This window comes from Streptomyces sp. NBC_00285 (assembly GCF_036174265.1).
Lineage (GTDB): Bacteria > Actinomycetota > Actinomycetes > Streptomycetales > Streptomycetaceae > Streptomyces.
In genome coordinates this window covers 5140759-5198429 of record NZ_CP108055.1, presented here as the reverse complement: position 1 = coordinate 5198429, position 57671 = coordinate 5140759, and the positions used below count along the sequence as shown (strand labels likewise).

40 protein-coding genes, 1 tRNA gene, 3 rRNA genes, 1 pseudogene and 1 riboswitch (1 of these 46 running past the window's edge) are annotated in these 57671 nt (G+C 69.9%); of the genes and pseudogenes, 22 read left to right on the top strand and 23 right to left on the bottom strand.

From position 1 onward, the window contains the following. Positions 1-438 precede the first annotated feature (438 nt). From OHT57_RS23880 to OHT57_RS23870, 3 genes are all read right to left on the bottom strand, one after another. Positions 439-837, bottom strand: coding sequence for a DUF5994 family protein (locus tag OHT57_RS23880; RefSeq protein ID WP_328748534.1), 399 nt, complete (start codon positions 835-837; stop codon positions 439-441). 42 nt (positions 838-879) lie between these two features. After that, complete coding sequence (locus OHT57_RS23875; protein ID WP_328748533.1) at positions 880-1371, bottom strand: hypothetical protein; 492 nt, start codon at positions 1369-1371, stop codon at positions 880-882. 393 nt (positions 1372-1764) lie between these two features. Further along, positions 1765-2904, bottom strand: a complete 1140-nt coding sequence (locus OHT57_RS23870; RefSeq protein WP_328748532.1) for a dihydrofolate reductase family protein — start codon at positions 2902-2904, stop codon at positions 1765-1767. Positions 2905-2973: 69 nt separating this feature from the next. Between OHT57_RS23870 and OHT57_RS23865 the strand changes: the two genes are divergently transcribed. The 4 genes from OHT57_RS23865 (at position 2974) to OHT57_RS23850 (ending at position 7566) form a co-directional block, all read left to right on the top strand. Then, positions 2974-3483 carry a MarR family winged helix-turn-helix transcriptional regulator gene (locus OHT57_RS23865; protein ID WP_328748531.1) on the top strand — a complete coding sequence of 170 codons (510 nt, stop codon included), beginning with the start codon at positions 2974-2976 and terminating at the stop codon, positions 3481-3483. A 116-nt stretch (positions 3484-3599) separates the two neighbouring features. Then, complete coding sequence (locus OHT57_RS23860) at positions 3600-4235, top strand: GTP cyclohydrolase II (protein ID WP_328748530.1); 636 nt, start codon at positions 3600-3602, stop codon at positions 4233-4235. A 116-nt stretch (positions 4236-4351) separates the two neighbouring features. Continuing rightward, entirely contained in the window at positions 4352-6568 is a 2217-nt protein-coding gene (locus OHT57_RS23855) for an MMPL family transporter (RefSeq protein ID WP_328748528.1), read from the top strand. 83 nt (positions 6569-6651) lie between these two features. After that, positions 6652-7566 carry an SGNH/GDSL hydrolase family protein gene (locus tag OHT57_RS23850; protein ID WP_328748527.1) on the top strand — a complete coding sequence of 305 codons (915 nt, stop codon included), beginning with the start codon at positions 6652-6654 and terminating at the stop codon, positions 7564-7566. A gap of 10 nt (positions 7567-7576) precedes the next feature. Here OHT57_RS23850 and OHT57_RS23845 read toward each other — a convergent pair whose 3' ends face one another. Both OHT57_RS23845 and OHT57_RS23840 read right to left on the bottom strand, forming a co-directional pair. Next, positions 7577-8227 carry a response regulator transcription factor gene (locus OHT57_RS23845; RefSeq protein WP_328748526.1) on the bottom strand — a complete coding sequence of 217 codons (651 nt, stop codon included), beginning with the start codon at positions 8225-8227 and terminating at the stop codon, positions 7577-7579. Further along, entirely contained in the window at positions 8215-9366 is a 1152-nt protein-coding gene (locus OHT57_RS23840) for a sensor histidine kinase (RefSeq protein ID WP_328748525.1), read from the bottom strand. Before OHT57_RS23840 ends, OHT57_RS23845 begins: the two co-directional genes overlap by 13 nt. A gap of 230 nt (positions 9367-9596) precedes the next feature. Between OHT57_RS23840 and OHT57_RS23835 the strand changes: the two genes are divergently transcribed. The 4 genes from OHT57_RS23835 (at position 9597) to OHT57_RS23820 (ending at position 13485) form a co-directional block, all read left to right on the top strand. Further along, the gene (locus tag OHT57_RS23835; RefSeq protein WP_328748524.1) at positions 9597-10820 is read left to right on the top strand and encodes an alginate lyase family protein; all 1224 of its coding nucleotides are present in this window, start codon (positions 9597-9599) and stop codon (positions 10818-10820) included. 54 nt (positions 10821-10874) lie between these two features. Continuing rightward, positions 10875-10948 (top strand) — tRNA-Met (locus tag OHT57_RS23830). A gap of 312 nt (positions 10949-11260) precedes the next feature. Beyond that, positions 11261-11418, top strand: a riboswitch (cyclic di-AMP (ydaO/yuaA leader). Positions 11419-11429: 11 nt separating this feature from the next. Beyond that, positions 11430-12473, top strand: a complete 1044-nt coding sequence (locus OHT57_RS23825) for a M23 family metallopeptidase (protein WP_328748523.1) — start codon at positions 11430-11432, stop codon at positions 12471-12473. A gap of 64 nt (positions 12474-12537) precedes the next feature. Next, the gene (locus OHT57_RS23820; protein ID WP_328748522.1) at positions 12538-13485 is read left to right on the top strand and encodes an aldo/keto reductase; all 948 of its coding nucleotides are present in this window, start codon (positions 12538-12540) and stop codon (positions 13483-13485) included. Between the two features lie 36 nt (positions 13486-13521). Here the strand turns inward: OHT57_RS23820 and OHT57_RS23815 are convergent, their stop codons facing one another. From OHT57_RS23815 to OHT57_RS23800, 4 genes are all read right to left on the bottom strand, one after another. Beyond that, positions 13522-14877, bottom strand: a complete 1356-nt coding sequence (locus OHT57_RS23815) for a PrsW family intramembrane metalloprotease (protein WP_328748521.1) — start codon at positions 14875-14877, stop codon at positions 13522-13524. 51 nt (positions 14878-14928) lie between these two features. Further along, positions 14929-15783, bottom strand: coding sequence for a tRNA (guanosine(46)-N7)-methyltransferase TrmB (trmB, locus tag OHT57_RS23810; RefSeq protein ID WP_328748520.1), 855 nt, complete (start codon positions 15781-15783; stop codon positions 14929-14931). A gap of 165 nt (positions 15784-15948) precedes the next feature. After that, a complete protein-coding gene (gene lhgO, locus OHT57_RS23805; protein WP_328748519.1) occupies positions 15949-17169 on the bottom strand; it encodes an L-2-hydroxyglutarate oxidase in 1221 nt (406 codons plus the stop codon). Between the two features lie 73 nt (positions 17170-17242). Continuing rightward, the gene (locus OHT57_RS23800) at positions 17243-18667 is read right to left on the bottom strand and encodes an MFS transporter (protein ID WP_328748518.1); all 1425 of its coding nucleotides are present in this window, start codon (positions 18665-18667) and stop codon (positions 17243-17245) included. A 683-nt stretch (positions 18668-19350) separates the two neighbouring features. Between OHT57_RS23800 and OHT57_RS23795 the strand changes: the two genes are divergently transcribed. Beyond that, positions 19351-21453, top strand: a complete 2103-nt coding sequence (locus tag OHT57_RS23795; protein ID WP_328748517.1) for an asparagine synthase-related protein — start codon at positions 19351-19353, stop codon at positions 21451-21453. Between the two features lie 68 nt (positions 21454-21521). Further along, positions 21522-24833, top strand: coding sequence for a BTAD domain-containing putative transcriptional regulator (locus OHT57_RS23790; RefSeq protein ID WP_328748516.1), 3312 nt, complete (start codon positions 21522-21524; stop codon positions 24831-24833). On the opposite strand, the gene OHT57_RS23785 is transcribed toward OHT57_RS23790, so the two are convergent. Together OHT57_RS23785 and OHT57_RS23780 are read right to left on the bottom strand one after the other, a co-directional pair. After that, positions 24820-26796: a sigma-70 family RNA polymerase sigma factor gene (locus tag OHT57_RS23785; RefSeq protein ID WP_328748515.1), complete on the bottom strand. Its 1977-nt coding sequence runs from the start codon at positions 26794-26796 to the stop codon at positions 24820-24822. The two genes, OHT57_RS23790 and OHT57_RS23785, sit on opposite strands and share 14 nt — an antisense overlap. Positions 26797-27067: 271 nt before the next feature. Then, the gene (locus OHT57_RS23780; RefSeq protein WP_328748514.1) at positions 27068-27850 is read right to left on the bottom strand and encodes a TetR/AcrR family transcriptional regulator; all 783 of its coding nucleotides are present in this window, start codon (positions 27848-27850) and stop codon (positions 27068-27070) included. Positions 27851-28224: 374 nt separating this feature from the next. Here OHT57_RS23780 and OHT57_RS23775 point away from each other — a divergent pair, with 374 nt between their 5' ends. Both OHT57_RS23775 and OHT57_RS23770 read left to right on the top strand, forming a co-directional pair. Then, complete coding sequence (locus OHT57_RS23775) at positions 28225-29604, top strand: NAD(P)/FAD-dependent oxidoreductase (protein ID WP_328748513.1); 1380 nt, start codon at positions 28225-28227, stop codon at positions 29602-29604. Between the two features lie 219 nt (positions 29605-29823). Beyond that, entirely contained in the window at positions 29824-31452 is a 1629-nt protein-coding gene (locus tag OHT57_RS23770; RefSeq protein ID WP_328748512.1) for a SpoIIE family protein phosphatase, read from the top strand. A 23-nt stretch (positions 31453-31475) separates the two neighbouring features. Here the strand turns inward: OHT57_RS23770 and OHT57_RS23765 are convergent, their stop codons facing one another. Further along, positions 31476-32744, bottom strand: a complete 1269-nt coding sequence (locus OHT57_RS23765; RefSeq protein ID WP_328753306.1) for an MFS transporter — start codon at positions 32742-32744, stop codon at positions 31476-31478. 122 nt (positions 32745-32866) lie between these two features. Here OHT57_RS23765 and OHT57_RS23760 point away from each other — a divergent pair, with 122 nt between their 5' ends. The 5 genes from OHT57_RS23760 (at position 32867) to OHT57_RS23740 (ending at position 39874) form a co-directional block, all read left to right on the top strand. After that, on the top strand, positions 32867-33415 hold the full coding sequence (locus OHT57_RS23760) for a MarR family winged helix-turn-helix transcriptional regulator (protein WP_328748511.1): 549 nt from the start codon (positions 32867-32869) through the stop codon (positions 33413-33415). A gap of 634 nt (positions 33416-34049) precedes the next feature. Continuing rightward, positions 34050-35577 (top strand): 16S ribosomal RNA (locus OHT57_RS23755). Between the two features lie 316 nt (positions 35578-35893). Beyond that, positions 35894-39018 (top strand): 23S ribosomal RNA (locus OHT57_RS23750). Between the two features lie 103 nt (positions 39019-39121). Further along, positions 39122-39238 (top strand): 5S ribosomal RNA (rrf, locus tag OHT57_RS23745). The 16S, 23S and 5S rRNA genes sit together here, the layout of an rRNA operon. A gap of 90 nt (positions 39239-39328) precedes the next feature. Continuing rightward, the gene (locus OHT57_RS23740) at positions 39329-39874 is read left to right on the top strand and encodes a GNAT family N-acetyltransferase (RefSeq protein WP_328748510.1); all 546 of its coding nucleotides are present in this window, start codon (positions 39329-39331) and stop codon (positions 39872-39874) included. A gap of 24 nt (positions 39875-39898) precedes the next feature. Here the strand turns inward: OHT57_RS23740 and OHT57_RS23735 are convergent, their stop codons facing one another. From OHT57_RS23735 to OHT57_RS23695, 9 genes are all read right to left on the bottom strand, one after another. Then, positions 39899-41425, bottom strand: a complete 1527-nt coding sequence (locus OHT57_RS23735) for a type IV secretory system conjugative DNA transfer family protein (protein WP_443053477.1) — start codon at positions 41423-41425, stop codon at positions 39899-39901. A gap of 13 nt (positions 41426-41438) precedes the next feature. Then, on the bottom strand, positions 41439-42854 hold the full coding sequence (locus tag OHT57_RS23730; RefSeq protein WP_328748509.1) for an ATP-binding protein: 1416 nt from the start codon (positions 42852-42854) through the stop codon (positions 41439-41441). Between the two features lie 10 nt (positions 42855-42864). Further along, on the bottom strand, positions 42865-44424 hold the full coding sequence (locus tag OHT57_RS23725; protein ID WP_328748508.1) for an SCO6880 family protein: 1560 nt from the start codon (positions 44422-44424) through the stop codon (positions 42865-42867). After that, on the bottom strand, positions 44421-45734 hold the full coding sequence (locus OHT57_RS23720) for a hypothetical protein (RefSeq protein WP_328748506.1): 1314 nt from the start codon (positions 45732-45734) through the stop codon (positions 44421-44423). The genes OHT57_RS23725 and OHT57_RS23720 overlap by 4 nt, the downstream gene beginning before the upstream one ends. Further along, positions 45724-46566 carry a hypothetical protein gene (locus tag OHT57_RS23715; RefSeq protein WP_328748505.1) on the bottom strand — a complete coding sequence of 281 codons (843 nt, stop codon included), beginning with the start codon at positions 46564-46566 and terminating at the stop codon, positions 45724-45726. The genes OHT57_RS23720 and OHT57_RS23715 overlap by 11 nt, the downstream gene beginning before the upstream one ends. A gap of 238 nt (positions 46567-46804) precedes the next feature. After that, positions 46805-47113 carry a hypothetical protein gene (locus tag OHT57_RS23710; RefSeq protein ID WP_328748504.1) on the bottom strand — a complete coding sequence of 103 codons (309 nt, stop codon included), beginning with the start codon at positions 47111-47113 and terminating at the stop codon, positions 46805-46807. Between the two features lie 336 nt (positions 47114-47449). Then, positions 47450-48730, bottom strand: a complete 1281-nt coding sequence (locus OHT57_RS23705; protein ID WP_328748503.1) for a S53 family peptidase — start codon at positions 48728-48730, stop codon at positions 47450-47452. Positions 48731-49080: 350 nt separating this feature from the next. Further along, positions 49081-50430: a S53 family peptidase gene (locus OHT57_RS23700; protein WP_328748502.1), complete on the bottom strand. Its 1350-nt coding sequence runs from the start codon at positions 50428-50430 to the stop codon at positions 49081-49083. 284 nt (positions 50431-50714) lie between these two features. Then, positions 50715-51359: a TetR/AcrR family transcriptional regulator gene (locus OHT57_RS23695; protein WP_328748501.1), complete on the bottom strand. Its 645-nt coding sequence runs from the start codon at positions 51357-51359 to the stop codon at positions 50715-50717. Between the two features lie 79 nt (positions 51360-51438). Here OHT57_RS23695 and OHT57_RS23690 point away from each other — a divergent pair, with 79 nt between their 5' ends. Continuing rightward, a complete protein-coding gene (locus tag OHT57_RS23690) occupies positions 51439-52353 on the top strand; it encodes an oxidoreductase (RefSeq protein ID WP_328748500.1) in 915 nt (304 codons plus the stop codon). Positions 52354-52414: 61 nt separating this feature from the next. Here the strand turns inward: OHT57_RS23690 and OHT57_RS23685 are convergent. After that, a pseudogene (locus OHT57_RS23685) lies at positions 52415-52738 on the bottom strand (alpha/beta fold hydrolase); the annotation flags it as partial. 144 nt (positions 52739-52882) lie between these two features. Between OHT57_RS23685 and OHT57_RS23680 the strand changes: the two are divergent. The 3 genes from OHT57_RS23680 to OHT57_RS23670 all read left to right on the top strand — a co-directional run bounded on the left by OHT57_RS23680 (position 52883) and on the right by OHT57_RS23670 (position 55664). Further along, a complete protein-coding gene (locus OHT57_RS23680) occupies positions 52883-53608 on the top strand; it encodes a trypsin-like serine peptidase (protein ID WP_328748499.1) in 726 nt (241 codons plus the stop codon). Between the two features lie 180 nt (positions 53609-53788). After that, on the top strand, positions 53789-54796 hold the full coding sequence (locus tag OHT57_RS23675; RefSeq protein ID WP_328748498.1) for a C40 family peptidase: 1008 nt from the start codon (positions 53789-53791) through the stop codon (positions 54794-54796). A gap of 169 nt (positions 54797-54965) precedes the next feature. Next, positions 54966-55664, top strand: a complete 699-nt coding sequence (locus tag OHT57_RS23670) for a phosphatase PAP2 family protein (protein ID WP_328748497.1) — start codon at positions 54966-54968, stop codon at positions 55662-55664. Positions 55665-55708: 44 nt separating this feature from the next. On the opposite strand, the gene OHT57_RS23665 is transcribed toward OHT57_RS23670, so the two are convergent. Then, complete coding sequence (locus tag OHT57_RS23665; protein WP_328748496.1) at positions 55709-57253, bottom strand: FAD-binding oxidoreductase; 1545 nt, start codon at positions 57251-57253, stop codon at positions 55709-55711. 297 nt (positions 57254-57550) lie between these two features. On the opposite strand from OHT57_RS23665, the gene pstS reads away from it, so the two are divergent. Next, positions 57551-57671 carry the start of a phosphate ABC transporter substrate-binding protein PstS gene (gene pstS, locus OHT57_RS23660; protein WP_328748495.1) on the top strand. The gene runs 1004 nt beyond the window's last position, so 121 of the gene's 1125 nt are visible here — the first part of the coding sequence; it begins with the start codon at positions 57551-57553; the stop codon falls past the right edge of the window.

The window sequence follows — 57671 nt, the reverse complement described above, 5'->3', positions numbered from 1 at the left end:
TCCGGCGGCCGGGACGCGCGCGCCGGTCACTCGTGGGCTCCTGCGAGTTGGAGGTCGAGGAACGGTCCGTACGGCCCTTTCGGGGAGTAGCGTCGAGTCATCGGGAGTACTCCGTGTACCGGCCCCGGCGCCGGTGTCGTTCCCGGTGAGTGACGACACCGGGCGGCTGTGTTCGCGCAGGGGTCCGGGGACGGGTTTGCGTGATGTCCGCGACCTCCTTCCGACGGGCCCACCGCGCTGGACGCCGCGCCCGGTGGCCTCGTTCCCGGGACCTGTCGAGCGAACTCCCCGGGAGCGGTGTTCCCCACATGCCGAACCCGGCTCACCGGACCGCAGTGGGGATGTGACCGCCGTGGCCACCGCTCTGGCCGTGAGTGCCCTGCTGATCCTGGTCGTCGCCGCGACCCGGCTGATCGGCCGGCCGAGGCGCGGCAGCCGTCACGACTGATCCTCCGTCGCGGCCGCCATGAGCGGTTCCGCGGCCCGCTCGGTCGTGTCGGGCGGCACGACCAGCAGGTCCCAGCGCCCCTGGCCGGGGGCGAGCAGGACGATGGTGTCCGCGGCGGATGCCGTGAGAGTCCGGTGCAGTCGTACGACCTGGTTGGAGACGAGCATCCGGCCGGGCCCCGCGGTCCAGGTCGCCCCGTTGACCGTGACGCTGGTGATGTGGCCCCACGCGCGGGGCAATCCGGCGAGCAGCCGGGGGAGTTCGGCGAGCAGGTCGTAGGAACGGGGCCACCACGCTCCGTCGATGGGGCGGGGCATACCGCTGCGAGGTGCCAGGCGCAGGCGCAACAGCGGATGAGGGGGAAGCGGGGGCTGCAGTGCGGTCGTCATGAGGGCTCCTGCCAACTGCGGTGCGCGGATGGGTGGTCGGTGTCAGGCGCGCCGGGCCGCGAACCGGTCCCGCGTCGGCGGGCGCACCTCGTGCGCTCGGCCGAGGTGTTCGCACAGACCGATGACGGCGGCCGAGGGGTCGGGCCGGCCGACGCCGTGCCGGGCGCTGGTGGGGTGGGAGTGGTGGAGGCTGCGCCCGCTCTCGCCGAACGAGAGCAGGGCCGGTCGCCACGGGCTGGTGGCCCGGCTGTGGCCCCGGGTGCGGAACGGGCGGTCACCGATCAGGGGGCAGAGCCGGCGCATGCTCCAGGCGACATGGCGGAGCGGGGCGACGCGGACACGTCCCGCCCGCAGCAGGCTGCCGACGAGCCCGACCGCCGCGGACGGCAGGACGAAGATCACCGGCGCCACCGTGAGGTACGGGCGTTCACCACCGTCGGGCGCGGGGACCGGGCCGTCCGGCGGGAAGGGGGACGTCCCGTCGTGGGCCCGGGAGGGTGCGACCGGCGTGGAGGGGACCGGACTGGGCGGCATTGTCGCTCCTCGGCCATGCATGAGGATGGCGCGGCCGGGGTCACGGGCTGCCCCTGGGGACGGGTGGCGTGCTGCGGAAGGAACATCGTCCAACGGGCCCGAACACGAGGCGATGGTCCGGAACCTGTCCGATTTCCGCTATACGGAAAGTCCTCGTCATCCCCACCGTACTCCCGCCGGTGTGCCGACCGCGCCCGTTCGGCACACCGGCATCGCATCGACCCGGGCCGACGCCGCTCCCGGAGGCTCTCGCCGAACAGCGGCATCTCCTGTGCGAGGGCCGGCAGCGGCAGGACCCGAGGCGCGGTCCGTCGGGCTCGGTCGCGCGCTGCGGCAGTACCGGGCGATCACCCGACGACTGCTCCGCCTTCGAGCGGTGGCGGGGCGTTCGGGTCAGGAAGCGTCGCGGAGCAGATGACGGTTCGGGGACTTCGCGCGTTCCCCGTACTCGCCCAGGACGACGACGTCCACGCCTTCCGTGGTGAGGAGACCCGCCCCGTCCGCCGCCTCGACGAACGTGTCCGGCTCCCGCCAGGCCGTCACCACCCGGCGTACCCCCGCGTCCAGGATCAGGCGGGCGCAGGGGGCGGGGCGGGAGGCGCGGTGGGTGCAGGGTTCCAGGCTCGTGTACACCGTGGCCGTGGCGAGGCGGGGGTCGGCCGGGGCGATCTTCGCCAGGGCCGCCTCCTCTGCGTGCACGACCGGGTCGCCGCCCTCCCTGGAGTGGCCGCGCGCCAGTTCCGCGCCGTCGGCGCCCACCACGACCGCGCCCACGCTGAACGCCGTCTGCGAAGGCGGGCACTGGGCCGCCAGGTCGCAGGCCAGGGAGAGCCAGTGGTGGTCCGCGGCGGACGACCACAGGCCCGTGCCGGGGGCCGTGGGCTCGTAGCGCATCAGCACCACGTCCTCGATCCGACGGGTCTCCACCAGGCGCAGCCGGCCGGACTGGTAGTCGCCCGGGCCGAAGAGACGGGGGGCGTGCGGATCGCCGACGAACAAGGGGGCCAGTACCAGCTGCACCTCGTCGGCCAGGCCCTGCTGGAGCAGCTGGGTGTGGATGCGGCCGCCGCCCTCGACCATCAGGCGGTCCACTCCGCGCACCTCGTGCAGATGGGTCAGCAGGCGGCGCCAGTCCAGCGCGGGGCCCAGCGCGACCACGTCGGCCGCCAGGCCCGCCGCACGGGCCCGCTCCGCGCCCTTGTCCGTCGTGTAGACCAGCTTCTCGCCGCCCGTGTGCCAGAAGTTCGCGCCGGGGTCGAGGTCGCCCGAGCCGCTGACCGTGACCTTCAGGGGGTACGGCGGTTTCCCGGCCGCCACCCGGGCCGCCCGGCGTTCCTCGGAGTTCACCAGCAGGCGGGGGTTGTCGGCGCGGATCGTGCCCGCGCCGATCAGGATCGCGTCCACGGAGGCGCGGACCTCGTCGACGCGGTCGAAGTCGGCGGGGCTGGAGAGGAGGAGGCGGTCGGGGCCGGTGTCGTCGAGGTAGCCGTCGAGGGAGACGGCGGCGGAGAGGAGGACGTACGGGTGGGGCATCGGTGCGGTCCCTCTCACTTCACGAACGGCGGGCTTGGTTCAAGTTTGAAACAAACCTACACTGGAGGCATGACGACCCGCTGGCTCACCCCTGACGAGCAGCGCGCCTGGCGCGCGTACATCGCCGGCTCGCTCCTCCTGGAGGACACCATCGACCGGCAGCTCCAGCAGGAGGCCGGCATGCCCCACCTGTACTACTCCATCCTGGCCAACCTCTCCGAGACGCCGGAGCGGCGGCTGCGGATGACCGAGCTCGCCGAGGGGCTGAAGATCACCCGGCCTCGGCTGACCTATGCCGTCGCCCGGCTGGAGAAGGACGGGCTGGTGCGGCGCGAGAGCTGCCAGTGGGACAAGCGCGGCAGCGTCGCGGTCCTGACGGACGAGGGCATGGCGGTGCTGGAGCGGGCGGCGCCCGGGCATGTGGAGGCGGTCCGCACCTCGCTCTTCGACCGGCTCACCCCGGAGCAGGTGGGGCAGCTGGAGGACATCTTCACCAGTGTCACCGAGGGGCTGCAGGGGGACGAAGGCGCCTCCGAGGAGGTCCCGTGGCGCCGGCGGTCGTCCCCGTCCTGTTCGTGACGGGCACCACAACTCTGTTGCTTCAAATTTAAAGCATGGGGTAGGGTCTCGACTTGTAGAGCTGCTTCAAATCTGAAGCAGGTGTCTCTACGGAGCCTATGGACCGGAGTATCCGCATGACCGAGACCCCTGCCGCCACCCAGCGCTCCCGCGTCCGCGTCCCGCTCCGCTTCGGGGACGGCTACCACGTCGACGCCGAGCTGGTCACCTTCCACGGCCTGGCCGACGGGCAGGAACACCTCGCCGTCGTCCTCGGCGACCCGGGGCCCACGCCCCTGGTGCGCCTGCACTCCGAGTGCCTCACCGGCGACGTCTTCGGCTCGGCCCGCTGCGACTGCGGACCCCAGCTGCGCGAGGCGGTCGAGCGCATAGCCGAGCGCGGCGGCGTCCTGCTCTACCTCCGCCAGGAGGGGCGCGGCATCGGCCTCTACAACAAGCTCGACGCGTACGCCCTCCAGGACCAGGGCCTCGACACCTACGCCGCGAACACCGCGCTCGGCCTGCCCGAGGACGCCCGGGACTACACGGCGGCCGCCCAGATGCTCCAGGCCCTCGGGATCGACGAACTCGACCTGCTCTCCAACAACCCCGACAAGGCGGCCCAGCTGCGCGACCTCGGCATCGGCGTCCGCGACCGGGTGCCCACCGGGGTCTTCACCACCGCCCACAACGTGCGGTACCTGCGCGCGAAGGTCCTGCAGACCCACCACACGCTGCCGCTGGGCGAGTTGAGCGAGCTCAGCGTCGGATGAGGGGGGTGTAGCCCGCTACACCCCGGTTCGGGAGGGTGCTCCCTCGTGGGGGCGGTCGGCCGGCGGAATCGTGGATCACGTCGATTCCGACCGCTGATCTGGAGGCCTCCCCCGCCATGGCAACTGTCCTTTACCACCTGGGCCGTGTGTCCTTCCGTTGGCGATGGTTCGTCGCCGTGCTGTGGATCGGGGTCCTGGGAGCCGTCGGCTTCGCCTCGTCCAAGGCGTCCACCCCCGCCGACGAGGGCTTCACGATGCCCGGCATCGAGTCCCAGAAGGCGTTCGACCTGCTGGAGCAGCGCTTCCCGGGCGCGGCGGCCGACGGGGCGAGCGCACGGATCGTGTTCATCGCTCCGAACGGCGAGAAGGTCACCGCCGCCGGGAACAGGAAGGCGATCGAGACACTCGTCGAGTCCGCGGCCGACGGTTCGCAGGTCTCCTCCGCCGTCGACCCGTTCCGGGCCGGTGCCGTCAGCAAGGACGGCACGACGGCCTACGCGACCGTCTCCTTCGAGGCCAGGGCCGACGGCCTCACCGACGCGAGCAAGAAGCACCTGGAGTCGGCGATCGACGTGGCCCGGGACGCGGGCCTGCGCGTCGAGGTCGGCGGGGACGCCCTCGCCACCCAGCCCTCCGCGGGCGGCCCCGCCGAGGTGATCGGCATCGCGATCGCCGCCGTCGTCCTGCTCATCACCTTCGGCTCGATGGCCGCCGCCGGGCTGCCGCTGCTCACCGCGGTCATCGGCGTCGGCATCAGCATGACCGGCATCCTCGCGCTGTCGAAGGCCTTCAGCCTCTCCGAGAACACCGGCACCCTGGCCACCATGCTCGGCCTGGCCTGCGGCATCGACTACGCCCTGTTCGTCGTCTCCCGCTACCGCGAGGAGCGCGCCAAGGGGCACGAACCGCGAGAGGCCGCCGGTCTCGCCGTGGGGACCGCCGGGTCCGCGGTCGTCTTCGCCGGGCTCACCGTCGTCATCGCGCTCGCCGGACTGTGGGTGGTCGGCATCCCGATGCTCACCAAGATGGGCCTGGCCGCGGCCGGAGCGGTGGCCGTCTCCGTCCTGATCTGCCTGACCCTGGTCCCGGCGCTCCTCGGCTTCTGGCCGAACGCAGTCCTCTCCCGGGGCGCCCGCCGCGACTCCGAACGCCACCGCAGGAAGCAGCTCAGGACGGAGAACGGCGGCTCCCGCTGGGCGCGGATCGTCGTACGGCATCCCCTGCCCGTCCTCCTGCTCGGCGTGGTCGGCCTCGGAGCCATGGCCACCCCGGTCCTCGACCTCCAGCTCGGGATGCCGGGCGACGAGGCGAAGGCGACGTCCACGACGGAACGGCGGGCGTACGACGCCCTCGCCGCGGGGTTCGGGCCCGGTTTCAACGGGCCGCTGACCGTGGTCGTGGACGCGAAGGGGGCCCCGGACGCGAAGACCGCCGTGGCGACGGTCGCCGAGGACATCGCCGCGACCCCGGGTGTGGTCGCCGTCTCGCCCGCCCGGTTCAACCGGGCCGGCGACACCGCGGTGCTCACCGTGACGCCGTCCACCGCGCCCACCGACGAGAGGACCAAGGACCTCGTCCAGACCATCCGTGACGAACGCGCCGGTATCGAGGCCACAGCGGACGCGAGCTTCGAGGTGACCGGCAAGACCGCGCTGGACATCGACGTGGCGCAGAAGGTGCAGGACTCGCTGATCCCGTATCTCGCGGTGGTCGTCGGTCTCGCGATCGTGCTTCTGCTGCTGGTGTTCCGCTCCCTGCTGGTGCCCGTGAAGGCGGCCTTCGGCTTCCTGCTCTCGGTGCTGGCCGCGCTCGGTGCGGTGGTCGCGGTGTTCCAACAGGGCCATGGCGCCGGGCTGTTGGGGGTGGAGACCACCGGGCCGATCATGAGCATGATGCCGATCTTCCTGGTGGGCATCGTCTTCGGCCTCGCCATGGACTACGAGGTGTTCCTGGTCTCGCGGATGCGGGAGGCGTACGTCCACGGGGACGAGCCGAAGCAGGCGATCGTCTCCGGGTTCCGGCACAGCGCGCGGGTGGTGGTGGCCGCCGCGCTGATCATGATGGCGGTGTTCTCCGGGTTCATCGGCGCCGGCGAGTCGATGATCAAGATGATCGGCTTCGGGCTCGCGGTCGCGGTGCTGTTCGACGCGTTCGTGGTGCGGATGGCGATCGTGCCGGCGGTTCTCGCCCTGCTCGGCCACAGGGCCTGGGCCCTGCCCAGATGGCTCGACCGGCTGCTGCCGGACATCGACGTCGAGGGCGAGAAGCTCACCGGGCGCCACACCGCCGCGGTCCCGGCCGCCGTGCCCGAAGAGCCCGCGCTCAGCCGCTGACCCCCTGAACCGGTGGCCGCCTCACCCCCCCCCGGAGGCGGCCACCTCTCGTTTCCCTCACGTACGGCAGACAGGACACCCTCATGCCCTCCCACGCCCGCCTCCTGGTCACCGGCCTCCTCGTCGCCTGCGGCACCCTGGCCGTCACCGTCGGCGTCACCCACTTCGACGGCGACTCCCCGGCACCCCCGGGAAAGGGCCCGTACGTCGCCCTCGGGGACTCCTACACCGCCGGGCCGAAGATCCCGGACCAGAACGGCGACCCGGCCGGCTGCGACCGGTCCGACCGCAACTACCCCTCCCTCGTCGCCGTCGGCCTCGGCCTCAAGGGCGCCGACTTCAAGGACGTCAGCTGCAGCGGGGCCACCATCGCCGACCTGGCCGGGAAACAGTCCACCGAGGACGGCACCAACCCCGCCCAGCTGAAGGCCCTCTCGCACGGCACCCGCCTGGTCACCCTCGGGATCGGCGGCAACGACATCGGGTTCGCCCGGACGATCGAACGGTGCGTGGGCATGGGGGCGCTGTACGCGCTCACGAGCGGTTTCGCGCCCGAGGACGCACCCTGCGCCCGCAGGTACGGCGACGGCGTACAGGACAGGACCGAGGCCGCCGGCGCCAAGCTCGCCGGGGCGCTCGGCGAGATCCGGCGGCGCGCCCCCGAGGCACGGGTCTACGTCGTCGGCTACCCGGCGATCCTGCCGTCGGACGCCGACCGGTGCGGCCGCGAGATGTCCCTCGCACCCGGTGACGTGACCTTCCTGCGGGAACAGGAACAGCGGCTCAACGCGGAGCTGCGCAAGCGTGCAGAGGCCGCCGGAGCGGCGTACGTCGACACGTACACGCCCTCCGAGGGCCGCGACGCCTGCTCGGCGCAGGGCACGCGGTGGATAGAGCCGCTGGTCCCGAAGAGCCCCGCGGCCGCCGTGCACCCCAACGCGCGCGGTGAGCGGGGGATGGCCGAGGCGGTACTGCGTAGGACGCGGTCGGCGCTGTGAGCGCCGGACCTCATCGGGGCGTGTGCGCCAGATACGTCAGGACCGCCAGCACCCGGCGGTGGCCGCTGTCGCTCGGCGGCAGGTCCAGCTTGAGGAGGACGTTGCCGATGTGCTTGCTGACCGCGCGCTCGGTGACGACGAGGGTCGAGGCGATGGTCGTGTTGTCGTGGCCCTCGGCCATCAGCTTCAGCACCTCGCGCTCGCGCGGGGTCAAGGAGTCGAGGGGGGTGTCGCGGCGCCGGGTGAGGAGCTCGGTGACGACCTCCGGGTCCAGGGCGGTACCGCCGGCCGCGATCCGCTCCAGCGCGTCGAGGAACTCGTCGACCCGGCCGACCCGGTCCTTGAGCAGGTAGCCGATCCCGCTGGTGCCACCGCCGAGCAGCTCGGCGGCGTACGACTCCTCGACGTACTGCGAGAGGACCAGGACCGGCAGCCCGGGGATCTTCTCGCGTGCTTCCAGCGCCGCCCGCAGTCCCTCGTCGCGGAATCCGGGAGGCATCCGCACGTCCAGCACGGCCACGTCGGGCCGGTGCTCCAGCAGGGCGGGCATGATCTCGGGGCCGGTGCCCACGACGGCCACGACCTCGTGTCCGGAGGACGACAGCAACAGGACGAGGCCCTCTCGCAGAAGGGCGTTGTCCTCGGCGATCACCACACGCACGGCAGCTCCACATCGATCACAGTCGGACCTCCGACCGGGCTGTTCACTTCCAGTGTCCCGTCGAGGGCGGCGACCCTGCGCCGCATCCCCAGCAGTCCCGATCCCTGCGACTCGTCGGCACCGCCCCGGCCCTCGTCCCGGACCCGCACGGTCAGGCCGCGCCGCGTCCGCGTGAGGTGCACCTCGGCCCGGTTCGCCCCGCTGTACTTGGCGACGTTGGTCAGCGACTCGGCCACCACGAAGTACGCCGCCGCCTCCACCGCCGCGGGCGCCCGGGTGCCGTCGGCCAGGCCGCCGTCCTCCACGCGCACCGCGAGCCCGCTGCTCGACGCCAGGGCCCGCACCGCGCCGACGAGACCTCGGTCGGTGAGGATCGGCGGATGGATGCCGCGCACAACCTGCCGCAGCTCCGTCAGCGCCTGCTCGGCCTGGTCCTGGGCGTCGTCCAGCAGTGTGCGGGCGGCGTCGGGGTCACGGTCGTAGGCCCGCTTGGCGAGCCCGATCCGCATCGACAGCGCCACCAGGTTGGCCTGGGCGCCGTCGTGCAGATCCCGCTCGATACGGCGCAGTTCGGCCTCGTGGGCGGCGATGGCGTCGGCCCGGGTCTCCTTCAGCTCCTCGACCCGCCGGGCCAGCCTGGCCTTCGGGGAGGGCATGAGCAGCAGGGCCGACCAGCGCGCCTCGGTGTCCGCGAGCCTCACGATCAGCGGCAGGACGACCGGGCTGCGGCGCAGCGCCCCGGCCCACACGCCGTCGACCACCAGGCCGACGGGCCACAGGGGGAGGGCGAGGGCGAGGAGGGCGCCGTAGAGGTAGTAGCAGACCATCCAGCGGACGTCGGTGAGCGTGCTGGGGTCCTTCACGGAGATCCGCAGCCGCTCGCGCAGGGTGCCGGTGATCGGCGTGTACGCCTCGGGGATGTCCTTGCCCGTCCACAGGGCGGTCAGGCTGCGCTTGGCTCCGGCGATCCGCCGGATCAGCAGCACCGCCTCGGGCAGCAGCCAGCAGCCGACGACCGCGACCGTGCCGATGCCGGCGATCAGCAGCACGGTGATGAAGATGTAGATGCCGAAGCACATCGCCGCGGCGACGATGAGATGCACGGTCGCCATCCCCGACCGCTGCACTGTCTTCCACATGCGGCTCACGCTAGATGATCCGCCCCGGTCGCACGGTGTAGCCCGCTACACCATCTGCCCGTCACGGGACCACGGACTCCCAGGTCGCCACACCGCACCTGGACCCCCCGCCAATACGGCAGCACCCGCCACGCCCCGCCCACACGCCCGCCTGGGCGGACGCCCGGTCCACCCGGCCAATCGGCCCAATCGGACCTGCGTCGCGTCCCCCGCCGTCCGAACCTGGCCCCATGGCCCCACGACGCGCCCCCGCCCTGCTGCTCGCGCCCCTGCTCGCCGTCCTGCTCGCCTCCTGCGGCACCGCCGACACCGGTACCCGCACGATGGCCCGCGCCCTGCCCCCGGACGCGGGCTTCACCCACCCCGGCGTGCTCGTCAGCGAGGCGCAGCTGGACACCGTGCGGGAGAGGGTCACGGCGGGGAAGCAGCCGTGGCTGTCGGCGTATCTGGCCATGCGGGACAGCAAGTTCGGGTCGTACCGGTACCGGCCCGAGCCGTACGCGAGTGTGGACTGCCCCGGCGGTGACCACGCCGACCGGCCCGCGCACGGGTGTGTGGAGGAGCGCGAGGACGCCGTCGCCGCCTACACGCAGGCCCTGCTGTTCAGCATCACCGGCAAGCGGCAGCACGCCGTGAAGGCCAGGGAGATCATGGACGCCTGGTCGGCGAGGATGCGGCGGCACACGGAGGAGGACTCCGGGCTGCAGACCGGCTGGGCCGGGTCCACCTGGGCCCGGGCCGCCGAGATCATCCGGTACGCCGACGGGGCGGGGTGGCCCGCCGACCGCGTCCGGCGGTTCGAGCACATGCTGCGGACCGCCTATCTGCCGACCGTCACCCAGAAGGTCCCCGACTACAACGGCAACTGGGACCTGGTGATGACCGACGCCGCCATCGGCATGGCCGTCTTCCTCAACGACCACAAGGCCTTCGACCACGCCCTGGAGCGGTTCCGCGAGCGCGTGCCGGCGTACTTCTATCTGGAGAAGGACGGCAAGGTCCCGCTCACCCCGCCCGGCTCCACCGTCAACACCCCGCAGAAGCTGACCACTTACTGGTTCAAGCAGACGACCTTCAAGGACGGCCTCTCCCAGGAGACCTGCCGCAACTTCAAGCACGTCGGGTACTCCCTCGCCGCCACCGCGCACATCGCCGAGACCGCCTGGCACCAGGGCGTCGACCTGTACGGCGAGGTCAAGGACCGGCTCAGCGCCGCGCTCGCCCTCCACGCCCGCTACCAGTCCGGCGAGAGGGCGCCCGCCTGGCTGTGCGGCGGGAAGGTGGACCGGAACATGGGCCCGGACCTGGAGGTCGCCCTCAACCACCTGGAGAACCGGCTCGGCGTCTCCGTCCCGGCCGCGCACAAGCTCGCCGTGAAGACCCGGCCCGCCGGGACCGACGCGCTCTTCGTCTCCTGGGAGACCCTCACCCACGCCGGGAACCCCGGCCGCTGAGACAACCCTGGCGCGAAGCACCCCGCGGATGGCGTACAGTAGTGAACACAACGGCGCGGGGTGGAGCAGCTCGGTAGCTCGCTGGGCTCATAACCCAGAGGTCGCAGGTTCAAATCCTGTCCCCGCTACTGAAACTCAGGGCCGGATTCCAGTTCACTGGAATCCGGCCCTGAGTGTTTTCCCGGTGCATCGCCCGGCATCGCATGACACGACGTGACGCGGTGTGATCGGATGAGAGCCCTCCGCGCCGACCTGACGAGCCGTCAATACCTGTGTGTTGTCCGAGGCGAGGTCAACTCGCCCGTTTTTCGACGGTCATGGGCCGTAAGTCCTGCGGGATTTCGTTAATGATCAAGCGGAACAGCTTGGAATCGAGCCCCCGGGTCTATTAACGTTCGATAACGCAGCGCGGTCGTCCCAGCCGTCACAAGAGACGGCTCCGTGCTCACGCGCCGAATTCCGCATGGAAACCGGGGAACCACCAACTTGGGGTGAATCGCTCGTATTTCGCCGTGGCGACACGGTGGGTATACGCGCGTAGGAGACCTTCCTGCTCCGAACCCGTCAGCTAACCCGGTAGGCGAGAAGGAAGGAAAGGAGCACGCCCACGTGGCGTCCAACACGCCTGCCCCCGAGGCGCCTTACGTCCCGAGCGACACCCTCGTATACGGCGGCTACCATGCCGACGACGAGGCGCTGCTCGGTGAGTGGAACCCGACCGCGGAGTCCCTCGCTCCTGTACGCGGCCGGCATCGCGTTGCCAAGCAGCGCGGCGGGGGCTTCGCCCGCAGCTCCACGGTTCTGGGCGTCGGTGTCATAGCCGCCGTCAGCGCCGGCGGAATGGCCAGCGCCAACACCGGCAAGCCGCCGGTCTCCATCTCCATACCCGACCTGCCCTCCGTGGGCTCGCTCATCTCGGACGGCTCCGACTCCTCCGCGGACGAGACGAGCGCCTTCAGCAGTGTCGGCACCGACACCGTGGAGACCACCAAGGGCACCTCGGCCTCGGCCTCGACCTCGGACGCCGGTGAGGTGCTGCGCTCGCGCATCCTGGCCCAGGCCGAGACGCAGCAGGACCAGATCGACACCAAGGCCGCCAAGGCCGTCGCGGACGCCGCCCAGAAGGAGGCGGACGCGGTCGCCGCCAAGGCGGAGAAGGAAGCCCAGGCAAAGGCCACCGCCGCCAAGAAGAAGGCGGAGGAAGAGGTCGCGAAGAAGGCCGAGACCGCGCGTCTGGCCGAGCTCGCCAAGCAGTTCACGCTGCCGACCTCGTCGTACACCATCACCGGGACCTTCGGTCAGGCCGGTTCCCTGTGGTCCTCCGGCTACCACACGGGCCTCGACTTCGCCGCGCCCACGGGCACGTTGATCAAGGCGATCCACAGCGGCACCGTCACGGAGGCCGGCTGGGCCGGTTCCTACGGCTACCGCACGATCCTCACCCTCGACGACGGCACCGAGCTCTGGTTCTGCCACCAGTCCTCGATCAGCGTCAGCGTCGGCCAGAAGGTCGGCACCGGTGACGTCATCGGCCGCGTGGGCGCCACCGGCAACGTGACCGGCGCGCACCTGCACCTGGAGGTCCACCCCGGCGGTGCGGCCACCGGGATCGACCCGATGACGTGGCTGCGGAGCAAGGGGCTCAACCCCTGAGGTTTACGACGATTTTGCGGCCGTGGCGGAAGATCCGGGTCCGGTGCTTGCGTTGACGTAGGACATGACTTCTCTTCGCAAGCTCGGCTCCTCCGACCTCGAGGTCTTCCCGCTCTCCCTCGGCGGCAACGTGTTCGGCTGGACCGCCGACGAGGCCACGTCCTTCGCCGTCCTCGACGCGTACGCCGCCGTGGGCGGCAACTTCCTCGACACCGCGGACGCCTACTCGGCGTGGATCGACGGCAACTCCGGCGGTGAGTCCGAGACCATCATCGGCAGGTGGATCGCGGCCCGCGGCAACCGCGACGACGTCCTCATCGCCACGAAGGTCAGCCAGCACCCCGACTTCCCCGGCCTGTCCGCCGCGAACATCAAGGCGGCGGCGGAGGCCTCGCTGCGGCGCCTGGGCACCGACCACATCGACCTGTACTACACCCACTTCGACAAGCCGGAGATCCCCGTCGAGGAGATCATCGGCGCGCTGGACGAGCTGGTGACGGCGGGCAAGGTGCGGGCCATCGGGGCCTCCAACATCTCCGCCGAGCGGCTCTCGGAGTCCCTCGCCTTCTCCGACCGCGAGGGCCTGGCCCGGTACGTCGCCGTCCAGCCCCACTACAACCTGGTCTCGCGCGACACCTACGAGGGCGAGCTCCAGGCCCTCGCCGACCGGGAGGGCCTCTCCGCCGTCCCGTACTTCGCGCTCGCCTCCGGCTTCCTCACCGGCAAGTACCGTCCCGGCGCCACGGTCGAGAGCGCGCGTGCCAAGGGCGGTGCCGGCAAGCACCTCGACACCGAGCGCGGCCGGCAGGTCCTCGCGGCGCTCGACGAGATCGCCGAGTCCCACGCGGCCCCGGTCGCCACGGTCGCCCTCGCCTGGCTCGCCGCCCAGCCGACGGTCGCGGCGCCGATCGCGTCCGCCCGTACGGTGGAGCAGTTGCCGGCGCTGGTCGGGGTGACGGACCTGGTGCTGACCGAGGCGGAACTGACACGCCTGTCGCAGGCGTCGGCCTGACCCACCGCGGACGGGCGGTGCCGGGCCCTGTGCGCCCTACGTCCGGTACGGGTTGTACGCGGGATACGGCGCCGCCGGATAGTGGACCGGCGGGGCAGTCCGGGCCGGCTGCGGCGGATACCCGTACACCCCGTACACCGGCCAAGGCGGCGCGGCCACCGGGACCGGCGGTGCCGTCATCCGCGCCGCGTGGTCCAGGGCGGGCCGCGCCACGTCCCGGCGCCGCCACAGTTCGTGCAGCAACTCCCGTTCCCGTACGACGAAGTCGGCGTTCGCCCGGCCGCGCCTGCCCCGGTGCCGCAGAAAGGCCAGCGAGGTGGCGTACGCCTCGTACTGCGCGACCGCCCGCGCCGCGGGCCGCCCGCCGAACTGCCGCCGCGCGTACTCCCGCGCCATCCGCCGCGCCCGCATCGAGCCGAGCGCGTACGGCTCGGTCGGGGCCAGCCAGCCGGCGACGGCGTAGGCGGGCAGCTCCTCCCGTACGGTCTTCAGCTCCCGCTGGCGCGTCCAGATGACCAGCCAGGTCAGCAGACCGAACGCCGGCACCATGAACATCGCGTACACGACGAAGAACCCGTACTCGCCGAACGTCGACGAGCCGTTCCAGGTCGCGTGCATGCCCATCGCGAGCAGCAGCCCGGACAGCGGGACGAGCACCCGCCGGATGTGCTGCCGCTCCGCCGACAGCGCGGAGATGCCGAAGCCGATGCCGGTGAGCACGGTGAAGAGGGGGTGCGCGAACGGCGACATGACCACACGTACGAAGAAGGTCGCGGCGGTGACGGAGGCGATGCCGCGGTCGCCGCTGAGCTGGTCGGTGCCGAAGGCGGTGCCGAGGTAGAGGATGTTCTCGGTGAACGCGAACCCGGTCGCGGTGACCCCGGCGACCACCACCCCGTCGACGATCCCGGTGAAGTCCCGTCTGCGGAACAGGAAGACCAGCAGGACGGCGGCGGCCTTGGCCGACTCCTCGACGACCGGCGCTATCACGGTCGCCCCGAGGGTGTCCGCGCTGGAGGGGTCGGCGGTCGCCGTGGCTATCCACTTCGTGGCGAAGCTGTTGGCGATGATCGCTATCAGCGCGGCCGCGCAGGCCCCCCAGGCGAAGCAGAACAGCAGATTGCGCCAGGGGCCCGGCTCGACCCGGTCGAGCCAGCGGAAGGCGGCTATGAGCAGCGGTACGGGCAGGACGGCGAGGCCGAGCCCGACCAGGAACCCCTCGGTGCCGGTCTGTTGGCGGACCAGGGCGAGGATGACGAGCCCGGACAGCGCCAGGAGCGTGATCAGGGCGCCGTAGCGCACCCACTTCCGCTGCCACCAGTGCGCATGCCGCAGCGCACCGCCGCCGGCGGGTTCACCGGGGCGTGTCGGATACGGAGGACAGGTGGCCACAGCATCGACCTTAACGAGACAGAGGCGCCGCCCGCAGCAGGGCGAGGACGCTCAGGCGCCGGCGGGGGGTTGAGCGGATCGGTCGGTTCGGTCGCCGTGCTGTACGCGGCGGAACAGCAGGTCGTTCACGACATGTCCCTTGTCCAGTCCCTGCCCCTCGAAACGAGTCAGCGGCCGGAAGTCGGGACGCGACGCAAAACCGCCGTCGGCCTGTGTGTTCTCGAAGTCGGGATGCGCCGTGAGCACTTCGAGCATCTGTTCGGCGTACGGCTCCCAGTCGGTCGCGCAGTGCACCGGCGCGCGGGGCTTGAGGCGGGTGGCGACCAGGTCCAGGAACTCCGGCTGGATCAGCCGCCGCTTGTGGTGCCGCTTCTTGGGCCAGGGGTCGGGGAAGTAGACGCGCAGCCCGTCGAGCGAGTCCTCGGAGAGCATCTCGCGCAGCAGGATGATGGCGTCGCCGTTGCCGACGCGGACGTTGGACAGCTTCTGCTGCTCGGCGAGATTGAGCAGATTCCCCTGCCCGGGGGTGTGCACGTCGACGGCGAGGATGTTGGTCCCCGGCTCCGCGGCGGCCATCTGCGCGGTGGCCTCGCCCATGCCGAACCCGATCTCCAGCACCACGGGGTGATCGTTCCCGAACATCTCGCCGAGGTCGATCCTGCGCTGACCGTCGATGTCGAGCCCCCAGGTGGGCCACATCCGCTGCAGGGCGTCGGCCTGCCCCGCCGTCACCCGGCTCCGCCGGGGTTGGAAACTCCGGATCCGCCGCTCGAAGTGCGACCCCGCGGGATCGGCACTGGGCCCGTCGGGAAACCGAGGGCCCCCCTTGGGGACGGGGTGAGGGGCCTCGGCGGAATCGGCGGGCCGGGACCGGGAGGCTTCGGGAGCGTTGAGGGAGTCAGACACAGTGGAGCCGATTTTACGGCTATGCGCTCGCCCGACTGTTCAGCCCCTCCGGCCGACCCTCCAGCCCCTCCGGCGTTTGAGGAGCGGGGGTCCAAGGGGCGGAGCCCCTTGAGGACGGGACGGGTAGGGGCGGCGGGGGCGAAAAACCCTTTGCCCGCACTGACCTCACACGCCCCGCAACGCCTCCAACGCCCGCCGGGCCACCTCCCGCCCGATCGGCAGCGAAGCGGTCGCCGCAGGCGAGGGCGCATTCAGCACATGCACAGCCCGAGCCCCCTCCCGGATCAGGAAGTCGTCCACCAGCGTCCCGTCCCGCAGCACCGCCTGCGCCCGCACCCCCGCCGCCGAAGGCACCAGGTCGTCCGCAGTCACCGCGGGCAGCAGTCTGCGCACGGCCGAGGTGAAGGCAGCCCGGGACACCGACCGCCGCAGCTCCCCCGCCCCGTACCGCCAGTGCCGACGGGCGATCTGCCACGACCCCGGCCAGGCCAGCGTCGCCGCCAGCTCCCGGGGCCGTACGACCCCCCATCCGTACCCTTCCCGGGCCAGCGCCGGCACCGCGTTGGGCCCGACGTGCACTCCGCCGTCGATCCCGCGCGTGAGATGCACCCCGAGGAACGGAAACGCCGGGTCCGGCACCGGATACACCAGCCCCCGCACCAGCTCGGGCCGCGCCAGCGTGAAGTACTCGCCCCGGAACGGCACGATCCGCATCTCCGGATCGTCCCCGGTCAGCCGGGCCACCTCGTCGCAGTACAGGCCGGCGCAGTTCACCAGCACCCGCCCCCGGACGACATCACCGGCACCTGTCAGGACGGCGACCCCGCGCTCCGGTCGCCGGTCGACGCGCCGCACCTCGGCGCCGTACCGGATCTCCGCCCCTGACGCCTCGGCCAGCAGGCGCGCCACCCCGACGAAGTCGCAGATCCCGGTCGTGCCGACGTGGATGGCGGCGAGGCCCTCCACCTCCGGTTCGTACTCCGCGATCTGGGCGGCCCCCAGTTCGCGCACCGGAATGCCGTTCTCCCGGCCTCGCTGGACCAGTCCGTGAAGTCGCGGCAGCTCGCTCCGCTCGGTCGCGACGATCAGCTTTCCGGTGACGGCGTGAGCGATGCCGTACTCCGCGCAGAACTTGACCATCTCGGCGGCCCCGCGCACCGCGTACCGCGACTTGAGCGATCCGGGCCGGTAGTAGATCCCGCTGTGGATCACCCCGCTGTTCCGCCCGGTCTGGTGCCGGGCGGGCCCGGCCTCCTTCTCCAGGACGGTCACCCGGGTGCCGGGCGCCGCACGGGTGATCGCATACGCCGTCGACAGCCCGACAATGCCCCCACCGACGACGAGCACGTCACAGTCGTAAGCGATCCTCGATGACACCTGCACCACCTCCCACCCCCGATAGTGCACTGCACCACTGACAGTCGCTTCAAACGTGGGGGGCGGTGCCGCTGTCCAGGGCCTACGCCGGGGCCATCAGAAGCGGCCGGGCCCGCTCCCGCAGCTCCACCACCCGCGGCTCGTCCCCGTACGGCTCCAGCCGGTGCAGCAGGTCCTTCACGTACTCGGTGGTACGAGCCGAGGAGATCCGCCCCGCGACCTCCACCGCCCGCACGCCCTGCTCGCACGCCGCGTCGAGATTGCCCGACTCCAGCTCGGCCACCGCGGAGACGACGAGCCGCAGCCCGTGTGACCGTACGAACTCCTCCGTCGGCTTCGACAGGGCCTGCTCCGTGAAGCGCCGCACCTGACGCGGCGCCTTCAGGTCGCGGTAGCACTCGGCCGCGTCCGCCGCGAACCGGTCGTAGGAGTAGAACCCGAGCCACGTCGGGTCGTTGTCGCCCTCCCGGGACCGTTCGAGCCATCCCTCGGCCGCCTTGAGCGCCGCCCCGGCCGCCACGGCGTCTCCCGCACGCGCGTGTGCGCGCGCCTCGACGAGCCGGAAGAAACTCATGGTGCGGGCGGTCGCCAGCCCCCGGTTCCGCTCCAGCGCGGCCTGCGCGAGATCGACGCCCTCGTCGCCGAATCCCCTGTAGGTCGCCTGCAACGACATGGACGCCAGCACATACCCTCCGAGCGGGACGTCCGCCGCTGCGCGAGCGAGCCGCAGCGCCTGGATGTAGTACCGCTGCGCCGCCTCCTGCTGCCCGGTGTCGAAGGCCATCCACCCGGCCAGCCGCGTGAGCTCCGAGCTCGCCCCGAACAGCGCCCGGCCCACTTCGTCGGAGTACGAGCCGAGCAGCAGGGGCGCCGCCTCCACCCTTAAACACTCCGGCACCATGGACGAACGCCAGTCGCCGCCTCCGTACTTGGAGTCCCAGCGCCTGGCGTCCTCGGCCGCCTCCCGCAGCTTCTGCACATCGCTGTGGCCGACTTTGAGCGGTGCGCCGGAGCCCTCGGAGTGATTCACCTCACGCGCGACCGAGCTGTCGGCCGGGGTTATCAGCCAGCGTGAGGCAGGCGTTGCGTATGCGCTCACTGCGAACGATCCGGCGAGGGACTGCCAGATGCCGCCCGCGCCGGACCTGCGTCCGGCGAGGTCGAGACGGTAGAGCTCCGTCGCCGACCTGACCGCCTGTCCGACGTCTCTGGGGAAGGCGAGGCCCACCTCGGGCGCGGGATCCGCGTCCGCCAGACCGATCTCGTGGAGCGGCACCGGGCGCCCGAGCTTCTGGCCGATGGCGGCCGCGATGAGGTGCGGCGCGGCGCCCTGCGGCACCATGCCCTTCGACACCCAGCGCGCCACCGACGTCTTGTCGTAGCGAAGAGTCAACCCGCGTTGAGCGCCAAGATCGTTGACGCGACGCGCGAGTCCTGCGTTGCTGATTCCCGCGAGGGCGAGAACGGCGCCGAGTTTTTCGTTCGGCCCGCGTTGCTCCCTGGACATGCGCCACCCCTCGACACAGACGGCTGCCGCGCTGGCATAACCACCCGGCATTCGTAAACCCAGCGTAGTTCGCCGCATCCCAAGCGTTAAGGGGCATTCTTCCGGATGGCGGGATTGTGGTCCGTACTGAAGTACGGGTCCGATACGCGCAGTTGCGTCGTGCTCCTGTTGTGTGGCCGTGCGCCCGTCCGTGCGCTCTTCTCCGGCCAGGAGGGGAGCGCTTCCATGGATGATGCGTGGGTCGGCCCGCTGTACTGGATCCAGTGGGCTGGGGGACACCGCCGCCTACATCCCCGCGGGCGGCGGACCGGCCCGGGGGGCGAAGTGGCGTCTCCCGGGCTGCGCGCCTGTCGTGCGGCGCGCGGGATGTGTACGGAGCGTGTTCGAGCCTGCTCCGATGTCGCCGATTTGGCCGAAAACCAACCCCTGCCTTCGCGGGCGATCAGCCCTCCTACCATGGCAGTTGAGGGCGCGTTAGGCGTTTTTGGGGAGCGTAGCGGGGGCGCATTCGCGTCGCACGCCCTTGGCCCCGTGCGGGTGTTCGCAGACGTACGCGGTTGTTCACAGGGGCGCGTTCCCCGCATCCCAAGCGGCTCCACCGGCCCTCCGGCACGCTCCCTTCATGGCAGCATGGTGACCGGTTCGAACGGTGCACTGGTTGTCCACAGTCTGTGGAGGCGTCCATGCGGTGGTTGGTGGGGTGGAGCAGCACCGCCGCAGGTGTTCCCGGAATCGGGGTCGCGGGGGCCACCGGAGGCGACGGGGAGACCGTGCACCCGGTGGGTTCCCAACTCCTGTGGGGCGACCCGGATCCCCTGTGGGCGGTCGGCGACTGGCGTCCCGACGAGGTGCGCGTGCTGAGCATCGACGCGCAGACCCGGATCGCCGTGTTCGGCATCTGCGGGGCCTCCGACGAACAGCTGCGGATCGGACTGCTCGCCGCGCGCGGAGGGGCACTTCGGCATCTGACGGCCTGGCCGGGGGCGTACACGGCGGTGGTCCAGGCGGGCCGCCGGATGACCGTGTGCGGGGATCTGGCGGGCGCGCGGCCGGTGTTCCACACGCCCTGGGCCGGCGGCACTGCCTACGCGACCGCGGCCCTGCCCCTGGCCGACCTCATCGAGGCCAACCTCGACTTCGGGCACCTCGCCGCGCTGCTCGCCGCCCCCGACGTGCCGGCGGCCCTCCACGACTCCACGCCCTACGAGGGCGTCCGGCGCATTCCGCCGGGGCACGCGCTGATCCTGCGCAACGGCGCGCGCGAGATCGCCGGGTACGAGCCGGTCGCCTCCCTCGCGGTCGCCGCGCCCTCCGCCGACCCGGACAGCGCGGTCGACGGGGTGCGGGACGCCCTCGTCGAGGCGGTACGGGCCCGGCTGTCCGCGCCCCGGCACGTGCCCGACATCGACCCCGGCCCGGTGCCCGGCATGGGGCCCGCCGAACGGCGTGCCGCGCGCGGGATGCCGGTGCCGGGCATCGGCGCCGACCTGTCCGGCGGGCCGGCGTCGGGGACACTCGCCCTGCTGGCCGCCGGGCTGCCCGGAATGCCGGGCACGGTCCTGGGACACGGCACCGGGGCCGGTGAGCGGCTGCTCGCGGTCACCTTCAACGACCTCGCCGTGGCCGGGCGGGAGGCCGAGGTGGAACGGGCGGGCACGCTCGCGGCGAATCCCCGACTGCACCACGTGGTGGTGGCGGGCGGTGAGGAGACCCTTCCGTATGCCGAGCTGGACGGGCCGCTGACGGACGAGCCGGGGGCGTGCCTGGTGACGGCCGCGCGGCATCGGGCGCGGCTGGCGGCGGGGAGCGCCGACCACTTCACGGGGTACGGGGCCCGGCAGGTACTGGACGCGCATCCGGCACGTCTGGCGGACCTGCTGATGGACCGCAAGCGGCGCCATCTGGTCCGGCCGGTGGCCGCGTTGGCGAAGGCGGACGGTTCCGTGCTCGTCCCCGCGCGCGTGTACGGCGCCGCGCGACGGCTGGCCCGTACGCCGTACCGGGCCGGTCTGGAGATGCTGGCCGACCGGCTCATGAACCAGCGTTTCGACGAGCCCGGGGGTGCGGTGGGGGCGTCTCTCGCCGCACTCACCTGGGCCAGACCGGGGCCCGCGGCGCGGTGGCTGACGGGGGAGGCGCTCGCTGAAGTATCGGTTCGCCTCCAGGGCGCCACACACCGCTCCGGGGTCGGTCCCGGACAGCATCCCGGTGACTTCCGCGCGCGTGCGGCCCTCGCGCGTCACGCGTCCGATCTGCGGGTCCTGGAGCAGGCCGTGGAGATCCGCTCCCAGCGGCTGCACGCGCCGTTCCTGGACAACCAGGTGGTGCGGGCCTGCCGTGCCCTGCCCGAAGCGCTGCGGGTCCGGCCCGGAGCCCGCGCCGAGATCCTCCGTACGGTCCTGGCGGGCGCCGGTGTCTCCGACCTCCCGCCCGGCTGGGGCGCCCCCTCCCACGCCTCCTCGGCCGCGGCGACCCGAACGGGGCTGCGGGTGGCTGCGGACTCCCTGATGTCGTTGTTCGGCACCCCGTTGCTCGCGCAGGCGGGCCTGGTGGAGGCCCGGGTGGTCCGCAAGGCCCTGCGCGCCGCCGCCGACGGCGAACCACTCCCCCTGGACGGCCTGGCGGACCTGGTCTCCCTGGAACTCTGGCTGGGCCGCCTGCTCGCCCGCCGCGGCACCTGCTGGACCGGGACGCCGGCACGCGCGCGTGCGGTACCGGCGGGCATCAGGCCGCAGCGAGGAGCCCTGGGCGCGGGAGCCTCCGGCGGCGGGGCGGTGTACGGGTAAGGCGGCACGGCACGCGCACGCGGCAAAAAGATGGGGGCCCGCCACAGAACCCCGGCGACAATGAACCCGTGCGGTACAGAATCCTGGGCGTCACCCAGGCAACGGACAGCGACGGCACCGTCATACCCCTCGGCGGCCCCCGCGTCCGCGCCCTGCTGGCCGCCCTGGCCCACCGCCCCGGCCGTACGGCGACCCCCGAGACCCTGATCGACGAGGTCTGGGAGGAGGACCCGCCCCAGGACGCCCCCGCCGCGCTCCAGGCCCTGGTCGGCCGCCTCCGCCGTACCGTCGGCAAGGACGCGGTCGTCTCCGAACCGGGCGGCTACCGGCTGGCCGCCGCCGAGGACGACGTGGACCTGTACGTCTTCGAGCGCCTCGTACGGCGGGGAACCACCGCTCTGGCCCACGAGGATGCAGGGACAGCCGCCCAGCACCTCACCGCGGCCCTCGCCCTGTGGCGCGGTCCCGCCCTCGCCGACCTCCCCGACCGCACCGCCGCCACCCGCCCCGAGGCCCTGCGCATGGAGGCCCATCGGGCCCGGATCGAGGCCGATCTGCTGCTCGGCCGCGCCAAGGACGTCGTACCGGAGCTGACAGAGTTGACCGGGGCGCATCCGTACGACGAGCCGCTGCACGTCCTGCTCATCCGTGCCCTGCGCGACAGCGGCCGCGGCGCCGACGCCCTCGCTGCGTACGAGGCCGCCCGGCATGCCCTGGCCGACGGCCTCGGCACCGACCCGGGCCCCGAACTCCGCGCCCTGCACGGCGAGTTGCTCACGGCCCCCGGTCCTCTCACCCGCCCAGAAATCGAACGAGGCGGCAACATCCGTCCACGCCTTACCTCTTTCGTGGGCCGGGAACCCGAACTCGTCGCCATCCGTTCCGAATTGCACAGGACCCGCCTCGTCACCCTCACCGGACCGGGCGGATCCGGAAAGACCCGTCTCGCCGAGGAAGCCGCCGCCGGCCTCCCGCAGGCGTGGCTGGTCGAGCTCGCCCCGCTCGACCGGCCGGAGGCGGTGCCCGGTGCGGTGGTCAGCGCGCTCGGTCTGCGCGAGACCGTGCTCATGACCACCGAGCTGGCGGCCCCGCAGGACGACCCGCTCGCCCTGCTCGTCGAGTACTGCGCCTCGCGCAGCCGACTCCTGATCCTTGACAACTGCGAACATGTGATCGAAGCGGTGGCCCACCTCGCGGAGACCCTCCTCACCCGCTGCCCGAAGCTCACGATCCTGGCCACCAGTCGTGAACCCCTGGGCGTGCCGGGGGAGTCGGTGCGGCCGGTCGAGCCCCTCCTGCCCGACCAGGCGGGCCGTCTCTTCGCCGAGCGTGCCGCCGGCGTCCGTCCCGACGCGGCCGGCGTGCTCGCCGACAAGGAGGCCGTCGCCGAGATCTGCCGTCGCCTCGACGGACTGCCGCTCGCCATCGAACTGGCGGCGGCCCGGCTGCGCCTGCTCACCCCCCGCCAGATAGCCGACCGCCTCGACGACCGCTTCCGCCTTCTCACCTCCGGCAGCCGTACCGTCCTGCCTCGCCAGCAGACCCTGCGGGCCGTCGTCGACTGGTCCTGGGAGCTGCTCGACGAGCGGGAGCGGGCGCTGCTGCGCGAGGTGTCCGTCTTCGCGGGCGGCTGGGAGCTGGAGGCGGCGGAGGCCGTGTGCACCGGGCCGGCCGCGGAGCTCCTCGGGGCGCTCGTGGACAAGTCCCTGATCGTGGCCACCCCGGGGGAGCGGGACGGCTCGGGCAGCATGCGCTACCGCATGCTGGAGACCATCCACGAGTACGCCGCCGAGCGCGCCGCCGAGTTCCCCGCCCTGCGTGCCGCCACCCGGTGCCGTCACCGCGCGTGGGTGCGCGCGCTGGTCGAGGAGGCCGACCCCCAACTGCGTTCCGCCGGCCAACTCCCCTGGATCTCCCGCCTGGAGACCGAGCTGGACAACATCCGCGCGGCCCTCGACCGCACCCTCAGCGCGGGCGACGAAGCGGAGGGCACCGCCCTGGTCCTCGCCATGGGCTGGTTCTGGTGGTTGCGCAACTACCGCCGCGAGGGCATGACATGGGTGGACCGGGTGCTGCGGCTGGGGGTGGCGCGGGACAGACGGAGCCCGACCGCCCCCGCGCCGGCGACGGCCGACGCACCCGTAACGGCAGCCGCAGCCGCCGATGGTGAGTCCGAGGACCCGATCGACGTCTACCTCGCCGCCCCGCACGCGGAAACGACCCATCCCGCGCACCCCGCACGCATGAACCTCCGCATGCTGTACTTCTTCCTCAGGGCCGAGACCGAGCCCATCGACAGCCGGCTCGACCAGCGCCTGCGGAGCTACGTCAACCGCGTCCGCGAACACTTCGAGCGCGGCGGCCCCGACGCGGCCCGCCTCCCCGGCATCATCTGGCCCATGGCCGGCCTCGTGCTGGGAGACCCCGTGAACATCCGCTCCCTCATGGACACCTCCCTGGCCAACTGCCGGGCCCACGGCGACGACTGGTCCGTTGCCATGACCCTGATGTTCCGCACCCACACCATGGTCGACTCCTCGGGCGGCATGGCCGGGGTGGACGACGACCTCGGAGAGCTGCGTGTCCTCAGCCGCCGAGTGGGCGACCGCTGGCTCCGCGCCCAGGTCAGCAGCGCGGCCGGCGAGGCGGCCATGGCCCGCGGACGCCCCGCCGAGGCGAAGGAGGAGTACGAGCAGGCGTTGCGCCTCGCCTACGAGGTGGGCGCGTACGCCGAGACACCGTTCCTCATCGCCCGGCTCGCCGAGGTCGCGTACCGCACCGGGGACCGCTCCGCCGCGCTGACCGCTCTGGACGAGGCGAACGCCGCCGGAGACCGGTACGGAGTCCCGGAGACCAGGGCGTTCGTGCGGCTCCTCCAGGCCCACATGGCCTTGGAGGAGAAGGACACCGTCCGGTCGCGCGAACTGGTGGAAGCGGTCCGTGAACAGATCGGCCAGGCGCCCCCGCCGCCGATGTTCACGGTGATGCTGAACCTGGTCGACGCGATGGTGACGGCCGAGGAGTCGGGCCCGGAGCAGGGGCTGCCGCTGCTGGCGGGCACCGTCCGTGAGGCGATCGAGAAGCGGTGCGCCGACGCGGTCGTGGCGGCACTCGTGGACAGCGCGGCGGGCCTGCTCTGCGACCTCGGCGACCTCCCGCGCGCGGCTCGGTTGCTCGCGGCCGGTGAGCGTTGGCGCGGCGGTGACCCGCGCCCCCACCCCGAACGCGTGGCGGCCGAGCGCGCCGAGGCCGCCGCCCGCACCGGCCTGGGCCCCGTGCGCTACGCGGCCGAACACACCCGGGGCACGGCCCTCACCCCGGGCGAGGTCCTGGCCGAACTCGACGAGGCGCTGCAGGCGCGGCGCGCTAGGAGCACCTGAACTTCGACTCCGCCCAGTCCGCGAGCATGAGGTCGTCGAAGGGACTGTGCGGCTCGACCACCAGCCGTACGGTCGTGCGCCCGGCGAGGTTCACATGGACGGGCACGGCCGGGTCGCCGCCCTCGACCAGTCCGGACCTCCACAGCCGGGCCCCGTCGGCGTAGACGGAGAAGTAGACCTTGCCGAGGCCCAGCGTCATGTCGTCGACGCCGACCACCGCGTCGTAGGAGGAGCACGCGCGGTTGAGGTCGATCGTGACGGAGGAGCGGCCGTGCACGGTCACGCCGTGGGCGTACTGCTCGTCGGCGATCGAGACGCCGTAGCGCTGCCACACCCAGCTGCTCTCGCCGATCCGCATCTCGGGCCCGCTGCCGTTCCCGGAGACGTCGTAGGCCAGCTCGCTCCACTGGTAGACGGCCGGTGGCAGCGGGGGAGGCGGGGGCGGTGCGGGCGTGGGAGTGGGGGCGGGTTTCGGGGTCGGTGTCGGCCTCGGGGTGGGGGTCGGCGCGGGTGTGGGGGTGGTCCTGGGCTTCGGCTTCGGGGTCGGTGTGGGGGTCGGCGTCGGAGTCGGGGTGGGTGCGGCGGCGACGGGGATCACCGGGGGCTGCGGCTCGGGCTTCTTCGGCGTGGGGCTGGGGTCGGCGGGCTGGACCACCGGCGTGGACGCGGGCGGCTTGGCGTCCGGATTCCTGGCCGGACTGTCGTCGCCGACCAGCGCGAGCGCCACCGCGGCGGCGGCCACGGCGACCACACCGGCCGCGATACCGGCCTTCACCGGCGCGCCGAGCCCCTCCGAGACCGCGGCGCCGCCGGCACCCGCCCCGCCCGAGGATCCCCCGCTCGCCGCGGCGGCCGCGCCGGCGGCACCGGCCGCTCCCGCCCCGGCACCGCCGACGATGAGCCCGACGGCCTTGGCGTACCCGGCGGCCCCGAACCAGCCGATGACCGCGAGCGGTACGACGGCGGGGATGCCGCTGGCGACTTCCTTGATCTGGCCCGCGGCCAGCCGGCACTTGGCGCACTCCTCCAGGTGCTTGCGCAGACCCCGTTCGGCACGGGTGCGCAGTCCGCCGCGGGCGTAGGCGCCGAGCCGGTCGGCGTAGCGGGCGCACTCCTCGTCGGTGGCGAGGCTCGCGCTGACGTGGGCCTGGAGGTAGGCCTGCTTGAGGCCCTCGCGGGCGCGGCTGGCCAGCACGCGCGTGCCGTTGGCGTCGAGCCCGAAGAGGGTGGCGACCTCGCTCGGCGACTCGTCCTCGACCTCGGTGTGCCACAGCACGGCCTGCCAGCGCTCGGGCAGCGACCGGAAGGCCTGCATGGCCATGGACTGCTCGGCCTCGTGCATCGCGCGCACGTCCGCACCGAGGTCCAGGCCCGCGCCGAAGGAACCCATGGACCCGGTGTCGTCGGACGCCGGTGCCGAGCGCGAGGCCTGGGTGGCGAACACCGCGAAGTCGTCGACGAGTTGCTCGCGCTGCGCCGACTTCGTCCAGCCGGCGGCGACACGCCGGACGCTCGTGAGCAGGTAGGCGCGCACGGCGTACTCGGGGCCGTGGCCGCGGCGCACGGCCTGGAGCATGCGTGCGAAGACCTCGGCGGTGAGGTCGTCCGCGGTGTGGCCGTCGCGGCAGCAGGTGCGGGCGTAGCGGCGCACCGCCTCGGCGTGCCGCCGGTAGAGCGCCTCGTACGCGGTGTCGTCGCCGGAGCGCATCCGCTCGATCAGGTCGGCGTCGGACGGCGGCATGTCCCTGGGCGGCGGCAGGACGCTGCCGTCCTCGCGGCGGTCGCGCTGGGCGGGCACGTTGCCCTCGACGGGTTCGCCGCCCTGCGCCGGGATGTCTGTCTGAGGGAGGGCGGCGCCCTGGGGGATGCCGGCCCGGCCCCCCTGCTCGGGCACCTGTGGTGTGCCGCCGCCGGCGTCCCCGTCGCCCTCGTCCAGCGGCTCGTTCCGCCCGTCAACACTCATCGCGGAATGCCCCCGCCGCCGGCCCAACCAGTCCCGAACACCGGGTCAGAGTGCCATATCGACTTTTAGTCAGTAGGGCTGACTGCGGTGCTTCCACTCGTCCGTGGGGTTTTCCGGCTGTGCGGTACTAGCCGTCACCCATTCGGGGAATGCTCAACTGTCGTGCACCGCACCGGAGTTGAGCCGGTGTGGGACCGGGCGTCGGAAATGACCGGGAATGCGACGGGGTGCGGACGGCATCGCGCCCGCACCCCGCTGTCACCCCTTCGAGTCACACCGGCCGGGACCGCAGCCCCTCCAGCAGGATGTCCAGCAGCCGCGCCGAGGCCGCCGCCTGCTGCGCCGCGTCCGGCAGCGAGGGCGCCGCGGTCGCGATCACCAGCAGAACGTCCGACACCGACACATCGGTCCGCAGCTCACCGGCCGCACGCGCGCGGTCCACCAGCCGGCCCACGACCTCCAGCAGCGCCGCCGCCCCGGCGTCGTCGTCGACGGCGACCATGGAGGCATCCTCCGGCACCAGCCGCAGCTCGCCGGCGCCCGGGGTCGTCCGCTGCTGCGGCACCCGCGCCCCGTCGTAGCCGTCGGTCCCTTCGTCGGCGACCCCGACCCGCAGCACCTGCGGCGGCAGCAGCCGCCCGGCACCGGACGCGACCGACGTACGCAGGAAGCGCGACAGCGCCGACCACGGCTCGTCCTCCTGGCCGAGCGCCGTCCGGGCCTGGTCGGTCAGCCGGGAGGTCTCCTCCTCGGCTATCCGCCGGACCAGGACGTCCTTGCTCGGGAAGCGCCGGTACACCGTGCCGACACCGACCCGCGCGCGCCGCGCCACGTCCTCCATCGGCGCGCCGTAGCCCAGCTCGCCGAAGACCTCGCGCGCCGCGCGCAGTACGTGCTCCAGGTTGCGCTGTGCATCCACGCGCAGCGGGGCCGAACGCGATCCGTCACGTCCGTTGCCCGCCGCGCTCATCGCCGAGCCCATCGCGCCGCCCATCGCCCCGCCACCGGGTGCGATGGCAGACGCGGTAGACCAATGAGAGTCCTGAATATGCATAAATAATCCCCCGGTAATGACGTCTCCCCCCGGAGACTCTCCCCGCCATCGAAAGCCGGAGCGTGCGGAACATGCCCGTTTCGCGAGTCCGCCCGAAGCGGACCCGGAGCGCATCCCCCTACACCCCGTAGACACACGAACATAGTTGAGTGGGGGTCAATTCAGAAGGGGCAGGTTCCGCACGGAGCGCCCCTCGATCGGAGTACGGGATGCAAACGCCCCGATTGCACCCCCTCCGTCCGCCTGGCGCACACCTACTGACCTGCGAACCTTCCGCGCTCCCCGACGAATGGGCCAACCCGGCGCGCCGACGACTTCCGGTCACACAATTTGTCGAGGCTGTGGACAAACTCAAGCGGCGGGTGCGTCATGGGATGGTGAAGGAACGTGCGCGCATTCTGGTTGTCGGCGGCGGCTACGTCGGGATGTACACGGCTCTGCGTCTGCAGCGCAAGCTGAAACGGGAACTCGACGGGGGCGAAGTACAGATCACCGTCGTCGCGCCCGACCCGTACATGACCTATCAGCCGTTCCTGCCCGAAGCGGCGGCCGGATCGATCTCCCCGCGCCATGTCGTCGTGCCGCTGCGCCGCGTCCTCGACCGCTGCCATGTCGTCGTCGGCGAGGTCACCGCGATCGACCACGCCAAACGCACCGCGACCGTCGTCACCCTCGCCACCGAGGAGGAGCACACGGGCGCCGACCAGCTGTCGTACGACGAACTCGTCCTCGCCCCCGGTTCGATCGCGCGCACCCTGCCGATCCCCGGCCTCGCCGACCACGGCATCGGGTTCAAGACGGTCGAGGAGGCCATCGGCCTGCGCAACCACGTCATCGAGCAGATGGACATCGCCTCCTCCACCCGCGACCCCGCGATCCGCGACGCGGCCCTCACCTTCGTCTTCGTCGGCGGCGGCTACGCGGGCGTGGAGGCGCTCGGCGAGCTGGAGGACATGGCCCGCTACACCGCGCGCTACTACCACAACGTCCGCCCCGAGGACATGAAGTGGATCCTCGTCGAGGCCTCCGACCGCATCCTTCCCGAGGTCGGCGAGGAGATGGGCCGCTACACCGTCAGCGAGCTGCGGCGCCGCAACATCGACGTACGGCTGAACACCCGCCTGGAGTCCTGTGTGGACCGCGTCGCCGTCCTCAGCGACGGCGCCCGCTTCCCGACCCGCACGGTCGTCTGGACGGCCGGCGTGAAACCCAGCCCGCTCCTGGCCGCCACCGACCTCCCGCTCACCGAGCGAGGTCGGCTGAAATGCACCCCCCAGCTCACCGTCGACGGCACCACGCACGCGTGGGCGGCCGGAGACGCGGCCGCCGTCCCCGACGTCACCGCCGAGGAACCCGGCAAGGAGACGGCACCCAACGCCCAGCACGCCGTCCGCCAGGCCAAGGTCCTCGGCGACAACATCGCTCACGCTCTGCGGGGCGAGCCCCTGGAGACGTACGCGCACGCGTACGTCGGCTCGGTGGCCTCACTCGGCCTCCACAAGGGTGTCGCGCAGGTCTACGGACGCAAGCTGAAGGGCTACCCTGCCTGGTTCATGCACCGCGTCTACCACCTCAGCAGGGTGCCCACCTTCAACCGCAAGGCCCGCGTCCTGGCCGAATGGACCCTGTCGGGTCTCTTCAAGAGGGAGATCGTCTCCCTCGGTTCACTCGAACATCCCCGAGCGGAGTTCGAACTCGCGGCCGGTGGAAAGCCTCCTCTCGAACCGACTGACGACCCGAAGGGGTCGTCCTGACCGGACCGAGGAACTCCACGGACCGCCCCGGCGTCTGACGAATGTCGACCCGGTCGGCCCCTGCCACACTGGTGCCCGACCTGGACGGGCAGCCGCCCGCCCATCGAACCCAAGAGGTTTTCCCACCGTGCTGCACCCCCGGGCTGCCGTCCCCAGCCCCCCGGCCTGGCCCGGAGCCGGCCCGAAGACGCCGAAGACGACGACGCGAGGCAAGGATTCGTGAACTTCACGCGCTGGAGCGCCCGCCTCCCCGGAACGCAGCGCCGCGCCGCAGCGCGGACCGACGACCTGGTCACCGAGGACCGCCTGAGCGAGGGAGCGGTCCCCGCGGCCCGCGCCGAACAGCTCACCGTGCCGGTCCCCGCCGTCGACGAACTGCCGGTGCGTGAGGTCCTCGACCGCGTGCCCGCCCTGGTCGCCCTCGTCCACGGCCCCGACCACCGCCTCGCCTACGTCAACGACGCCTATGTGGTGGCCTTCGGCCTCCGCCAGCCCGGCGCACCGGCCCGCGAAGCACTCCCGGAGCTCGACGAACTCGGCCTCCTCCCGCTCCTCGACCAGGTCCTGCGCAGCGGCAAGCCGCGCACGGTCAAGTCCCGCAAGGCCCCCGACGGCCGCTCCTACACCTTCACCTGCACCCCGGTGACGGGTGGGGACGGCGGCGTACTCGTCTTCGCGACCGACGTCACCGACCACGCCGAGGCCGCCGAGCGCCTCAGAGCCAGCGAGCGCCGCCAGCGCGAGACCGCCGTCACCCTGCAGCGCTCCCTGCTCCCCCAGGAACTCGAAGAACCCGACGACCTGCGCATCGCCGCCACCTACCACCCCGGCGGCACCGAGGCCGCGGTCGGCGGCGACTGGTACGACGTCATCACCCTCGGCGGCGGCCGCACCGCCCTGGTCATCGGCGACGTCATGGGCCGCGGGGTCCGCGCGGCAGCGGTCATGGGCCAACTCCGCACGGCGGTCCGGGCGTACGCCCGCCTGGACCTCCCGCCGCACGAGATCCTCCAGCTCCTGGACGGCCTCGCCATGGAGATCGACGCCAACCAGATCGCCACCTGTGTGTACGCCATCCACGACCCCAACGAGGGAAAGCTGGTCTACGCCTCGGCCGGCCACCTGCCCATCCTGGTCCGCGACGAGAACGGCGTCGTCCTGCGCGCCGACGAGCCCACCGGCCCGCCCCTGGGCACCGGCGGCTGGATGCACGCCTCGGGCTCCATCCCGCTCAGCCCCGGCTCCACGGCGGTCCTCTACACGGACGGCCTGGTGGAACGCCGCAACGAGGACCTGGACGAGGGCATCGCGGCCCTGGAGCGCGCCCTGGCCGGCGCCACCGGCACCCCCCAGGTGATCTGCGACCGCCTGGTCCGCTCCGCCGGCGTCACCGCGGAGCACGACGACGACGTGGCCGTCATGGTCCTCCAGCACCCGGCCCACACGGGCCCCGACGGCGAGCTCTTCCGCAACGCCGGGCTGGAACTCCTCGGCGGCGTCGAAGCGGCCCCGCGCGCGCGTGCGTTCGCCTCCGGCGTGCTGACCAGCTGGCGGTTCCCCGTGGAACTCCATGATCTGGGCGTCCTCGCGGTGAGCGAGCTGGTGGCGAACTCCCTGCAGCACGGGACGCCCCCGATGCGACTGCGACTGCGCCGCACCGACCGGCGCCTCATCGTCGAGGTGACGGACGGCGACGACCACCTGCCCAGGCGCCGCCGAGCGGAACCGGGGGACGAGTCCGGTCGCGGCATCGCCATAGTGGCGACCATCGCGTCGAGCTGGGGCTCCCGGAGGACGCCCGGGGGAGGCAAGGCGGTCTGGTGCGAGTTCGTGCTGCCCAAGGGATAGCGCCGCAGGCGGGCGGAGTGCGGCTAGGCGGCGATCGACTCCTGCTGCGTCCCGCCCTGGGCGACCACCCTGCTCTTCCGCAGGAACGGCTGGTCCTGCACAGCCGTCAACTGCCTGCCCAGCCGTAGGGCCAGGTACGTGATCCCCAGCGAGAACAGCAGGAACGTCACGATGTACGGCGTGTGCAGCGACGCTCCCATCGGCCCGCCGACCGCCGGGCCGACCGCCAGGGCCAGCTGCTTCACCAGCGCGAAGGCGGAGTTGTACTGGCCCGCCATCCCCTCCGGCGCCAGATCGGCCACCAGCGGTGCCACGGTCGGCGACAGCATCGCCTCGCCCAGCCCGAAGAGCGCGTACGTCGACACGAACGCGGCCGCAGCCATCTCATGGCTGCCGTGTCCGAGGCCCGCGAAACCCGCGGTGACCCACGCCACGGCCCAGATGAGTCCGACCACGGCGATCACGCGGGACCGCTTCTGCCGCTCGACGAACCTCAGCACGGCGAACTGCGCAACCACGATCATCGCGGTGTTGGCGGCCAGGGCCGACCCCAGCGCGGAGGTCGAGATGCCGGCGGCCTCGACGCCGTACGCGCTCAGACCCGACTCGAACTGTCCGTAGCAGGCGAAGAACAGCACGAAGCCCAGCACGCACAGCTGCACCATGGCCCGGTTGCTGAGCAGCTGCTTCCAGCTGCTCCCGGCGGACGAGGTCGGCGCACCTTCCATCCGCGGCGCACGCGGCAGCCGCAGAGTCGCCATCACGACCACCAGCAGCAGGAACATCGCCGCCTCGATCGCGAACAGCAGGGTGAACGACGCCGCGCTCGACGTGTCGACGAGATGCCCGCCGATCAGACCGCCGACGCCGAGCCCGAGGTTCTGCAGGAAGAACTGCGTCGCGAAGGCCCGGGACCGGGTCTCCGAGGTGGAGCAGTCGACGATCATCGTCGCCAGCGCCGGCTGCATCACGGCCTGACCGGCCCCGAGCGCCGCCGCCGACAGCAGCACGGTCGACGCGTGGCTCGAGAGCCCGAGACTCAACGACCCGACCGAGGCCGTGACCAGGGCGGTGAGCAGCACCGGCAGCGGACCACGTCGGACGATGGCCCGTCCGGCGAAGGGCAGCACGACCAGTGCCGCCACCGCGAAGACGGCGAGGACGAGCCCCGCCGTCATGGCTCCCAGCCCACGCACCTGCGCCACATAGACGTACAGGTAGGGGACGGTGAAACCGAGCCCGAACGCGCTGAGTGCGTTGCCCACGTGGATCCGGCGCATCGCTGCGCCCATCGCCCTGGTCACGTTCACCTCTCTCACTAGTTAGGTCTGAAGACTTCAAAGCTAAACTTCGAAGCTAAATAGTACATAGTCAAGGACTTCAAAGCAAAGGAGGTGCGTGCGATACTGCCGCCATGGCCGAGACCCCTGGCGTCCCCGAGCCGACGCTCGACGAGCAGATCGCCGCCTACCAGCGCGAGTTCCAGGACCTCGACCCCCAGGTCGAGCAGATCGTCTCGGCGCTCTCCCGCCTGAACCGCCGCATGAACGTCGCCTACGGCCGCCAGACCGCCGCGCTCGGCATGAGCAACGCCGAGTGGGAGGTCCTGAAGGCCCTCGTGCTCGCCGGCGCCCCCTATCGGATGGGCCCGAGCGACCTTGCCAAGCGCCTCGGCCTCACGCCGGCCGCGATGACGCACCGGATCGACCGCATGCTCGCCGAGGGACTGGTGACCCGGGAGCGGGACGAGTCCAACCGTGTCCGCGTGATCGTGGAACTCACCGTCGAGGGCCGCGAGAAGTGGCTGGAGGTGATGCGCCGGGCCACGGTCTTCGAGGAGGACCTGCTCCAGGACCTCTCAGCCGAGGAGCGCAACGCCCTCGGGGACGTCCTCGCCAGGCTCCTGCGCAGGGTGGAACACGCACAGCCGGATGCCGGCGGGCGTCTCAGTGACCTCGACTAAAAGATCTTGACAGAGGGTGCTTGACAGCCCCCTCCACGATCCGTAAAGTTCTTCGGGTTGCCACGGGCCGTAACGGTTCTGCGGTGACACCTTCTGCCGCGAAAGCGGCCACTCAAACCAACAGCATGATCCCCCAGTCGGGATGAATTCGGCGTGCCCGAATTCAATTCGATTCGGACGCGGTCCTCGATTTGGGACCGCGGAGGGAATCCGCTAGGGTTTGAGACGTCGGAACGGCCCAACAGCCGGGAAGGCAAGCCCCCTCTGACTGGGAGTCAGGCCCGAAAGGATCTGATAGAGTCGGAACCGCCGGAAAGGGAAACGCGAAAGCGGGAACCTGGAAAGCACCGAGGAAATCGGATCGGGAAACGGTCTGGTAGAGTCGGAAACGCAAGACCGAAGGGAAAAGCCCGGAGGAAAGCCCGAGAGGGTGAGTACAAAGGAAGCGTCCGTTCCTTGAGAACTCAACAGCGTGCCAAAAATCAACGCCAGATATGTTGATACCCCGTCTCCGGCCTTCATGGTCGTAGATGAGGTTCCTTTGAAGAATACACAGCGAGGACGCTGTGAGTGACCGCCTTATTCCGGTGGTTGCTCCGCTCTCGTGATGTGTGCACCCGATTACGGGTAAACATTCACGGAGAGTTTGATCCTGGCTCAGGACGAACGCTGGCGGCGTGCTTAACACATGCAAGTCGAACGATGAACCACTTCGGTGGGGATTAGTGGCGAACGGGTGAGTAACACGTGGGCAATCTGCCCTTCACTCTGGGACAAGCCCTGGAAACGGGGTCTAATACCGGATATCACTGCTACGGGCATCTGTGGTGGTTGAAAGCTCCGGCGGTGAAGGATGAGCCCGCGGCCTATCAGCTTGTTGGTGAGGTAATGGCTCACCAAGGCGACGACGGGTAGCCGGCCTGAGAGGGCGACCGGCCACACTGGGACTGAGACACGGCCCAGACTCCTACGGGAGGCAGCAGTGGGGAATATTGCACAATGGGCGAAAGCCTGATGCAGCGACGCCGCGTGAGGGATGACGGCCTTCGGGTTGTAAACCTCTTTCAGCAGGGAAGAAGCGAAAGTGACGGTACCTGCAGAAGAAGCGCCGGCTAACTACGTGCCAGCAGCCGCGGTAATACGTAGGGCGCAAGCGTTGTCCGGAATTATTGGGCGTAAAGAGCTCGTAGGCGGCTTGTCACGTCGGGTGTGAAAGCCCGGGGCTTAACCCCGGGTCTGCATTCGATACGGGCAGGCTAGAGTGTGGTAGGGGAGATCGGAATTCCTGGTGTAGCGGTGAAATGCGCAGATATCAGGAGGAACACCGGTGGCGAAGGCGGATCTCTGGGCCATTACTGACGCTGAGGAGCGAAAGCGTGGGGAGCGAACAGGATTAGATACCCTGGTAGTCCACGCCGTAAACGGTGGGAACTAGGTGTTGGCGACATTCCACGTCGTCGGTGCCGCAGCTAACGCATTAAGTTCCCCGCCTGGGGAGTACGGCCGCAAGGCTAAAACTCAAAGGAATTGACGGGGGCCCGCACAAGCAGCGGAGCATGTGGCTTAATTCGACGCAACGCGAAGAACCTTACCAAGGCTTGACATACGCCGGAAAGCATCAGAGATGGTGCCCCCCTTGTGGTCGGTGTACAGGTGGTGCATGGCTGTCGTCAGCTCGTGTCGTGAGATGTTGGGTTAAGTCCCGCAACGAGCGCAACCCTTGTCCTGTGTTGCCAGCGTGCCCTTCGGGGTGACGGGGACTCACAGGAGACCGCCGGGGTCAACTCGGAGGAAGGTGGGGACGACGTCAAGTCATCATGCCCCTTATGTCTTGGGCTGCACACGTGCTACAATGGCAGGTACAATGAGCTGCGATACCGTGAGGTGGAGCGAATCTCAAAAAGCCTGTCTCAGTTCGGATTGGGGTCTGCAACTCGACCCCATGAAGTCGGAGTTGCTAGTAATCGCAGATCAGCATTGCTGCGGTGAATACGTTCCCGGGCCTTGTACACACCGCCCGTCACGTCACGAAAGTCGGTAACACCCGAAGCCGGTGGCCCAACCCCCTTGTGGGGAGGGAGCTGTCGAAGGTGGGACTGGCGATTGGGACGAAGTCGTAACAAGGTAGCCGTACCGGAAGGTGCGGCTGGATCACCTCCTTTCTAAGGAGCACTTCTTACCGATCCCCACGGGGTGAGGTCAGAGGCCAGTACATCGGCGTACGTCCGATGCTGGTTGCTCACGGGTGGAACGTTGATTATTCGGCATCGTCAGTCATCTCGGGCTGCAAGTACTGCTCTTCGGAGCGTGGAAAGCTGATCATGAGTGGCGGGGATGCCGGGCACGCTGTTGGGTGTCTGAGGGCACGGCCGTAAGGTCTGTCTTCGGGTGCCGGCCCCAGTGAACTCGGAGTGTAGCTCCGGGGTGATGGGTGGCTGGTCGTTGTTTGAGAACTGCACAGTGGACGCGAGCATCTGTGGCCAAGTTTTTAAGGGCGCACGGTGGATGCCTTGGCACCAGGAACCGATGAAGGACGTGGGAGGCCACGATAGTCCCCGGGGAGCCGTCAACCAGGCTTTGATCCGGGGGTTTCCGAATGGGGAAACCCGGCAGTCGTCATGGGCTGTCACCCATACCTGAACACATAGGGTATGTGGAGGGAACGCGGGGAAGTGAAACATCTCAGTACCCGCAGGAAGAGAAAACAACCGTGATTCCGGGAGTAGTGGCGAGCGAAACCGGATGAGGCCAAACCGTATACGTGTGAGACCCGGCAGGGGTTGCGTGTGCGGGGTTGTGGGATCTCTCTTTCACAGTCTGCCGGCTGTGAGGCGAGTCAGAAACCGTTGATGTAGACGAAGGACATGCGAAAGGTCCGGCGTAGAGGGTAAGACCCCCGTAGTCGAAACGTCAACGGCTCGTTTGAGAGACACCCAAGTAGCACGGGGCCCGAGAAATCCCGTGTGAATCTGGCGGGACCACCCGCTAAGCCTAAATATTCCCTGGTGACCGATAGCGGATAGTACCGTGAGGGAATGGTGAAAAGTACCGCGGGAGCGGAGTGAAATAGTACCTGAAACCGTGTGCCTACAAGCCGTGGGAGCGTCGCGCATCAAGTTTACTTGGTGCGTCGTGACTGCGTGCCTTTTGAAGAATGAGCCTGCGAGTTTGCGGTGTGTTGCGAGGTTAACCCGTGTGGGGAAGCCGTAGCGAAAGCGAGTCCGAATAGGGCGTTTCAGTAGCACGCTCAAGACCCGAAGCGGAGTGATCTAGCCATGGGCAGGTTGAAGCGGAGGTAAGACTTCGTGGAGGACCGAACCCACCAGGGTTGAAAACCTGGGGGATGACCTGTGGTTAGGGGTGAAAGGCCAATCAAACTCCGTGATAGCTGGTTCTCCCCGAAATGCATTTAGGTGCAGCGTCGTGTGTTTCTTGCCGGAGGTAGAGCACTGGATAGGCGATGGGCCCTACCGGGTTACTGACCTTAGCCAAACTCCGAATGCCGGTAAGTGAGAGCGCGGCAGTGAGACTGTGGGGGATAAGCTCCATGGTCGAGAGGGAAACAGCCCAGAGCATCGACTAAGGCCCCTAAGCGTACGCTAAGTGGGAAAGGATGTGGAGTCGCACAGACAACCAGGAGGTTGGCTTAGAAGCAGCCACCCTTGAAAGAGTGCGTAATAGCTCACTGGTCTAGTGATTCCGCGCCGACAATGTAGCGGGGCTCAAGCGTACCGCCGAAGTCGTGTCATTCCAGCACATACCCCCAACGGGGGCTGGGATGGGTAGGGGAGCGTCGTGTGCCGGGTGAAGCTGCAGCGGAAGCTAGTGGTGGACGGTTCACGAGTGAGAATGCAGGCATGAGTAGCGATACACACGTGGGAAACGTGTGCGCCGATTGACTAAGGGTTCCTGGGTCAAGCTGATCTGCCCAGGGTAAGTCGGGACCTAAGGCGAGGCCGACAGGCGTAGTCGATGGATAACCGGTTGATATTCCGGTACCCGCTGTGAAGCGTCAAACATTGAATCAGGCGATGCTAAGTCCGTGAAGCCGTTCCGGACCCTTCGGGGAATGGAAAGTGGTGGAGCCGGCGAACCAGACTTGTAGTAGGTGAGTGATGGGGTGACGCAGGAAGGTAGTCCATCCCGGGCGGTGGTTGTCCCGGGGTAAGGGTGTAGGACGAATGGTAGGCAAATCCGCCGTTCATTAAGTCTGAGACCTGATGCCGAGCCGATTGTGGTGAAGTGGATGATCCTATGCTGTCGAGAAAAGCCTCTAGCGAGTTTCATGGCGGCCCGTACCCTAAACCGACTCAGGTGGTCAGGTAGAGAATACCGAGGCGTTCGGGTGAACTATGGTTAAGGAACTCGGCAAAATGCCCCCGTAACTTCGGGAGAAGGGGGGCCATCACTGGTGATCCGATTTACTCGGTGAGCTGGGGGTGGCCGCAGAGACCAGCGAGAAGCGACTGTTTACTAAAAACACAGGTCCGTGCGAAGCCGTAAGGCGATGTATACGGACTGACGCCTGCCCGGTGCTGGAACGTTAAGGGGACCGGTTAGTCACATTTCGGTGTGGCGAAGCTGAGAACTTAAGCGCCAGTAAACGGCGGTGGTAACTATAACCATCCTAAGGTAGCGAAATTCCTTGTCGGGTAAGTTCCGACCTGCACGAATGGCGTAACGACTTCTCGACTGTCTCAACCATAGGCCCGGTGAAATTGCACTACGAGTAAAGATGCTCGTTTCGCGCAGCAGGACGGAAAGACCCCGGGACCTTTACTACAGTTTGATATTGGTGTTCGGTTCGGCTTGTGTAGGATAGCTGGGAGACTGTGAAGCGGGCACGCCAGTGTCTGTGGAGTCGTCGTTGAAATACCAGTCTGGTCGTGCTGGATGTCTAACCTGGGTCCGTGATCCGGATCAGGGACAGTGTCTGATGGGTAGTTTAACTGGGGCGGTTGCCTCCTAAAGAGTAACGGAGGCGCCCAAAGGTTCCCTCAGCCTGGTTGGCAATCAGGTGTTGAGTGTAAGTGCACAAGGGAGCTTGACTGTGAGACCGACGGGTCGAGCAGGGACGAAAGTCGGGACTAGTGATCCGGCGGTGGCTTGTGGAAGCGCCGTCGCTCAACGGATAAAAGGTACCCCGGGGATAACAGGCTGATCTTCCCCAAGAGTCCATATCGACGGGATGGTTTGGCACCTCGATGTCGGCTCGTCGCATCCTGGGGCTGGAGTCGGTCCCAAGGGTTGGGCTGTTCGCCCATTAAAGCGGTACGCGAGCTGGGTTTAGAACGTCGTGAGACAGTTCGGTCCCTATCCGCTGCGCGCGCAGGAATATTGAGAAGGGCTGTCCCTAGTACGAGAGGACCGGGACGGACGAACCTCTGGTGTGCCAGTTGTCCTGCCAAGGGCATGGCTGGTTGGCTACGTTCGGGAGGGATAACCGCTGAAAGCATCTAAGCGGGAAGCCTGCTTCGAGATGAGTATTCCCACCCCCTTTGAGGGGTTAAGGCTCCCAGTAGACGACTGGGTTGATAGGCCGGATCTGGAAGGCGGGTAACCGCTGGAGGTGACCGGTACTAATAGGCCGAGGGCTTGTCCTCAGTTGCTCGCGTCCACTGTGTTGGTTCTGAAACCACGAACAGCCCCACATCCCTGTGGTTTACGGGTGGTGTGGTGTGGCATGGTTCGACAGTTTCATAGTGTTTCGGTGGTCATAGCGTGAGGGAAACGCCCGGTTACATTCCGAACCCGGAAGCTAAGCCTTACAGCGCCGATGGTACTGCAGGGGGGACCCTGTGGGAGAGTAGGACACCGCCGAACAATCTTTGAGAAAACCCCCATGCCATTCGGCACGGGGGTTTTCTGTATTTCCGGACGGGGGTTTTGTGCCGGGGTACTACTGTGGCCCTCATGAGTTACGTGATCCGGTCCGTCCGCGCTGATGAGTGGCCTGCTGCCAAGGCGTTGCGGCTTGTGGCGCTTCAGGATCCGGTCGCGCCTCTCGCCTTCCTGGAGACCTACGAGGAGGCCCTTGCCCGGCCCGACTCCTTCTGGCAGGAACGCACGGCCCATGGTGCCGAGGGGGCTGACAGTGCGCAGACGGTCATTGCCGAGGCACCCGGCGGACAGTGGGTCGGGATGGTGACCGTGCTGCTGGAGCAGCCCGGGACCAGTGACTGGGCCGGGTTCCCGGTGGAGCGGAAGCAGGGGCATCTCGTGGGGGTCTTCGTGCTGCCCGAGGAGCGCGGCAGCGGGCTCACCGACGTGCTGTTCGACGCCGCCCTTGAGTGGGCCTGGGCGCACGGAGCCGAGCGGACGAGGCTGATCGTGCACGAGGACAACGGACGGGCGCAGCGGTTCTACCGCAGGATGGGGTTCACGCCAAGTGGCGTGGCCGTCCCGCTCACGTCGGCGCCGGGGGAGTTCGAGCTGGAATTCGTGCTGGAACGGGATTGAGTGCCGCGGCGGCCGGCCCGGGCGTCAGGCCGGGAGGTCGGCGTCCGGCCAGCGGGTTCGGCCCTGTTCGCGGGACCGGAGCAGGGCCAGGGTCGGTAGCCCCCGGTCCGCTCCGGCGGCCAGCAGCTCCGGGAGCTGGGGAAGCGGAGCCACGGCTGCGACGTCGTCCAGGACGAGCGTCAGTGGTGGGTCGAGGCGACCGGAGGATGACCGTTCGGCCATGCGCCGGCCACGCTCGACCACGCTAGAGGTGAGGGCTGTCAGGAGTGGCATCGCGCCCGGGTTGGTCCTGGGGTCCTCGATCGATTCACCCACCACATAAAGCGTGCCCCCTTCGTCGACGAAGGAATCCAAGGCGAGGGCATCACTTCGGTTGGGAGTGCAGGCCTCGCGGACGTTGACCGTGAAGAGGGCGGAGAGGGCTCGGCTGGTCAACTCCTGGGCGATGTCACGGCGTTCGGGGTGCGCGGTGAGGGCTGCTTCCAGTTCGCCTGCGGAGCCGGGGGCTGCTTTCGGGTTCGTGCGGAGGGTTCTCACAGCGTCCTGGATCTGGGTGCCCTGACACCAGCGGTGGACGTGGCGGACGGTGCGGGACTCGATGGCTGCCGCGTGGAGGTAGCTGCGCAGGAGCGTTTCGGCCACGTCGGTGACCGCCTGGTCGATTCTCGCGGTGGGGCGGATCGGGGCGAGGAGGGCTCGCGCCCGTGCGGTGGCCGTTTCCTTGTCCTCGCAGCTGGTGGTGGGGGACCAGTGGAGGCGGGCCGGGGTGTCACAGAGGTGGGTGGGGTCGTAGACGTGGACCGGGCCGAGTTTGGTTCTGGCGTCTTTGGTGTCCGCCCAGAGGGCCGGGTTCGAGGTGACGATGAGGGCGGGGCCTTCCGCGTCCCGGACGGCCTGGGTGGCGGTCGAGTGGCGGGCTTCCCTGGGGGCGTAGAGCACCGGGCCCTGGGCGCGCTGTGGTTTTTCCCAGGCGCCCACCAGTAGTGGCTCGGCCACCGGGGTGTGGAGTGGCTCGGTGGGCTGGGGGGGCGGGGCGCCGGCGGGTTGCGGTTCCGGGGCCGGCCTCGGGGCCGGAACCTCGTGTATCGGTGCCTCGTGGGCGGACGGTTCGGGTGCGGTCTGCCGCGCCAGGGCTGCCAGGCGTTCCGCTCTCGCCCTCTCCCGTACTCCCCGCCAGCGGGCCAGTGTGCCCATCACGAAGATCATGAGGACGGCCAGGATCATCAACTGGCCGATGAACAGGCCCCAGACGAGGCCGTAGCCGGAGAGCTGGGCGGCGGGGGTGTCGGGCCAGGCGCCGGGGATGTCCTGGGGGTGGCCGATGAGGTGGCGCATGGCCTGGGGGGTGCTGGTGAAGGTGACGGCCCGGGGCCAGCCGCCGTGGGAGAACCAGCCCGCGAGGCCCGTCGCCGTCCAGACCAGCAGGGTCATGCCGAGGAGGAAGGCGAGCAGGCCCACCAACAGGCCGTCAGGGACGCCTCCTTGGCCCCCCTGACCGCCTTGGCCCAGGTGGCCCGCCTGACCGTCCCGGTAGCGGTCGTCCGGTCTCACCACTGTCCGCCTCCTACGCCACCGTCGACTCGGAGTCGCCCAAGTGCTGTTCCACGAAGGCCGCCGCCCGTTCCTCGGCCTCCAACTCGGCGGCCCGCAGGGCGTCGACGACAAGTTCGCGGTCGGCGGAGGACTCCGTCATCGCGCGGTCGGTGAAGACCAGGGGGCGTTCCGTCTCGGTGACGAGGTGCTTGACCACCTGGACGTTGCCGTTGACGTCCCAGACGGCGATGCCGGGGGTGAGCGTCGGGATGATCTCCACGGCCCAGCGTGGCAGGCCCAGGACGCGGCCGGTCGCACGGGCCTCGTCGGCCTTCTGGGCGTAGATCGTCCGGGTCGACGCCATTTTCAGGATCGCCGCGGCCTCCTTGGCTGCCGCTCCGTCCACCACGTCGGACAGGTGGTGCACGACCGCCACGAAGGACAGGCCGAGGCGTCGGCCGAACTTCAGCAGACGCTGGAACAGCTGTGCCACGAAGGGGCTGTTGATGATGTGCCAGGCCTCCTCGACCAGGAAGATGCGCTTCTTCCGGTCGGGGCGGATCCAGGTGTGTTCCAGCCAAACCCCGACGATCGCCATGAGGATGGGCATGGCGATGGAGTTGCGGTCGATGTGGGACAAATCGAAGACGATCAGCGGCGCGTCGAGGTCGATGCCGACCGTCGTGGGGCCGTCGAACATGCCCTGCAGGTCACCGTCGACCAGGCGGTCCAGGACCAGGGCGACGTCGAGGCCCCACGCGCGTACGTCCTCTATGTCGACGTTCATCGCCTCGGCCGACTCGGGTTCGGGGTGCCGTAGTTGCTCCACGATGTCCGTGAGGATCGGCTGGCGTTCGACGATGGTCTCGTTGACGTAGGCGTGCGCGACCTTGAGGGCGAAGCCGGAGCGTTCGTCGAGGCCGTGGCCCATCGCGACCTCGATGATGGTCCGGAGCAGCGCGAGCTGTCCGGTGGTGGTGATCGCGGGGTCCAGTGGGTTGAGGCGGATGCCCTGGTCCAGGGCCGCCATCGCGTCGAGCCGGATGGGGGTTATCCCCAGCTCCCGCGCGATGAGGTTCCACTCGCCGGCGCCGTCCTCGCCCTGTGCGTCGAGGACGACGACCTGGCGGTCGCGGAAGCGCAACTGCCGTAGGACGTACGTCTTCTCGAGCGCCGACTTGCCGTTTCCGGACTCGCCGAGGACCAGCCAGTGCGGGGCCGGGAGCTGCTGGCCGTAGAGCTGGAAGGGGTCGTAGATGTAGCCCTTGCCGGAGTACACCTCGCGGCCGATGATCACGCCCGAGTCGCCGAGGCCCGGCGCGGCGGTCGGGAGGTAGACCGCCTGCGCCTGGCCGGTGGAGGTGCGGACCGGCAGGCGCGTCGTCTCGACCTTTCCGAAGAGGAAGGACGTGAAGGCGTCGGTGAGGACGGACAGCGGATCCCGCATGCTTGGTCCTCTACTTTCGGATGCCGGTGGCGAACGGAAGCGTGTTCACGAAGGCGCGATGGTGTTCGCGGTCGCACCACTCCAGTTTCAGATACGACTTTCCGGCCGACGCCCGGATGGTCCGCTTGTCGCGGGCCAGGGCCTCGGGGTTGCGGGAGGAGACGGTGATGTAGCCGACGAGGTTGACGCCTGCCGCGCCGCTGGCCAGGTCTTCGCCGCGCTGGTCCAGACGGTTGTGGGAGGCGATGTCGCGGGGGTCGACCGTGCGGTTCATCTTGGCGGCGCGGGACGCCTCCGCCTCGTCGTTCGTCTTCTCGGTCAGCATGCGCTCGATGGCGATCTCGGTGGGTTCGAGGTCCATGGTGACGCCGACCGTGCGGATGACGTCCGGGGTGTGGACGAGGAGCGGGGCGAGGAAGTTGACGCCGACGGGGGTCATCGGCCACTCCTTGACCCAGGCCGTGGCGTGGCACCAGGGCGCGCGGGTGGACGACTCCCTCGTCTTCGCCTGGAGGTACGTCGCTTCCATGGCGTCGAGTTCAGCCGGCCAGGCGTTGCGCTTGGTCATCGCCTGGATGTGGTCGATGGGGTGGTCGGGGTCGTACATGGAGTGGATGAGCGAGGCGAGCCGGCCCTGGCCGAGGGGCTGGCGTACGCGGATGTCCGCTTCCTGGAGGCGGGAGCAGATGTCGGTCAGCTCGCGGGCCATGACCACCGCGAGGCCCGCGTCCCGGTCGAGTTTGCGGCCGGCCTGGGGGCGGGCGGCGCGGGCCATCGTGTTGGCCTCGGCGGCGAGTTCGCGGTTGAAGTGCATGCAGGCGACGAGATAGGCGCGGTGCTGCTCGCTGCTGGTCGACACCATCGACTGGAGCTGGTCGTACGACGTCTGCAGCCAGGGCAGCGCCTTCACGTCCCCGCGTACGGCGACGTCCTTGGCGTGGGCGTCGGGGTCGGCGGGGAGGGTGCGGGCGAGGATCTGGAGCCGGGTGACGAAGCCGTCGCCGTTGGCCACGTGCTTGAGCAGGGTGCCGAAGCGGTCGACGAGGGCTTCCTGGTCCTCGGAGTCGCGCAGGCCGACGCCGGGGCCCTCGATCTCGATGGCGGCGGTGACGGTACGGCGGTCCGCGTGGAGGAGTACGGCGATCTCGTCGGGCCCGAACGGGGCGGCCAGCCAGTTGATCCGGCCGATGCCGGGCGGCGGGCCGATCTCGACCTCGCGGCCGTCGACGTGGGTGCCGGCCTCCATCACGGAGGAGCGGTACGTGGTGCCCTGGCGCAGGGTGCGCTTGTAACTGCGGTTGATCTCGAACCACTTGTAGAAGGTGCGGCGCTTGTACGGCACGTAGACCGCGGCCAGCGCGATGAGGGGGAAGCCCATCAGCAGGACGATGCGCAGGGAGAGCACCGGGACGAGGAGCCCGCACATCATGCCGAGGAACGCGCCCGCGATGATCAGAGTGATCTCGCCGCTCTCACGGTTGCGGCCGACGATCGCGTTCGGCCGGGCGCGGCCGATGAGATATGTACGGCGGGGCGCGATCGTATGCGACACGTGGGACTCGGTCGTCAACGCCCGTCACCTCCTGTGCTGTTGCGGTTGTTGCTGGCGTGCGGGGTGTTCACCGGGTTGCTCGCGCGGGGGGCGGGAGCGGCGGAGGCGACAGATCCGCCGCCTCCGTTCGGGGTGCGCGAGCTGTGCGCGGCGACGCCGCCGGACACCTGGTTGCTGGGGCGGGCGCCGGAGTTCTGGCCTCCGCCTCCGCCGCCGTTGTTGTCGGCCCGGGTGCTGTGGGTCTTGATGCCCTGGGCGACCAGGGTGGCCGGGGAGCTCATGACCGCGGCGGCCTTGCCCTCGGCGCCCTGCATGATGCGGTTGCTGCGGGAGCCGGCGATCTCGTCGCCGAAGCCGGGGACGAAGCGGTAGATCATCGCGCTGGCGAAGATGGCGAGCAGGATGATCGCGAGGCCGGAGACGACGGCGGAGAAGGAGTCGGGGCCGCTGTCGGAGGAGAGCGCGCCGGCGAGGCCCAGCACGATGACGATGACCGGTTTGACCAGGATCACCGCGATCATGATGCCGGCCCAGCGGCGGACGTGGCCCCAGAGGTTCTTGTCGACGAGGCCGGCGTAGACGACGGTGCCGAGGAGGGCGCCGACGTAGAGGAGGGCGGCGCGGATGACGAGCTCCAGCCAGAGCACGCCCGCGGCGAGGATGCTGACGAGGGAGACGACGATCAGCATGATCGGGCCGCCGCCGATGTCGTTGCCCTTCTCCAGGGCGCCGGAGAAGGTGCCGAAGAACGTGTCGGTCTGGTCGCCCGTGGTCTTGGCGAGGACCTCTGAGACGCCGTCCGTGGCGGAGACGACGGTGTAGAGGATGAGGGGGGTGAAGGCGGAGGCGAGCACGGTCAGCCAGAGGAAGCCGATCGCCTCGCTGATGGCGGTGGTGAGGGGGACGCCTCGCACCGCCCGCTTGGCGACGGCCAGCAGCCACAGGAGAAGGGTGAGGATGGTCGATGCCGCGAAGACGACCGCGTACTGCTGGAGGAACTTCTGGTTGGTGAAGTCGACGTTGGCGGTGTCCTTGACGGCCACGCTGAGCTTGTCGATGGTCCAGGCGGCGGCCTTGGCGCAGCCTTGGGCGAGGGAGGAGAGGGGGTCGAGGGTGGAGGTGAGCCCGGGGGTCGAGCCGCCGCCGCTGCTGCTGCCCTGTTCGCAGTAGTCCCTCGCAGGAGGGGCGATCAGCGAGCAGTCACTGCTCTTGGTCGGCGTGGGGCTCGGAGTGGGCGCCGCGAAGGCGCGCGTGGCCATGAGCACTGTCGCGGTCTGAAGGGCGCCGGCGGCGCCGACCAGGGTGAGGACGCGGCGACTAGCGGGCATAGGTGAACCCTCCGTACTCCTCGACGGCCTTCGCCATCTCATCGGCGCTGGAGGCCTTGTCGTCGCCTGGGACGGGCGACGGGCCCTCCTTCTGGGAGTGCGTCACGATCTTCCAGGCATTGCCGGTCCATTCCATCTTCATCGTGATGGTGAACCAGCTGCTGGTGACCGGGTTGGTGGAGTTCTGGCCCGCCAGTCCGAGGAGACCGCCGCACCAGACGGCAACGGTCATGTCGTCGGCGGACGTCTGTGTGACCTTCGTGCCCATCGGGGTGGTGCGGGACACGAACGTGTAGCCCGTGGGCGCGGAGCCGTCCTTGTTCAGGCCCAGGCTCTCGTTGAACTGGGGGGTGTAGGCCTTGTCCAGGGCGGCCTCGAGGCTGGTGACCCGAGACGGCGTGAAGATGGCCTGCAGGATGCTGTCGCGGGTGGTCTTTGCGAACAGGCCGGTGGACCCCAGCGCCACCGCGTAGTTCGCGGCTGCGCTCTGGGCTCCCTGGGCGTTGTGTGCGTAGCCCGTGGGGATCAGGCCCGGTGTGGACTGCACCGGCTTGGTTCCGCTCGGGGCTGTCGCCGACGCCTTCGGCTGGCCTGCCGCACCTGCGCCCTCCGTCGAGGACGAGGGATCGTCTCCCCCGCGGTTCGCGAAGGCGATCGCCGCGATCAGGAGGACGACGACGCCGACCACCGTGACCAGGCTTCTGGAGGAGGATCGGCCGCCTCTGCGGGCGCCGCCGTAGACGTCGCCGCCGCTGCCCTCCGGGTACCGGGTGCGGGTCTGGCCCGTGCCGCCGTATCCTCCGGAGCCCTCCGGGTCGTCTCCGAGACTCATGCCGCTTACGCCCCCTCGACGTCGTGCGGAAAAGCGTGGGAAAACGTGTACGAGTACGACGGTAGCCGTGCTGGTTCCCGCGCGGGCGCGGTGTGGTGACTCGGCATCGGAGTCATCGCGGTGATCGAGGACATCGGGGGAACGCAACCTCAGCCGGTGGGCATGACGGACGGGTGGGGTGGAGCGGGGTACCGGGCGCGCCCGGCCGGAGCGGAGGTGCGTCGACCGGACGCGGCGGCTACACGGCCATGCCGTACACGATGGTGAAGAGCGTGCCCAGGGAGCCGATGATGAAGACTCCCGTCAGTCCGGCGACGATCAGGCCCTTGCCCTGTTCCGCGCTGAAGGTGTCCCTCAGGGCGGTGGCGCCGATGCGCTGTTTCGCGGCGCCCCAGATGGCGATGCCGAGGCAGAGCAGGATGGCGACCGCCATGACGACCTGGATCATCGTCTTCGCTTCCGTCCCCAGCGCCCCGAAGGGCCCCCAGTCGGGAGCGATCCCGCCAATGATGGTGTTGATGTCTCCCTTGTCGGCCGCAACGAACATGTAAGTCACCGCCCCTGGTGGGTAGTTCCGCTACCCCTGCGTGTGCGCAGAGGTCAGGCCTCATTGTCGCTGACAATTCCGCCCGCGTATGTCGACTTGGCGGCATTGGTGGGCGGGTTTCGTACGAACGACTGTCTGGTCACTCTGTGTATCACGGCAGGTAACCCCGGGCAATGAGGCCTGAGCGGAACCTGTCGTGTGGTCCCGTCGTTGACCCCTCTTACGACCTGCGGCGCTTCTGGCACCGATGTTCTGCGGGTGAAGGCTATCCCGGAGAGCTGTCGGCATGACGAACGGGCCGCGGTCGGTGACCGCGGCCCGTGTGTTGACGCAGAGTCAGCCCGTGAAGGCGCTCAGTCCCTCCGGGGTGCCCCAGCCGGTGGGGCCGTCGTAGCCGGACGTGGCGGTGCAGAAGTAGCTGGTGGTGCAGGAGCCGTTGTTGCCCGAGGTGACGTCGTTGAGGGCGGAGGTGCCGGCCGCCTTGTAGGGGTCCTGGGCCGGGTAGGTGCTGCTGCCCGGGGTGCCCGCGAGGGCGTAGACGCCGGCGATGATCGGGGACGAGGCGCTGGTGCCGCCGAAGGTGTACCAGCCGGCGGTGACGCCGTAGGAGTCGTAGACAGAGACGCCGGTGGCGGGGTCGGCGACAGCGGAGACGTCGGCGATCATGCGCTTGGTGCAGCCGGTGTCGGTCTGCCAGGTGGGCTTGGCGTCGTAGGCGGAGCAGCCGGAGCCGGTGCCCTCGGTGGAGCTGGTCTTCCAGACGCTCTCGGTCCAGCCGCGGCTGTTGGAGGACGTGGAGAGCGCGGTGCCGCCCACCGAGGTCACGTACTTGGAGGCGGCGGGGTACTCGGCGCCGTAGTCCGCGTCGCCCGCGCTGACGGTGATGGCGACGCCGGGGTGGTTGAAGTACGAGGAGTCGTAGGAGGTGTCCGAGGAGGACTCGGAGCCGCCGTAGGAGTTGGAGACGAACTTGGCGCCCAGGGTGACGGCCTCGTTCACCGACTTGCCGAGGTTGGCCATGGTGGCCGAAGTCGCCTCGACCAGCAGAATCTTGGCGTTCGGGGCGATGGCGGAGACCATGTCGAGGTCGAGGGAGATCTCCTCGGCCCAGCCGGAGTCGCTGGTGGGCAGGGAGGTCGTGGAGCCGGTCTGGGAGACCTTCTTGAAGCAGCCGTTGGCGGTGGTGCAGGCGGAGAGTCCGTAGTACGAGCGGTACTTGGCGAGGTCGGCCTCGGCGTTGGGGTCGTTGTACGCGTCGACGATGGCGATCGTCTGGCCGGAGCCGTTGTTGGCGGACGCGGAGGTCAGGCCGTAGGCGGACCGGAGTTCGGTGGGGCCGTATCCGGAGGGGGTGGCGGCGTCGGCGGCCTTGGGGGTGATGCCCCTGGCCTTCTGGAAGGCGGTGGTGCCGCCCGTGACGCGCAGGGAGTTGCAGGCGAGCTCGCCGGTCTTCTTGGGGGTGGCGCAGGGGGTCGCGGCCCAGGTGACCTTGGACGAGGTCGTCGCGTCCGCGTGGACGGCGGTGCCGAAGCCGGCCAGGACGAGGGCGGTGGTGGCGGCCAGGGCGGATCCGATGCGGCGCCGTCTCAGGTGGGTGTGGGGGATGTCGGTACGCAAGGTGCAGCCTCCTGATGATGTGGGACAGGGGCGGTGCGGGTGCGTGCCGTCGGTGCGGTCTCCCCGGCGGCGGGCGGCGGCCTGTGATGACGGTCTCTTGTTGAGTACGCGACAACAAGGTGGCTGGTGGAATCCTGACTTCCGCCATACCGAACCCAGTCCGGGCGTGACCCGTCCATGGCCGACGGGCGGCTGTTGCTTTGCCCAACTCACAGGTGGGCCACGCCCGTTCGGGACACGGCAACGGGCCGCGACCGGCTGTCGCGACCCGTTGCCTTTGTGCCGTCGAGGGGACCCCACGTCCCCCTGGGCGGCGCCCCGTGACCCGACGGGGACATTCAGGGACCGGCTCAGCCGGTGAAGGCGGCCAGACCTTGCGGCGTGCCCAGACCGGTCGGGCCGTCGTAGCCCGACCCGGCGGTGCAGAAGTAGCTCGTGGTGCAGGAGCCGTTGCTGCCGGAGGTCACGTCGTTGAGGGCGGCGGTGTTCTTGTAGGGGTCCTGGGCCGGGTAGGTGCTGCTGCCCGGGGTGCCCGCGAGGGCGTACACCGACGCGATGATGGGCGAGGAGGCGCTGGTGCCGCCGTAGGTGTTCCAGCCCGTGCCGTCGGCGCCGTAGGAGTCGTAGACGGAGACGCCGGTGGCGGGGTCGGCGACGGCGGAGACGTCGGCGATCATGCGCTTGGTGCAGCCGGTGTCGGTCTGCCAGGTGGGCTTGGCGTCGTAGGCGGAGCAGCCGGAGCCGGTGCCCTCGGTGGAGCTGGTGTTCCAGACGGTCTCGGTCCAGCCGCGGGTGGTGGAGGAGGTCTTCAGGGCGGTGCCGCCGACGGCGGTCACGTACTTGGAGGCGGCCGGGTACTCGGCGCCGTAGGCCTCGTCGCCGGCGGAGACGGTGATGGCGACGCCGGGGTGGTTGAAGTACGAGGAGTCGTAGGAGGTGTCCGAGGAGGACTCGGAGCCGCCGTAGGAGTTGGAGACGAACTTGGCGCCCAGGGTGACGGCCTCGTTCACCGACTTGCCCAGGTTGGCCATGCTCGACGAAGTCGCCTCGACCAGCAGGATCTTGGCGTTCGGGGCGATCGCGGAGACCATGTCGAGGTCGAGGGAGATCTCACCGGCCCAGCCGCTGTCGGCGGTGGGAAGGGAGGTCGTGGAGCCGGTCTGGCCGACCTTCTTGAAGCAGCCGCTGGCGACGGTGCACGCGGGCAGGCCGTAGTACGAGCGGTAGGTGGCCAGGTCCGCCGCGGCGTTGGGGTCGTCGTAGGCGTCGACGATGGCGATCGTCTGGCCGGAGCCGTTGTTGGCGGACGCGGAGGTCAGGCCGTAGGCGGACCGCAGGTCGGTGGGGCCGTAACCGGTCGGGGTGGCGGCAGCGGCGTCGGGCTTGACGGTCGCGGGGGACACGCCCTTCGTCACGGCCTGCTTCTCCATGAACGCGGTGGTGCCGCCGGTGACGCGCAGGGCGTTGCAGGCGGCGAAGCCCTTCTTGGGGGTGGAGCCACACGCGCTCTCGTACGTCACGTGTGCCTTGGCGACGGCGGCGGCGATCACCTTGCTGCTCACCTTGTGGGAGGTGTCCGCGCTGGCGTGTGCCGCGGTGCCGAGGCCGGCGATCAGGAGCGCGCCGGTGGCTGCTGCGGCGGAGCCGATACGGCGCCATCTGCCGGATATGTGGGGGGTGTTGGGGGTGGACGTACGCAACGTACAGCCTCCTGGGAGTGGTTGACAGAGGCCTGCGGGGGGACCACCGGTGAGGTTCCCGGTGGGGGCGGCGACCCGCGACGACCATCCCCTTGTTGAGTACGTGACAACAAGACACGCGGCGGAATACTGACTTCCGCCTTACCGAAGGGCGTTGCGGGCTTACCGATCAATGGCGGGCCGATGGGCGGTGAATGGTCTCGGCTTGACCATCTACACGCGTCACACACATTTCTCTCCGTCGGCGAAGAGCGGAACGACAGCCCGGTGACAGGGGGGTGTGCTCAGCGGGGCCGGAGTCCGTCCAGCAGGTGATGGACCAGTTCCGGCACCGAGTCCATGGCCGCGTCGGGCGGGACCGTGCCGTTGGCCGCGAAGGAGGCGAGGCCGTGGAGGGCGGAGCCCACGACGAGCGTGAGGTGCTCGGGGGTGCCGTCGACGATCTCGCCGTGCTGCTGGGCGAAGGCGACGGCCCGCTCCAGCGAGCCGATCGTCCGGTCGATCGCGGCGGCCATCTGCGCGGAGGCGCCGGGCTCGTGCTTGCGGGCGTACATCAGCTCCAGCAGTGCGGCGTTGTCGAGGGCGAAGCCGAGGTAGGCCCGGGCGAGGGCGGTCAGCCGGGGCCGGAGGGGGAGGGCCGGGTCGTCGGCGGCCTCCAGGGACTGCGCCATGCGGTCGTAGCCGACCAGGGCGAGGGCGTCGAGCAGGGCCTGCTTGTCCTTGAAGTGCCGTCCCGGCGCGGCATGGCTGACGCCGGTGTCGCGGGCGAGTTCGCGCAGGGACAGCGACCCGGCGCCCTTCTCCCGAAGGGTGTGCTCGGCGCTCGCGAGGAGGGCGGAGCGGAGGTCTCCGTGGTGGTAGGGGCGGTTCCCGGGCTTCTCGGCCCGCTCGGATGTCACTGGCGGCGTGGTGTTTTTCGCTGGTGGCATGCCCTCATCGTATCCGGATGTAGTCGACGGCATCATTGTTGTCGTTGACAGCATTGTTGTCGGCGCCTACATTCAGGTCATGGCTACTGACGCACAGCAGAAGTGGAACGCGACGTCCCTCCCCGACCTCACCGGCCGCACCGCGGTGGTCACGGGAGCCAACAGCGGGATCGGCTTCACGGCCGCGGACGCGCTGGCCCGGGCGGGGGCGCACGTGGTGTTCGCCGTACGGGACGTCGAGCGCGGCGGCGCGGCGGCGGCCCGGGTGCAGGGCAGCACGGAGGTGCGCCGGCTGGACCTGGCGGACCTGACGTCCGTGCGGGAGTTCGCGGCCGGCTGGGACCGCCCGCTGGACCTGCTGATCAACAACGCGGGCGTCATGATGATCCCGGAGCAGCGGACGCGGGACGGCTTCGAGATGCAGTTCGGCACGAACCACCTGGGCCACTTCGCGCTGACCAACCTGCTGCTGCCGTACCTCACGGACCGGGTCGTGACGGTGGCCTCGGGCGCGCACCGCTGGGGCGACCAGCGCATCGATTTCGACGACCTGGACCGGAGCTCGGGTTACGACCCGAGGGGCGTGTACGGCCAGTCCAAGCTGGCGAACCTGCTGTTCGTGCTGGAACTCCAGCGCCGTCTCGTGGAGTCGGGCTCCCCGGTCCGCGCCCTGGCCGCCCACCCCGGGTACGCGGCGACCAACCTCCAGAGCCACGCGTCCAGTGCGGCGGCCCGCGTGTTCATGAAGTTCGGCAACAGGTTCCTGGCCCAGGACGACCGGGCGGGCGCGCTGCCCACGCTGTACGCGGCGACGCAGGATCTGCCCGGGGCCAGTTACGTGGGCCCGGACGGGCTCGGCGAGATGCGGGGGGCACCGACTCTGGTGGGCCGGAGCGCGGCCGCGAGCGACCCGGCCGTCGCCCGGCGTCTGTGGACGGCGTCGGAGGAGCTCACGGGGGCGCGTTTCCCCCAGGACGTGGGGACGCGCGGCTGAGCCGGTCAGCGTGGAACGGCGGCGGGGGTGTGGCCGACCCTCTCCCAGAACGCACGCAGGGTGCGCCGCGGTCGTGCCCGAGGACCGCGAACCGCTCGTGTCCGAGCCGGCGCATGACCGCGAGGCAGTCACCGGCCATGACCCGTTTGGAGTAGGGCCGGTGTTCCGGGTCCGTCACGGGCTTCTCCGACCGGCCGTAGCCGCGCAGATCGGGGCAGGCGACGGTGAAACCCGCGGCGGCCGGCGGCGGGGCCACGCGGTGCCAGGTGGTGTGCGTGCGGGGATGGCCGTGCAGGAGCAGCACCGCGGGGCCGCTGCCGCCGTGGCGTACGCGCAGCGTGGCTCCGTCGCCCTCGCATCGCGTCAGCTCGAAACCGTCGAACACGTCGTGGCCTCCGTCGCTCGCCCCTGGGGGCCCGGGTGCCCCGGCCATGACCGCCCCACAGCCGTGACCCGCTCGACGCGCCGTCCGGGGCTGAGTGAGAACCCGCCTCCGGACGCTTGAACGCATTTCTCACCTTCGTGCGGAATGCTGTCTTCCGTGAAGTGCACGCCACGTATCGCTCTCCACGCCGCCATCGTGCTGCTCACCCTGACCTCGGCCTCCGAGGCGGTCGCCGCCGACGGAGCGGGGCCCTTCGGGGTGACGACGGTCGCCGCGGCCACCTCGCAGAGCGCCCGGGTGGGCGCCCTTTTCGACGGCAGCCACCACTACTGCACCGCCTCCGTCGTCCACAGCCCGCACCGGGACCTCCTCATCACCGCAGCGCACTGTCTCGGCGGCAACCGCGTCGACATCGTGTTCGTTCCCGGGTACCGGGACGGCAGGGCGCCCTACGGGAAATGGAAGGTGGGCAAGCGGTATCTGCCCGCGGGGTGGTCCCAGGGGTACGACGAGGACAGTGACGTCGCCTTCGCCACCGTCGAGGGGGCGGTCCAGGACGTCGTCGGCGGAAACCGGATGGTGACGCGTACGGCCACCGGGGCCACCGCCGTCACCGTCACCGGGTACCCCTCCTCCTCGGACGCGCCGATCAGCTGCACCAACAAGCCGACCGCGCACAGCAGTACGCAGCAGCGGATCGAGTGCCCGCGGTTCACGGGAGGCACCAGCGGCAGTCCCTGGGTGAACGGGGACGGGCAGGTCGTGGGGGTGCTGGGCGGGCACGAGCAGGGCGGGGCGACGGCCGACGTGTCGTACAGCGTGGCCCTCGGCGACGAGGCCGCCGCGCTCTACCGGCGCGCGGTCTGCTGACCTCGGCCACGGGGAGCGCGCCGCGCCGGTCCTGTCACCGGTCCTCCTGTCGCCCCACTCATCGCCCGTCTCATGGCCCGTCTCATGGCCGATCTTTGTGCCGACCCAGCCGAGTACCCCGGTTTCCTTCGGGGAAGCTCATAAACTGACGCGGGCGGACTCCCAAAGACCGAGGGGCGGTTGACGGTGCGTAAGGCGTGGCTCGTGGCGGGCGCCGCTCTCGGAGCGGGGCTCAGCTTCGTGATGCTCCTCGTCGTGGGGGTCTACGTCGTCGCCGGCAACCTCGCGAACGGAGTGGGCGGGGCGTCGAAAGCCCTGGCCAAGGGCGCCGTTCCGGCCGTGTACCAGGAGCTCGTGCAGAAGTGGGGCAACCTCTGCCCCGCGATCAACCCGGCGCTGCTCGCCGCCCAGCTCTACCAGGAGAGCGGGTTCAACCCGAGGGCGCAGAGTGCCGCGGCGGCGCAGGGAATAGCGCAGTTCATCCCGGGGACCTGGGCCACGCACGGGATCGACGGGGACGGGGACGGCGACAAGGACGTCTGGGATCCCAACGACGCGATTCCTTCGGCGGCTTCGTACGACTGCCAGCTCGCGTCCTATGTGAAGGCCGTTCCCGGGAACATCACCCACAACATGCTCGCCTCGTACAACGCGGGCGCCTACGCGGTCATCAAGTACGGGGGCGTACCGCCGTACAGGGAAACCCAGAACTACGTGAAGACCATCACGACTCTGGAGGAGAGCTTCGCCGCGCCGACGACCCGTGTCGATCCCTCCAAGCAGGCCGCCGGAGCCATCTACTACGCGCAGAAGAAACTCGGGACGCCCTATCTGTGGGGCGGCACCGGTACGACCGAACAGGGCGGGCGCTTCGACTGCTCGGGGCTGACGCAGGCCGCCTACGACAGCGTGGGCATCACACTTCCCCGCGTCGCCAACGATCAGTACAACGCGGGCCCCCATCCGGCCAGAAGTGAACTGCTGCCGGGCGATCTGGTGTTCTTCTCCCATGACCCCACCAACTCGCGCGCCATCCACCATGTAGGGATTTATGTGGGCGGCGGATACATGATCGACGCCCCGAGAACAGGTGCTGTGATCCGGTTCGACCCGATCGACGGCGCGGATTACTTCGGCGCCACACGAGTCACCGAAGATGGCGCGAAAGCATTGCCCACCACGGTGTGACCGAGCGTGAAACCCACCCCCTGAGCTGCGGCGATGTATTTCTCTTCGATAACGTCTGAGTGATCATTCAGTGGAGTGTGGAACGTATTAACGGGAGCCGTGCGTTCCTGGGGGCGTAGCCGAGCGCACATGGGTACGCCGGGAAAGACGACGAAGGGGCCGCAGCACCATGGCTGTTCTCGCCGAATCCGGGTCGAACCCCGACGTCGACCTGCTCTACGACATCAACGGCCTGGCCAAGGACGCCCCGCACTGGTTCGACCGGGTCATGGAGTACGTCGGGGAGTACGGGATCCTGCTTGGCATGGCCCTGCTCGTCATCTGGTGCTGGTGGTCCGTGCGCCGGCGTGGGGGCGAGGACGCGGCCCCTTCCGTGGCCGCGCTGGTGTGGGCGCCGTTGGCCGCCTCGATCGCCGTGCTCGTCAACGTGCCCATAAGGGGTTTCGTCGAGCGGCCCCGGCCGTTCCGGACCCATGAGGGCATCGAGGTGCTGGTCTCCGGGAAGACCGACTACTCCTTTGTGAGCGACCACGCGACGATCACCATGGCGCTGGCGGTCGGACTGTTCGTCGCCCACCGGAAGTTCGGGCTCTTCGGTATCGCGCTGGCGCTGCTCGAAGGGTTCTGCCGGGTGTACATGGGTGTGCACTATCCGACGGACGTCATCGGCGGGTTCGCGCTCGGAACGGCGGTCGCCCTGCTGCTGTCGCCGCTCGCGATGGCCCTTCTCACGCCGGTGATGAGGGCGGTCGAGGGGTCGGCGAGGGGAGCGTGGCTCATCCGCGCGAGAGGGTCCGAGCGGGAGGCCGCGGTGATTCCCGGGGCCCGGACAGAGGCCGCGGCCTCCGAGCGGGACCTCGCCGCGTAGCAGGACCTGCGCCGGGGGGCAGGATCCACGCCGCGTAGCAGGACCTACAGCGACTGCGGGTACGTGAAGAACCCCTGCGGGTCGTACTGCCGCTTCAGCTTGGCCAGCTTCGTCGCCGCGTCGCCGTAGTACGCCGCGCGCCAGTTCTTCAGCGTCGGGTCCGTGTAGTTCTGGTAGGCCGCGCCCGAGGCGTACGGCTTCATCGCGTCGTGTGCTCCCGTCAGCCAGGACTGGGCCGTCGTGCCCGTGGTTCCCGCCTTCCAGGACGCGATGTACTGGGCCAGCATGCGGGAGCGGCGGTGGACGAAGGCCGTCGCGGTGGGGGAGACGCGGTTGACCGCGCCGCCGAGGGCCGTGAGCGCGATGCTGCCCGAGCCGCCCCGGACCGAGGCGATCTGCTTCACAAGGGTCTGGATGCCGGCCGCCGAGAGCGAGCGGTCGAAGAAGTCCGAGTGCGCCGCGTAGGTCTCGCGGCCGAGGGCGCCCTGCGGGTTGCGGCCCGGGGTGGAGCCGGGCAGGTGGCACTTGGCGTCCGTGGAGAAGGACGAGCAGCCCGCGTACGCCTCCATGGCGCTCTCGTAGGAGTGCCGCCTGAGCGTCACGCTGCGGGCCGGTGAGCCGATCCGGTCGGCCAGGCGGTCCAGGGCGTTCTGGAGCTCGCCGTAGGTGCCCATGGAGAACGCCGCGACCGCCACGGAGGGGGAGCCGCCGTTCTCCAGGTGGCAGGAGGACCAGATCTCGTCGGGCTGGGCGGGGCCCCACTCCTGCCATGCCTTCAGCACGGCGGCGGCCTTCGACCACGGCCAGGTCGCGTAGGCGGTCACGCCCTGCGGGGCCGGGTGGGTCCTGAAGTGCAGTTCGGTCACCACACCGAAGTTGCCGTTGCCGGCGCCGCGCAGCGCCCAGAAGAGGTCCTTGTTGGTGGACGCGTCGGCGACCAGTTCCTTGCCGTCGGCCGTGACGATCGTCGCCCGGGTGAGGCTGTCGCAGGTGAGGCCGTAGGCCCGGGAGGCCACGCCGTGGCCGCCGCCGAGGGTGAGGCCGGAGACTCCGACCGTAGGGCAGGAGCCCGCCGGGATCGTCACGCCCTTGGCGGTGAGGGCCCGGTAGACGTCGATCAGTTTGGCGCCGGCGCCGACCACCGCGGTGCCGCCGGAGGCGCGCACGCGGTTCAGCTCGGAGACATCGACGATCAGCCGGTTGTTTCCCGAGGACCAGCCGGCATAGGAGTGGCCGCCGTTGCGGATCGCCACCTGGACGCCGTGGGCGCGGGCGTAGGCGAGCGTGGTGCGGATGTCGTCCGTGTTCGCCACGTACGCGACCGCCGCGGGCTTCAGCGAGTCGAAGCGGGTGTTGTAGAGCTTGCGGGCCGTCGACCAGTCGGCGTCGCCGGGGCGGACCAGGGTGCCGTCCAGGCCGCGGCCGAGAGCGGCCCAGTTCGCCGAGCTCGCGCGCGTGCGGGAGGATGCGGACAGAGACCTGCCGAGGGTGCTCTGCGCGGTCTCCGCGGTGCCCCCGCCGTCGCACGCGGCCGTGGCCACCGCGGCGATCGCGGCCGCGCCGCCTCCTATGAACGTACGCCGTTGCATGTGTCCGTGCCCTTCGTCGGCCTCGTAGGCTCCCGTGGAACGAGACGGGTCAGCGGGGGCGCGGGTTCCCTGGTGGGTTCCGGAATCACACTGTGTCCTCGATGTAAGCGTTCCGTGACCTCACCGCACCTTCTGCAGGGGTTCACTCCCCGTTCACTTCCAGCCATAGGCGCCTTCACCTGATCTGCCTAATTTCGGCCTTACCCGATACGTGGTGTGCCTCGAATGCGCCCCCGTGTCAACCAGACTTCGCGCACGCCGCCGGATTCAGGACGGCGGCACCCGGAAGGAACTCAAGTGAAGCTTCAGCGCAAGAACCGGCGGGCCCTCGCCTTCGGTGCTCTCGCCGTCTCCGGCGCCCTGGCCCTCACGGCGTGCGGCTCCGACGACACGAGCGACAGCAGCGGCAGCAAGGCGT

Excerpts from the sequence above, each read along its gene's own strand:
- OHT57_RS23800 (WP_328748518.1), bottom strand. The coding sequence starts at position 18,667 with ATGTCCAGGGAGCAACGCGGGCCGAACGAAAAACTCGGCGCCGTTCTC.
- OHT57_RS23740 (WP_328748510.1), top strand. The coding sequence starts at position 39,329 with ATGAGTTACGTGATCCGGTCCGTCCGCGCTGATGAGTGGCCTGCTGCC.
- OHT57_RS23760 (WP_328748511.1), top strand. The coding sequence starts at position 32,867 with ATGGCCGAGACCCCTGGCGTCCCCGAGCCGACGCTCGACGAGCAGATC.
- OHT57_RS23835 (WP_328748524.1), top strand. The coding sequence starts at position 9,597 with ATGGCCCCACGACGCGCCCCCGCCCTGCTGCTCGCGCCCCTGCTCGCC.
- OHT57_RS23870 (WP_328748532.1), bottom strand. The coding sequence starts at position 2,904 with ATGCCCCACCCGTACGTCCTCCTCTCCGCCGCCGTCTCCCTCGACGGC.
- OHT57_RS23820 (WP_328748522.1), top strand. The coding sequence starts at position 12,538 with ATGACTTCTCTTCGCAAGCTCGGCTCCTCCGACCTCGAGGTCTTCCCG.
- OHT57_RS23730 (WP_328748509.1), bottom strand. The coding sequence starts at position 42,854 with ATGCGGGATCCGCTGTCCGTCCTCACCGACGCCTTCACGTCCTTCCTC.
- OHT57_RS23775 (WP_328748513.1), top strand. The coding sequence starts at position 28,225 with ATGGTGAAGGAACGTGCGCGCATTCTGGTTGTCGGCGGCGGCTACGTC.
- OHT57_RS23795 (WP_328748517.1), top strand. The coding sequence starts at position 19,351 with ATGCGGTGGTTGGTGGGGTGGAGCAGCACCGCCGCAGGTGTTCCCGGA.
- OHT57_RS23875 (WP_328748533.1), bottom strand. The coding sequence starts at position 1,371 with ATGCCGCCCAGTCCGGTCCCCTCCACGCCGGTCGCACCCTCCCGGGCC.
- OHT57_RS23840 (WP_328748525.1), bottom strand. The coding sequence starts at position 9,366 with ATGTGGAAGACAGTGCAGCGGTCGGGGATGGCGACCGTGCATCTCATC.
- OHT57_RS23880 (WP_328748534.1), bottom strand. The coding sequence starts at position 837 with ATGACGACCGCACTGCAGCCCCCGCTTCCCCCTCATCCGCTGTTGCGC.
- OHT57_RS23670 (WP_328748497.1), top strand. The coding sequence starts at position 54,966 with ATGGCTGTTCTCGCCGAATCCGGGTCGAACCCCGACGTCGACCTGCTC.
- OHT57_RS23780 (WP_328748514.1), bottom strand. The coding sequence starts at position 27,850 with ATGCATATTCAGGACTCTCATTGGTCTACCGCGTCTGCCATCGCACCC.
- OHT57_RS23690 (WP_328748500.1), top strand. The coding sequence starts at position 51,439 with ATGGCTACTGACGCACAGCAGAAGTGGAACGCGACGTCCCTCCCCGAC.
- OHT57_RS23710 (WP_328748504.1), bottom strand. The coding sequence starts at position 47,113 with ATGTTCGTTGCGGCCGACAAGGGAGACATCAACACCATCATTGGCGGG.
- OHT57_RS23695 (WP_328748501.1), bottom strand. The coding sequence starts at position 51,359 with ATGCCACCAGCGAAAAACACCACGCCGCCAGTGACATCCGAGCGGGCC.
- OHT57_RS23665 (WP_328748496.1), bottom strand. The coding sequence starts at position 57,253 with ATGCAACGGCGTACGTTCATAGGAGGCGGCGCGGCCGCGATCGCCGCG.
- OHT57_RS23850 (WP_328748527.1), top strand. The coding sequence starts at position 6,652 with ATGCCCTCCCACGCCCGCCTCCTGGTCACCGGCCTCCTCGTCGCCTGC.
- OHT57_RS23720 (WP_328748506.1), bottom strand. The coding sequence starts at position 45,734 with ATGCCCGCTAGTCGCCGCGTCCTCACCCTGGTCGGCGCCGCCGGCGCC.
- OHT57_RS23715 (WP_328748505.1), bottom strand. The coding sequence starts at position 46,566 with ATGAGTCTCGGAGACGACCCGGAGGGCTCCGGAGGATACGGCGGCACG.
- OHT57_RS23860 (WP_328748530.1), top strand. The coding sequence starts at position 3,600 with ATGACCGAGACCCCTGCCGCCACCCAGCGCTCCCGCGTCCGCGTCCCG.
- OHT57_RS23855 (WP_328748528.1), top strand. The coding sequence starts at position 4,352 with ATGGCAACTGTCCTTTACCACCTGGGCCGTGTGTCCTTCCGTTGGCGA.
- OHT57_RS23765 (WP_328753306.1), bottom strand. The coding sequence starts at position 32,744 with ATGGGCGCAGCGATGCGCCGGATCCACGTGGGCAACGCACTCAGCGCG.
- OHT57_RS23785 (WP_328748515.1), bottom strand. The coding sequence starts at position 26,796 with ATGAGTGTTGACGGGCGGAACGAGCCGCTGGACGAGGGCGACGGGGAC.
- OHT57_RS23680 (WP_328748499.1), top strand. The coding sequence starts at position 52,883 with ATGCTGTCTTCCGTGAAGTGCACGCCACGTATCGCTCTCCACGCCGCC.
- OHT57_RS23865 (WP_328748531.1), top strand. The coding sequence starts at position 2,974 with ATGACGACCCGCTGGCTCACCCCTGACGAGCAGCGCGCCTGGCGCGCG.